Consider the following 55,954-nt stretch of genomic DNA (forward strand, 5'->3'; position numbering starts at 1 on the left):
TTAACAGCTCGACACCTTGTTTACAACCCCTGCAAAGAAAAATGCCGTTCAGACTTAACTGAACGGCATTACCGCCGCGGCGGGGTTTTCCTTTACGGGTCAGGCGGCGCGGCGCGAGGTGTCCGGCGACTGCGGCGGCGCGGTCGGGCCGGTGCCTGGCGTTGGCATGTCCGCACCCTCCCCAGCCGAACGCAGGCTGCGCTCAAGCGGAAAGATCACGCGGAACACGCTGCCCCGGCCCTCCTCGCTGGTCACGCGCAAGTCCGCATGGTGGCGTGACAGCACGTGCTTGACGATGGCCAGCCCCAGCCCGGTGCCGCCGGTGTCGCGCGAGCGGCTGCGGTCCACGCGGTAGAAGCGCTCGGTCAGCCGGGGAATATGCTCGGGCGCAATGCCCAGGCCGGTATCGGCCACGGAGAACACGGCATGGCCCTCTTCCCAGGCCAGGCGCATGGTGATACGCCCGCCATCCGGCGTGTAGCGCACCGCGTTCGACACCAGGTTGCCCAGCGCCGAGAGCAGTTCGGTTTCCGCGCCGCGCACCCCCACGGTCGGGTCGATATCGGCCGAGACCTGGTGCCGTCCCTGCGAGAGCGCCTCGGCGTCGTGGCTCAGGTGCGCCACCATGGCACGGATCGGCACGATGTCATTGCCGGGCGGCTGCGCATCGCTTTCCAGCTTGGCCAGCGCCAGCAGGTCTTCGACGATGCTCTGCATGCGCACCGACTGCGCCAGCATCATGTCGATGTAGCGGCGCCGGTCGTCCTCCGACACCGGCAGGTCACGCACGGTCTCCAGGAAGCCGGTCAGCACCGTCAGCGGCGTCTTCAGTTCGTGCGACACGTTGGCAACGAAGTCGCGCCGCATCGCCTCGGTGTTTTCGAGCTTGGTGATGTCCTGGGTGATCACCAGCTTGCGGTTGTCGCCATAGGGCAGGATCTGCACCGCGATCACGCTGTGCTTGTGTTCGCCCATGTCGCGCATCACCAGCGGATCGTCGAAACGCTGCCGGGTCAGGTAGTGGACGAACTCGGGGCGGCGGATCAGGTGGGTGATGCGCTGGCGCACGTCGCGCCGCGCGTTCAGGCCGAAATGCTGCTCTGCCACGTCGTTGCACCACTCGATCTGGTCGGCGTCGTCCAGCATCAGCACTCCGTTGGGCGAAGCCTGGATGGCCTGGATAAAGCGCGTGTGCTGCTGCTCGACCTGCAGCACCTGGGTGCGCCAGCGCTTGACGAGCCGGTGCAGCCGGTAATACACCTCGCCCCAAAGCCCGAGTGCACTGGGGATCTCGCCGTAGACCGGCGCATCGAGCACCTTCCACAGGCGGTTGATCTGGTACAGGTAGTAGAACAGCAGCCCGAGCAGCGATACGCACGCCAGCGCCAGCGCCGGCACCGGGCCCACGGCCAGGTAGACACCGGCGGACAGCACCAGCAGGCTGATCAGGATGGCCACGGAACGGGCCCAGATGACATTCATGCGCAGGCTTCAGGCTCGCAGCCATGGAAGGCTGCAGGGTTGCGACGGAGTGTGCCACGAATTCGCCGCGCCCTGCCAGCAGCGTGGGCCATCCTGGCCGGACGGTACGTCAGCCGCCCGGCCATGCCCGGCGCGTCAGGCGCCGGGCGTGCGCGCCAGGCGGTAGCCACTGCCGCGCACGGTTTCGATCATATTGCTGTAGCCGCCGGGGGTGAGCGCGGCGCGCAGGCGCTTGATATGGACATCGACGGTGCGCTCCTCGACAAAGACATGGTCGCCCCAGACCTGGTCGAGCAGTTGCGAGCGGCTGTGCACGCGCTCCGGATGTGTCATCAGGAAGTGCAGCAGGCGGAACTCGGTCGGACCCAGGTCCAGCTTGATCGCGCCGCTGTCGTCCTGGCCGGTGACGCGGTGCGTGGCCGGGTCCAGGCGCAGGCCGTTGATGGCCACCACGTCGTCGGTCAGCTGCGGTGCGCGGCGGCGCAGCACGGCCTTGATCCGCGCCAGCAGTTCCTTGGGCGAGAACGGCTTGGTGACGTAGTCGTCGGCGCCGGCCTCAAGCCCCATCACCTTGTCCTGCTCATCGCCGCGGGCAGTCAGCATGATGATGGGGATCTGGCGGGTGCGGTCGTTGGCCCGCAACTCCTTGGCGAAGTTCGCGCCCGACTTGCCCGGGAGCATCCAGTCGAGCAGCACCAGGTCGGGCAGCACATCGCTCATCAGCGACAGCGCCTGCTCGGCGTTGTAGGCCCGGATCGGATAGTGCCCCGCGTGCTGCAGGTTTACCGCGATCAGTTCGGCGATCGCCGGTTCGTCTTCGACAACGAGAATACTGCTTGGCATGTGTATTGTTCTCCGTGGGCGGCTGAGTTCAGCTCAGCGCTTCGCGCTCCATGTCCTCGCGCGAGACATGGCGGACGTCCGTCCCCTTGACAATGTAAATGATAAATTCCGCGATGTTCTTGGCGTGATCGCCAATGCGCTCCACCGCCTTGGCGATAAACAGGAAATCCAGCGCGACCGAGATCGTACGCGGGTCTTCCATCATGTACGTGATCAGCTTGCGCACGAAGCCGCGGAATTCCTCGTCGATGGCCTTGTCGTCCTTGACGATGCGCGCCGCCGCCACGGTGTCCAGGCGCGCAAAGGCGTCCAGCGCCTGGCGCAGCAGCGAAATCGCCATCTCGCCCGAGAGCTTGACCTCGGCGTAGTTGATGCTGTGCGCCGACGCGTCTTCCATGATGTGCTTGGTACGCTTGGCGATCTTCTCGGCTTCGTCGCCGGCGCGCTCCAGGTTGGTGATGGTCTTGGAGATGGCCATCACCAGGCGCAGGTCGCGCGCGGTCGGCTGGCGCCTGGCGATGATGTTGCCGCAGTCGGCATCGATCTCGACTTCCAGCGCGTTGAGCTGGATCTCCCGGGCGATGACCTGGTCCGCGGTCTCGCCGTCGAAGTCGGTCAGCGCGCGCATGGCGAGTTCGATCTGCGACTCGACCAGGCCGCCCATCTGCAGCAGCTTGGTGTTGATCGCGTTGAGGTCAGCGTCGAACTGGGTCGACAGGTGCTTGTCTGGCATGGGATTCTCCTGGCCGCTTATGGATATGCTACGCCCTGCGGTGACGATCAGCCGAACCGGCCGGTAATGTAGTCTTCCGTTTCCTTGCGGTGCGGCTTGATGAAGATCTTCTCGGTCTCGCCGAACTCGATCAGCTCGCCCAGGTACATGTAGGCGGTGTAGTCGGAGCAGCGCGCCGCCTGCTGCATGTTATGGGTGACGATCACGACCGTGTACTCGTCCTTCAGTTCCGCGATCAGCTCTTCGATGCGGCCAGTGGAGATCGGGTCCAGCGCCGAGCACGGCTCGTCCAGCAGCAGCACTTCGGGGCGGATGGCAATGCCGCGCGCGATGCACAGGCGCTGCTGCTGGCCGCCGGACAGGCCGTAGCCCGACTGGTGCAGCTTGTCCTTGGCTTCGTTCCACAGCGCCGCCTTGGTCAGCGCCCATTCCACGCGGTCGTCCATCTCCGAGCGCGACAGCTTCTCGAACAGGCGCACGCCGAAGGCGATGTTGTCGTAGATCGACATCGGGAACGGCGTCGGCTTCTGGAACACCATGCCGACCTTGGCGCGCAGCAGCGCGATGTCCTGGCGGGCGGTCAGCAGGTTTTCGCCGTCCATGTTGATCTCACCCTCGGCGCGCTGTTCGGGGTACAGCGCATACATCTTGTTGAAGGTGCGCAGCAGCGTCGACTTGCCGCAGCCCGATGGCCCGATGAAGGCCGTGACCTTGCGGTCCGGGATCGACATGTTGATGTCTTTCAGCGCATGGAACTGGCTGTAGTAGAAGTTCAGGTTGCGCACGTCGATCTTGGCGCGTACCGAATCGGGAATGTCGATGACGGTGGAGGTCATTGCGTTTCTCGCTTGCAGTCTTTGGGGCGGGACGGATTACCGGCCGCGCCGCTTATTTCTTGAACAGGATGCGCGCCAGGATATTCAATGCCAGCACGCCGAGCGTAATCAGGAACACACCCGCCCAGGCCAGCTGCTGCCATTCGGTGAACGGACTCATGGCAAAGCGGAAGATCGTCACCGGCAGGTTGGCCATCGGCTTGTTCAGGTCGCTGGTCCAGAACTGGTTGGACAGCGCGGTGAACAGCAGCGGCGCGGTCTCGCCGGCGATACGCGCGACGGCCAGCAACACCCCGGTCACAATCCCGGCGTAGGATGACTTCACGGTGATCGACAGCACCATCTTCCACTTGGGCGTGCCGAGTGCGAAGGCAGCCTCGCGCAGCGCGTTGGGCACCAGGTTCAGCATGTTCTCGGTGGTGCGCACCACGATCGGCACCTGCAGCAGCGCCAGCGCACAGATCCCGGCCCAGCCCGAGAAGTGGCCCATGCGGGTCACCACCAGCGCGTAGACAAAGAGGCCGATCACGATCGACGGCGCCGACAGCAGGATGTCGTTGATAAAGCGGATAAGGCTGGCCAGCGGCGAGCTCTTGCCGTACTCGGCCAGGTAGATGCCGGCCAGGATGCCCAGCGGCGTACCGAACAGCGTGGCCATGCCGACCATCACGAAGCTGCCGAAGATGGCGTTGGCCAGGCCGCCGCCGGCTGTATTGGGCGCTGGCGTCATCTGCGTGAACAGGTCCAGCGACAGGCCGCCCACGCCCAGCGTGACGGTGGTCCACAGGATCCACGCCAGCCAGAACAGGCCGAAGCCCATCGCCGCCAGCGAGGCGGTCAGTGCGTACAGGTTGGTGCGGCGGCGGCGCGCCTGCAGCCGGGTGCGGATGGCATCCGCGTCGGGGCGGACCGCCGGGATCGATACGGTAGACACGGCTTGACTCACGCTCATTTGGTTCCCTCATTCTTTGCCAGTCGCAGCAGCAGCAGCTTGGACAGCGCCAGCACCACGAAGGTAATGAAGAACAGGATGAGGCCCAGTTCCATCAGCGCGGCGGTGTGCAGGCCGGCGCCGGCTTCGGCGAACTCGTTGGCCAATGCCGAGGTGATGCTGTTGCCCGGCGAGAACAGCGAGGCGCTGTCCAGCAGGTTGGTATTGCCGATCACGAAGGTGACGGCCATGGTCTCGCCCAGTGCACGGCCCAGGCCCAGCATCACGCCGCCGATGACGCCGGCGCGGGTGTAGGGCAGCACCACGTTCCACATCACCTCCCAGGTGGTGCAGCCCACGCCGTAGGCGGATTCCTTGAGCAGTACCGGGGTGACTTCAAACACGTCGCGCATCACCGAGGCGATGTACGGGATGATCATGATCGCCAGAATCACGCCCGCACACAGCAGGCCGATGCCCAGCGGCGCTCCCTGGAACAGCTTGCCGACCACCGGCAGCTGGCCGACCGTGGCGGCCAGGGGCTTCTGGAAATACTCGCCGAAGATCGGTGCGAACACGAGCAGGCCCCACATGCCGTAGACGATCGACGGCACTGCGGCGAGCAGTTCGATGGCGGTGCCCAGCGGGCGGCGCAGCCAGGCGGGCGACAGTTCGGTCAGGAACAGCGCGATGCCGAAGCTGACCGGCACCGCGATGATCAGCGCGATCAGCGAGGTCACGATGGTGCCGTAGATGGGCACCAGCGCACCATAGACATCGGCGGGAGGATCCCACTCCGCGGTCCACAGGAAGCGCGCGCCGAAAGTCTGGATCGACGGCCAGGCGCTGATCGCGAGCGAGACGATGATGCCGCCCAGCAGCAGCAGCGTCACGATCGCGGCGCCTCGCGTCAGGCCGCCGAACAGGATGTCGCCCATGCGGCTCGGGGGCTGGACGTTGCGGATCTCGGAGGGGGTAGTCGCCATGTCGGGAATTCAGGGTGGATCGCCGCTCCCGCCTGGGCGGGAGCCCGGTGTCCGGGCCAGTTGCGGGCAGCCCGGCCACCGGCCCCGCACTCACGCGGGGCCAGCGATGCCGTCAGGATCAGTACAGCGCCTTGCCCGAGGCGTCCTTGACGCTGGTCTTCCAGGTCGAACGGATCTGGTTCACAACGTTTTCCGGCAGCGGCACGTAGTCGAGGTCGGCAGCCATGTTGGCGCCGCTCTTGTAGGCCCAGTCGAAGAACTTCAGCACTTCGGCGCCCTGCGCGGCCTTTTCCTGGTTCTTGTGGACCAGGATGAAGGTGGCGCCGGCGATCGGCCAGGCTTCCTTGCCCGACTGGTTGGTCAGGATCTGGTAGTAGCTCTTGCTCCAGTCCGCACCGGCGGCGGCGGCCTTGAAGGCGTCGTCACCCGGCTTGACCACGGCACCCGACGCGTTCTTCATGTTCAGGTGGGTCATCTTGTTCTGCTTGGCGTAGGCGTACTCGACATAGCCGATCGCGCCATTCAGGCGCTGCACGAAGGCGGCCACGCCCTCGTTGCCCTTGCCGCCGGTGCCGCCGCCCGGCCAGTTGACCGTGGTGCCTTCGCCCACCGCGCTCTTCCATTCCGGGCTGACCTTGGACAGGTAGTTGGTGAAGATGAAGGTCGTGCCCGAACCGTCGGCGCGGCGCACCGGCAGGATGTCCTGGCTCGGCAGCTTGGCTTGCGGGTTCAGCGCCTTGATCGCGGGGTCATCCCACTTCTTGATCTTGCCCAGGTAGATATTGGCCAGCACTTCGCCCGTGATGGTCAGTTCGCCCGGCTTCACGCCCTGCAGGTTGATCACCGGCACCACGCCGCCGATCACGGTCGGGAACTGGACCAGGCCCTGCTTGTTCAGGTCCTCGTCCTTCAGCGGCGCGTCCGAGGCACCGAAATCGACCGTCTTGGCCCCGATCTGCTTGATCCCGCCCGACGAGCCGATGGATTGATAGTTGACCTTGTTACCCGTTGCTTTTTGGTATGCGTCGGCCCACTTGGAATACACGGGCGCCGGGAAAGAAGCGCCTGCACCGGTAATTTCCGCCGCGAACGCAGTACCCGCCACCACCATCGAAACGATGCCTGCCACGGCAGTCTTGACCAGCTTCATATGTCCTCCAGAGAACATTGGTTGGGAATGACAAATTTTTGACAAGACGAACTCTATGCTCCCTGTATGACAATTCCGTGACATCTTCAAATCTTCTTGGAACCGGCCTCCAGCAAGGGATCGCCGCTGCCATCCGGCTGTCATGCCGGCCCAATATTACGGCGGTTAATTGCGATATCTGGCAAAAAAACGCCGGGACTAGCCCGGCGTTCCTGGTCAAGGTGCGGCGTATCAGGCGCCCAAGGCATCCGCCAGCCGCCTGGCCGCGCGCTCGGCCATTTCGGCCTGCTCGGCCTCGACCATCACGCGCACCACCGGTTCGGTGCCGGAGGCACGGATCAGCACCCGGCCGCGTCCTTCCAGCTCAGGCTCGACCGCCGCGCGCGCGGCCTGTAGGCCGGCATGCGACTGCCAGTCGAAGCCCTTCTGCACGCGCACATTGATCAGCGTCTGCGGGAACAGCCGTACGCCCTCGAGCAACTGCGCCAGGGTCTTGCCGCTGCGGCGCAGCGCGGCCAGCACCTGCAGCGCCGACACGATGCCGTCGCCGGTGCTGTGGCGGTCCAGGCACAACAGGTGGCCGGAACCCTCGCCGCCCAGCGTCCAGCTGCGCTTGTTTAACTCTTCGAGCACATAGCGGTCGCCCACCTTGGCGCGCACGAATTCCACGCCCTGGCGCTTGAGCGCCAGCTCGACCGCCATATTGGTCATCAGCGTGCCCACGGCACCGGGCACCGCCTGGCCGGCGGCCTGGCGGTCGCGCACGATCAGATACAGTAGTTCGTCGCCGTTGTAGAGACGGCCGTCGGCATCCACCACCTGCAAGCGGTCGGCGTCGCCGTCAAAGGCCAGGCCCAGGTCGGCGCCATGGGCCTTGACAGCCTCAATCAGCTTGCCCGGCGCGGTGGCGCCGTAGCCGTCGTTGATATTGCGGCCGTCCGGCTGGTTGCCGATCGAAATCACGTCGGCGCCCAGTTCATGGAACACGTGCGGCGCGATGTGGTAGGCCGCGCCATGGGCGCAGTCGACCACCAGCTTCAGGCCGTACAGGTCCTGCTCGTGCGGGAAGGTGCTCTTGCAGAACTCGATATAGCGCCCGGGGGCATCGTTGATGCGGCGCGCGCGGCCCAGGTCATCGGATGGCGCGCACACCATCGGCTCTTCGATGGCAGCCTCGATCTCCGCCTCGACCTCGTCGGGCAACTTGTCGCCGTCGGCCGAAAAGAACTTGATGCCGTTGTCGTAATAGGGATTGTGGCTGGCCGAGATCACCACGCCGGCGGACAGCCGCAGCGCCCGCGTCAGGTAGGCGATGCCCGGCGTCGGCAGCGGGCCGGTCAGCAGCACGTGCACGCCAGCCGAGGTAAAGCCGGCCTCCAGCGCCGCTTCCAGCATATAGCCGGAAATGCGCGTGTCCTTGCCGATCAGCACGGTCGGCTTGCCTTGCCCGGTCTTGGCGCCGTGGGCCAGCACCTTGCCGGCAGCATGGCCCAGCCGCATCACGAAGTCCGGCGTGATCGGCGCCTCGCCGACCCTGCCCCGCACGCCATCTGTCCCGAAATACTTGCGTGTCATTCGCTGATTCCCTTTCTGTACTCTGATCGTTGTTCTGTCCGCAGTGGCCGCGGCCGGTTCAGGCCGCGCCAACGGACTCGTTGCGCACCGCCCACCAGGTCTTCACGGCATCCACCGTCTGCTCCACATCATGCACGCGCACGATAAATGCTCCGCGCTCCAGCGCACACACCGCGGCGGCAATGCTGGCCGCAACACGCTGCTGCGGCGGCCGGCCACCGAGGACGGCGCCCAGCGTGGACTTGCGCGAAATGCCCGCCAGCACCGGCAGGCCCTCCAGCGCCAGCCGCGGCAATTGGCCGAGCAGGCGCAGATTATGATCGGGTGTCTTTCCGAAGCCAAACCCCGGATCGAGGGATATGCGCGCGTCGTCGATGCCGGCAGCGCGCAGCACGGCAATGCGCTCGGCAAGGAACCCGGCCACCTCGGCGACCACGTCGTCGTAGTGCGGGTCTTCCTGCATGGTCTGCGGATCGCGCTGCATATGCATCACGCACAGGCCCGCCTGCCCCGCCGCCACGGCCTCGACCGCGCCCGGCATGCGGAAACCCCAGATATCGTTGATGAGATCGGCTCCGGCCGCAAGTGCGGCGCGCATGACCTCGGGCTTGTAGGTATCGATCGACAGCGGCTTGCCGCAGTTGCGCAGCGCTTCCACCACGGGGATCACGCGTGCCAGTTCGTCCTCAAGCGGCAGCGCGGCCGAGCCCGGGCGGCTCGACTCGCCACCGATATCGATGATGTCCACCCCCTCCTGGATCATCTGCTCCGCGTGGCGCAGCGCCGCATCGCGGCTGGCGTGCTGGCCGCCGTCGGAGAACGAATCTGGCGTGACATTGAGAATGCCCATGACCAGCGGGCGCTGGTCCAACGCATAGCGGAAACGTCCGCACTGGAAGTACCGGGTCTGAGGAGTCTGCTGCAAGGTCGGAATACTTGAGGAAAGTCTGTGCGCGAACCCGTCGCGCAAAAGGAAAAGCCGGTGCACCAGGCACCGGCTTCGGATACAGCCACTACACAGCCACCACCACTACGTCGTCAGCCAGACGAAGTCGCGGGATCAGGCCGTGGCAGGCGCGTTGGTCGGCGCCACCGGCGAGCCGCCCGAAGGCGTGCTGCCGCCACCATTCTGGCCCGACGCACTGCGCGGCGGACGCGGCGGCTTGCCGGCCATGATGTCATTGACCTGGTCGGCATCGATGGTTTCCCACTCCATCAGCGCGTTGGTCATGGCTTCGACCTTGTCGCGGTTCTCTTCGAGCAGGCGCTTGGCCAGCGCGTATTGCTCGTCGATGATGCGGCGGATCTCGGCGTCGACCTTCTGCTGCGTGGCTTCCGACACGGTCTTGGACGACAGCTTGCCGAACATGCCATCCTGCTCGGTATCCACGTAGACCATGGCGCCGAGCGAATCGCTCATGCCGAAGCGGGTCACCATGTCGCGGGCGATCTTGGTGGCGCGCTCGAAGTCGTTGGACGCACCGGTGCTCATGGCGTTGAGGAAGACCTCTTCCGCCGCACGGCCGCCGAAGAGGATAGCAACCTCTTCCAGCATGCTGTCCTTGTACTTCGAATACTTGTCATGCTCCGGCAGCTGCCAGGTCACGCCCAGCGCCCAGCCACGCGGCATGATCGTGACCTTGTGCACCGGGTCGGCCTTGGGCAGCAGCTTGGCCACCACCGCATGGCCCGACTCGTGGTAAGCCGTGGCACGGCGCTCTTCCTCGCGCATGACCGTCGACTTGCGCTCCGGACCCATGTAGATCTTGTCCTTGGCGTCCTCGAAGTCCTGCATGTCGACCACGCGCTTGCTGCGGCGGGCGGCAAACAGCGCGGCCTCGTTGACCAGGTTGGCCAGGTCGGCGCCCGAGAAGCCCGGGGTACCACGCGCGATCACCGAGGCGTCGACGTCGTTGCCGATCGGCACCTTGCGCATATGGACCTTCAGGATCTGCTCGCGGCCGCGGATGTCCGGCAGGCCCACATAGACCTGGCGGTCGAAACGGCCCGGACGCAGCAGCGCCTTGTCCAGCACGTCGGCACGGTTGGTCGCGGCGATCACGATCACGCCCGAGTTGGCCTCGAAGCCATCCATCTCGACCAGCATCTGGTTCAGGGTCTGCTCGCGCTCGTCGTTGCCGCCGCCCATGCCGGCGCCACGATGGCGGCCGACCGCGTCGATTTCATCGATGAACACGATGCAGGGGGCCTGCTTCTTGGCGTTCTCGAACATGTCGCGCACACGGGCCGCGCCCACGCCGACGAACATTTCAACGAAGTCGGAACCCGAGATGCTGAAGAACGGCACCTTGGCCTCGCCGGCGATGGCACGTGCCAGCAGCGTCTTGCCGGTACCCGGAGGGCCAACCAGCAGCACGCCGCGCGGGATGCGCCCGCCCAGCTTCTGGAACTTTTGCGGGTCCTTCAGGAAGTCGACCAGTTCGACCACTTCTTCCTTGGACTCATCGCAGCCGGCCACGTCCTGGAACGTGACGGCGTTCTGGTTTTCATCGATCAGGCGCGCACGCGACTTGCCGAATGAGAAAGCGCCGCCTTTGCCGCCACCCTGCATCTGACGCATCATGTAGAACCAGAACACGATGATCAGCAGGGTCGGCCCGAGGTAATACAGGGCCTGGACCAGCACGTTGGGTTCGTCGTCCGCCTTGCCGGTCACCTGGACGCCGTACTTCATCAGGTCGCCGACCATCCAGATGTCGCCCGGCGAGATGATGGTGTACTTGGCGCCCTCCTTAGGCGAGACCACCAGGTTGCGGCCCTGCACGTCGACACGCGACACCTTGCCGTTCTTGGCGTCATCCATGAACTGCGAATAGGTGACGCTGTCCTGCGCACGGGGCTTGTCGAACTGCTTGAAGACGGTAAACAGCACCAGCGCGATCACTAGCCAGATTGCCGCCTTTTGAAACAGGTTGTTATTCAAGGCCGAACTCCTTTGCAATTGCCTTGCCAACGGATAGCTGCATTGTAATGCAGCGCCCGCCCTCGGGGGGAAACAGAGAAACTATGATGCCGATAGCACCGGGTGGGGCACTTTCCACGCTTCTTTTTTCGCCCTGGCTTGTATCGAGACCGGTCAATCCACTGCCTTGAGGTAGCGCCCAAGGATAAAGGTTTCGGAAGACTTGTCGCGAGACGCCTTGGGCTTGCGTTTCGCAACCACTTTGAAATGCCGCTTGAACTTCTCCACGATCTGGCTGTAGCCGCTCCCGTGGAAGCACTTTACCAGCAATGCCCCCTCCGGCTTAAGGTGGGCCTGCGCAAATTCCAGCGCCAGGTCGCACAGGTACTCGATCCGTGCTGCATCAGCGAAGGCTACACCGGACAAATTGGGGGCCATGTCGGACAAAACAAGGTCAATCTTGTTACCGCCGGAGGCGTCCAGCACCACGCTTTCCAGTTCGCGGAAGACCGATTCCTCGCGGAAGTCACCCTGGATGAAAGTGACGTCGGCGACAGGTTCCATCGGCAGCAGGTCGATCGCGACCACGGCGCCATCGATCCTGCCGTCCTTGGCCCTGGGCGAGTCCGCCAGCTTGTTGCGGGCGTACTGGCTCCAGCTGCCGGGCGCCGCGCCCAGGTCGACGATCACCTGTCCCGGGCGGATCAGCTTGTCCTGCTCGTCGATCTCCTTGAGCTTGTAGGCCGCGCGGGCGCGATAGCCCTCGCGCTGCGCCATTTTCACGTACGGATCGTTGATGTGGTCGTGCAGCCACGAATGATTGAACTTGTTTTTTGCCATGCCAGTTACCAGCCTGTTCCCTGCCCCCGCCCGCCGGTCAATGCCATCCGCGAAGGTTTTCCTACTGTTTTGATGATTTTGCTGCCCGACAGTGCCGGATTGACGGATAATACGCGCCAATCCGCATCCCGACCGCCAGCTCGCCTTATCAGCGGCCGGCTTGCCGCCCCCCGGGGCGGCCGTCGGCAGCCTGTCCTTGCCCGACCCGCCGTGTCACGACCGGCGCGGGCTGCAGCGCCCGATTTCCAGCGCCCAGCGCTCTATCACTATTTCAAGCGCCTAATAATCAGCGCCAACCTATGCCCGCTCTACAACTAGTCCCTGCCCAGCGCTCTGACCTGCGCTCCCGTGCCCATGCCCTGAACCCGGTCGTGATGGTCGGCGCCGAAGGCCTGACCCGTGCCGTACTGGCCGAGATCGACCGCAGCCTGGCCGCCCACGACCTGATCAAGATCCGCGTGTTCGGCGACGATCGCGATGCGCGCATCGCCATCTACGAGGAAATCTGCGACCAGCTCAGCGCCGCGCCGATCCAGCATATCGGCAAGCTGCTGGTGGTCTGGCGTCCGGGCGAAGCGCGCCTGAAGGAAAACCAGGCCGAAGACCTGGGCCGCCACACCCCCGCCCGCCGTGGTGGTGCGGCCCCGCGCACGGTGACGGTCAAGAAGCCCAGCGCTGCGCCGAACCGCCGTCCGACCCGCAAGGAAGTCACGGTGCTTGGCAACGAGCGCGTCACCGCCGGCGGCAATGTGAAGCGTTCGCGCGCACGCCCGACCAGCCAGAAGAAGAAGGCGCTGGGCTAAACACTGCCAGCTGAAGCATGACGGGGTCGCCGCCAGGCGCCCCCGATGCCGGCACGCCACGCCTGTGGCCGTGCCGGCGGCCGGTCTCACTCCCCGGCCGAACGCGGCGCCGAAGCGCGCCACACCAGCACCAGCGCCAGCAGGCTTTGCAGCAGGTAGAAGGCGCTCGACACGCCGTGCAGCATGCCGAACTGCGCCTTGTAAGGCGATTCCGAAACGCCGACACCCAGCGCCAGCGCCTTTTCCTTCAGGCCGGCCATGAACGGCTGGGTGCCGAAGTAGCCCGCCAGCACGCAGCACAGCATGCCCAGCACCAGCCAGCGCAGGCCGCGATAGCGGTGGGCGCCGCGCCGGATCATCACGTTGCACAGCACCAGCTGCAACACACCGATGGTGACCCCGACGATGGCTTCAGTATGGAACAGGTGCCCGGCGATCATGCCCGCCGTCTCGCGGCTGGGCAGCACCGAAAACAGCGTCGGCGCCACCATGTAGCCGACGGTCCAGAGGCTGCCCGCCCACACCACCGTCAGCAGCAGGAATATGCGGTGCGGCAGCGGCGGCAGATTGTTATAGGAATTGGAGAACACGTGCCGGTCTTTCCGGGGGCCGGGCCAGGTGCAAGCCTGCCGGCCGGGCCGGCGTCAGATATAGCGTACGGTAATGACTTCGTACTCGCGCTCGCCGCCAGGGGCCAGCACGGTTGCGACGTCGCCTTCGAACTTGCCGATCAGCGCACGCGCGATGGGCGAGCTGACCGAGATCTTGCCGACGTCAATGTCGGCCTCGTCATCGCCCACGATCTGGTAGCTGACGGGACTGCCGGACTCCAGGTCCTCCAGGTCAACGGTCGCGCCAAAGACGATGCGGCCGTCGGTGTCCAGCTGGGTCGGGTCGATGACCTGCGCGGCCGACAGCTTGGCCTCCACTTCCAGGATGCGGCCTTCGATAAAGGCCTGCTTCTCCTTGGCGGCGTCGTATTCGGCGTTTTCAGACAGGTCGCCCTGTGCGCGGGCTTCCGAGATTGCATTGATCACCGCCGGACGCTCGACAGCCTTCAGGCGCTGCAGTTCCTCCTTCAGGAGCTCTGCGCCACGCTTGGTAATCGGAATGGTGCTCATGTCTTCGTTCAACAAAAAAATGAGCCGCAGCGGAGCTGGAGCCATCCCTGGCCAATGCTGCCAGGGCACTTCCGCTCAACCGCGGCTTTCAGACAGGACCGAATGCGGGCACGCCGCATCGATCGACGAATTTGACGTAGTTTAGGCCAGGAAGCCCGCCGGCAGCAACTCCGGCGGGCTTCCTGGCCTTGACCGGGCGCAATGCGCCCGGCCAGTGGCGATGTGCCGCTTGCCTTACGTACGGGGCTTCAGGCCAGCGAGGCGTGCAGGCTCTGCAGGTCGTAGACCTCCAGGCTCTGCATGTGCTTCAGGCCCTCCACCGCGGCGCGGGCGCCGGCGATGGTGGTGTAGTAAGGAATGCGGTGGGCCAGCGCCGAGGTACGGATCGAGCGCGAATCGGCAATCGCGGTGCGGGTCTCGTCCACGGTGGTGAACACCAGCGCCAGTTCGCCGTTCTTGATCATGTCCACGATATGCGGACGGCCGTCCTTGACCTTGTTGACCGTCTTGACCGGGATACCGGCGGCCTCGATGGCCGACGCGGTGCCGCGGGTGGCGACGATCGGGTAGCCCATGTCGTGCAGCATGCGGGCCACGCCGACTGCGCGCGGCTTGTCGCTGTCCTTCACGGTGATCAGCACGGTGCCCTTCTCCGGCAGGCGCGAACCCGCGGCCAGCTGGCTCTTGAACAGCGCCTCGCCGAAGGCCTTGCCCACGCCCATCACTTCGCCGGTCGAACGCATTTCAGGTCCGAGGACCGGATCGACGCCCGGGAACTTGTTGAACGGGAACACCGCTTCCTTGACGCTGTAGTACGGCGGGATGACTTCCTCGCCGATGCCCTGCTCGTCCAGCGACTGGCCGGCCATGCAGCGCGCGGCGATCTTGGCCAGCTGCAAGCCGGTGGCCTTGGATACGTACGGCACGGTACGCGAGGCGCGCGGGTTCACTTCCAGCACGTAGACGGTATCGACGCCGTCGTTCTGCTGGATCGCGAACTGCACGTTCATCAGGCCGACCACGCTCAGGGCGCGGGCCATGGCGGCGGTCTGGCGCTTCAGTTCGGCCACGGTCTCGGCCGACAGCGAGTACGGCGGCAGCGAGCAGGCGGAGTCGCCCGAGTGCACGCCAGCCTGCTCGATGTGCTCCATCACGCCGCCGATGAAGACGCGCTTGCCGTCGGAGATCGCATCGACGTCGCACTCGATGGCGTCGTTCAGGAAGCGGTCCAGCAGCACCGGGGAATCGTTCGAGACCTTGACGGCCTCGCGCATGTAGCGCTCGAGGTCGCGCGGCTCATGCACGATTTCCATGGCGCGGCCGCCCAGCACGTACGACGGGCGCACCACCAGCGGGTAGCCGATCTCTTCGGCCAAGCGCAGCGCTTCGTCCTCGGCACGCGCGGTGCGGTTGGGCGGCTGGCGCAGGCCCAGCTCCTGCAGCAGCTTCTGGAAGCGCTCGCGGTCTTCGGCCGCGTCGATCATGTCGGGGCTGGTGCCGATGATGGGCACGCCGTTGGCTTCCAGGTCCAACGCCAGCTTCAACGGGGTCTGGCCGCCGTACTGCACGATCACGCCGACGGGCTTTTCCTTGTCGACGATTTCCAGCACGTCTTCCAGCGTCAGCGGCTCGAAGTACAGGCGGTCCGAGGTGTCATAGTCGGTCGACACGGTTTCCGGGTTGCAGTTGACCATGATGGTCTCGTACCCGTCTTCGCGCAGCGCCAGAGCGGCGTGCACGCAGCAGTAGTCGAACTCGATGCCCTGGCCGATCCGGTTTGGGCCGCCGCCCAGCACCATGATCTTCTTCTTGTCGGTCGGCTGCGCTTCGCACTCGCCATGCTCGGCCTCGTAGGTCGAGTACATGTAGGCGGTGTTGGTGGCGAACTCGGCCGCGCAGGTGTCCACGCGCTTGTAGACCGGGCGCACGTTCTGGGCGATGCGCGCCTCGCGCACGGCCTTGGCATCGGTCTTCAGCAGCTTGGCCAGGCGGCGATCGGAGAAGCCCTTCTGCTTCAGGAAGCGCAGCTCGGCGGTCGACAGGCTGTCCAGCGTGCGCGCCTTGACCAGGCCTTCGGTCTTGATGATGTCTTCGATCTGGGCCAGGAACCAGGGGTCGATGTCGGTCTCGGCATAGACCTCTTCCAGCGACATGCCCAGGCGGAACGCGTCGCCCACGTACCAGATGCGGTCGGGGCCGGCTTCGCCGATTTCCTCGACAACCTCATCACGGTCCGACGACTTTTCATCCAGGCCGTCCACGCCCACTTCCAGGCCGCGCAGTGCCTTCTGGAACGATTCCTGGAAGGTGCGGCCCATGGCCATCACCTCACCCACCGACTTCATCTGAGTGGTCAGGTGGCTGTCAGCCTGCGGGAATTTCTCAAACGCGAAGCGCGGCACCTTGGTGACCACGTAGTCGATCGACGGCTCGAACGAAGCCGGGGTCGCGCCGCCGGTGATCTCGTTCTTCAGCTCGTCCAGCGTGTAGCCCACGGCCAGCTTGGCCGCGACCTTGGCGATCGGGAAGCCGGTGGCCTTGGACGCCAGCGCCGACGAACGCGACACGCGCGGGTTCATCTCGATGACGATCATGCGACCGTCCTTCGGGTTGATCGAGAACTGCACGTTGGAACCGCCGGTGTCGACGCCGATTTCGCGCAGCACGGCCAGCGACGCGTTGCGCAGGATCTGGTATTCCTTGTCGGTCAGGGTCTGGGCCGGGGCCACGGTGATCGAGTCGCCGGTGTGGATGCCCATCGGGTCCAGGTTCTCGATCGAGCAGATGATGATGCAGTTGTCCTTCTTGTCGCGGACCACTTCCATCTCATACTCTTTCCAGCCCAGCAGCGACTCTTCGATCAGCAGCTCGCGCGTCGGCGACAGATCCAAGCCGCGCTTGCAGATCTCTTCGAACTCTTCGCGGTTGTAGGCAATGCCGCCGCCGCTGCCGCCCAGCGTGAACGACGGGCGGATCACGATCGGGTAGCCGCCGCTGCCGGTTTCCTGGGCAATGCGCGACTGCACGGCCATGGCTTCGTCCATCGAGTGGGCGATGCCCGACTTGGCCGAACCCAGACCGATCTTGGTCATGGCGTCCTTGAACTTCTGGCGGTCCTCGGCCTTGTCGATGGCTTCCGGCGAAGCGCCGATCAGTTCGACCTTGTACTTCTCCAGCACGCCGTGGCGATACAGGTCCAGCGCGCAGTTCAGCGCGGTCTGGCCGCCCATGGTCGGCAGGATCGCGTCCGGGCGCTCCTTCTCGATGATGCGCTCGACCACTTCCCAGGTGATCGGCTCGATGTAGGTCACATCGGCCGTGTTGGGATCGGTCATGATGGTCGCCGGGTTCGAATTGACCAGGATGACCTTGAAGCCTTCCTCGCGCAGCGCCTTGCAGGCCTGGGCGCCGGAGTAGTCGAACTCGCACGCCTGGCCGATGATGATGGGGCCCGCGCCGATGATCAGGATGCTCTTGATGTCTGTGCGTTTTGGCATTGCACGCTCTCTTTGTTGGCCGGCCCGCTTGCATGCGGGCCGCGCCGGTAATCAGGGAATCCGTCCGGATTCGAAAAGGTCAGCTTGTCCGCCGCCGCGCCTAGTTCATGGTGGCCGTCGCCAGCTTGGCGCCGAAACCGATGAACATCGCCCCCACCCCGCTCGACATGCCGGCCGACAGGCGCCGGCGGCGCCGGAATGCGTCGGCCAGCTTCGCGCCCACGAAGATGATCGTGGTCAGGTAGGCGAAGCTGCAGATCTGGCAGACCAGCCCCAGCACGCCGAACGACAGCACCGGGTAAGCGAAAGCCGGATCGACGAACTGGATGAAGAACGAGATGAAGAACAGGATCGCCTTCGGGTTCAGCAGGCTGATCAGGAGCGCCTTGCGGAACGGATCGGACTGGTCGGCCGTGCCCGCCGGCACGGTCGCGGCCGCGGCCGCATCGCCGCGCGCGGCCCAGTTGCGCACCGCGCCGCGCAGCATGTTGAAGCCGATCCACGCCAGGTAGGCCGCGCCGATGTACTTCACCACGTAGAACAACGCCGGGCTGGCCTTGAGCAGCGAGGCCACGCCCGCTGCCGACAGCACCATCAGCACGAAGTCACCCAGGAACACCCCGCATGCGCCCTTGTAGCCGACACGCACGCCGCGCTGCGCCGCCACCGACAGCACATACATCGAGTTCGGCCCGGGCAGCAGCACGATAAAAATCGTGCCCAGCACATAGGTCCAGAAATCGGTGATGCCGAAGGCGGTATGTATGAAGGCGTTCATGGGATGTCCCTGAGGTCTGCGCTGTTCTTCTTGCCCGCTTACTTGCGCGCGTCCGTCATCAGCTTGATGAAGCGGTCGAACAGGTAAGCCACGTCGTTCGGGCCGGGCGAGGCTTCCGGGTGACCCTGGAAGCAGAAGGCCGGCTTGTCGGTCAGCGTGAAACCCTGCAGCGAACCGTCGAACAGCGACTTGTGCGTCACGCGCACGTTCGACGGCAGCGTGTCCGCGTCCACCGCGAAACCGTGGTTCTGCGACGTGATCACCACGCGGCCGTCGTCCAGGTCCTTGACCGGGTGGTTGGCGCCATGGTGGCCGAACTTCATCTTCAGGGTCTTGGCGCCGACCGCCAGGGCCATGATCTGGTGGCCCAGGCAGATGCCGAAGGTCGGGATGCCGCGCTCGATGAACTCGCGCGTGGCGGCGATGGCGTAGTCGCACGGCTCGGGGTCGCCGGGGCCGTTGGACAGGAACACGCCGTCCGGATTCAGCGCCAGCGCGTCGGCGGCACTCGCCTGCGCGGGCAGCACCGTCACCTTGCAGCCGCGCTCGGCCAGCATGCGCAGGATGTTGTACTTGACGCCGTAGTCATAGGCGACCACGTGGAACTGCGGCTTGTCCTGCTTGCCGTAGCCTTCGCCCAGCTTCCACTCGGTCTGGGTCCACTCGTACGGCTCCTTGACCGAAACCACCTTGGCCAGGTCCATGCCGGCCAGGCCGGGGAACGAGCGGGCCAGGTCGATGGCCTTCTGGACATTGTCTTCGCCGGCCAGGATGCAGCCGTTCTGGGCACCCTTTTCGCGCAGGATACGCGTCAGCTTGCGCGTATCGATGCCGGCGATGGCCACCACCTTTTCCTGCTTCAGGTAGTGGGCAAGGGTGTGCTCCTTGCGGAAGTTCGAGGCCAGGATCGGCAGATCCTTGATGATCAGGCCGGCGGCATGGACTTTCGTGGCTTCGACATCCTCAGGATTGACCCCGTAGTTACCGATATGCGGATACGTCAGCGTGACGATCTGCCGCGAGTAACTCGGGTCGGTGAGGATTTCCTGGTAACCGGTGATGGCGGTGTTGAACACCACTTCACCGATGGTATGGCCGGAAGCGCCAATGGAATAGCCACGAAAGACCGTGCCGTCTGCTAGCGCGAGAATGGCGGACGGAAAAGACGGTAACACGGGTAGGCTCCTGCTGGACTCACCCCGTGACCGACCAATCGACGCCTCGTGCCTCCCAGGCTGGATCCGTGACGGCGGCAGCGGCATTGCGCCGATGCGGTCGGATCCGGTCGCGACCTGCTTCTTGCGTCACATTGAATGCGGACAGCAAAGGCGGCGCGGATGGGGGCGGCGGAAGGTGGAAAGCGGTAGGCGCTAGGGTGAAGGGTTCTGAAAGCGAAACTTTCGAATTATATCCCGCGCCACCCATTTTCTCAAGTTTTCAAGGACTTGCACGCGGCAGCGGGCGGCGCCACCACGCCGCCGGCCGCCGTCCCGGCCTGTGCCTGCTACGTTACGCCTGCGGCGGCACGACCGCCGTGACCTCGATTTCCACCTTGGCGCGCGGCTCCACCAGGTCCGCGACCTCGACCGCCGTCATCGCCGGGAAGTGGCGGCCGATGATGGCCCGGTAGTGCTGGCCGATCGCCCCGTAGGCGCCGACATATTCCGCCTTGTCCTTCACATACCAGGTCATGCGCACGATATGCTCGGGCAGCGCGTCGCCGGCCGCCAGCACGGCAACCACGTTGCGCAGCGCCTGCGCCACCTGCAGGCCGAAGTCGTCGGTCTCGAATTCACATTTGCCGGTCCAGCCGATCTGGCCGCTGACAAAGAGGAGGCGGCTGCCGACCTGCATTTCGGTCATGGTGCCGTTGGCGTAGCCACGCGGGGGCGCCCAGTCGGGCGGCTGCAGGATGTTCATGATGCGTTTTCCTGTTGATATCTGTATGAGTGGATGGAATTCCGGGATTCAAGCCGTCGCGACCAGGTAGGACGACATGGCCTCGCGCACGGCATCGGGCAACGGCTGCGGAGCAATCGAGCCGGTATCGACGCAGACCAGCCGCTGCGTCACTTCCATGCGGGTATCGTCATGCGGGCCGGCGAAGCGGATCGCGAGGGTAAAGCTGGACTGACCCAGCTTCAGCACGCGCAGCTCCCGTGTCAGCACCTCGCCCAGCCGGCTCGGCGCCAGGAAGCGGCACTCCAGCTCGGCGGTCGGCACGCCCGCGTGGCCCTCGCCATGCATGGCATCGAAGGGCCAGCCCAACGCCTCGCTAAACCAGTCTTCGATCAGATCGTTGAGCATCTCGAAATAGCGCGGGTAGAACACGATGCCCGCGGCGTCGCAGTGCTTGAAGCGCACCAGGACGGTGCTGCGGAACACGGGGCTCATGGCTTCCCCGCCTGGTTAGTGCCGCCATTGCCACCGCCATTGCCCTGCTCCGCCATCTGCCGCAGCCGGAAGCGCTGCAGCTTGCCGGTCTCGGTGCGCGGCAGCGCCGGCACGAACACAATGCGGCGCGGATACTTGTAGGGTGCGATCTGGCGCTTCACGTAGTCCTGCAGCGCGGTGCGGGTAGCGTCGTCCGCCGCCACGCCCTCGCGCAGCACCACATAGGCCATCACCACCTGGCCGCGCCCGTCGTCGGGCGCACCGACCACACCGCATTCGGCCACTGCCTCGTGCTGCATGAGTGCGCTTTCCACCTCCGGCCCGGCGATGTTGTAGCCGGCCGAGATGATCATGTCGTCCGAACGCGCCTGGTAGAAGTAGTAGCCGTCCTCGTCGACGAAGAAGGTATCGCCCGGCAGGTTCCAGCCCGCCTTCACATAGTTGGACTGGCGCGGATCGTCCAGGTAGCGGCAGCCGGTCGGCCCCTGCACCGCCAGCTTGCCGACCTGTCCCGGCGGCAGGGGCTGCATGTTCTCGTCGACGATCTGCGCGACATAGCCCGGCACCACCCGCCCGATCGCGCCCGGCCTGACCTCGGCGCCGGCGCTGGAGATAAAGATATGCATCATCTCCGTGCCGCCGATGCCGTCGGTCATCTCGATGCCGGTGGCCGCCTTCCAGCTCTGGCGCGTGGCGTCCGGCAGGGCTTCGCCGGCCGACACGCTCTTCTTCAGGCTGGACAGGTCATAGCGCGGCGCCAGCGTTGCCATCTGCCGGTAGAAGGTGGGCGCGGTAAAGACGATGGTGGCGCGGAAATCCTGGATCAACCCGAGCAGCGTCTCTGGCGTCAGCTTCTCGGCCAGCACGGCGCTGGCGCCGATGCGCAGCGGGAAACACAGCATGCCGCCCAGCCCGAAGGTGAACGCGATCGGCGGCGTGCCGCAGAACACGTCGTCGGGCTGCGGGCACAGCACGTGGCGCGGGAACAGGTCGCACATGGCCAGCACGTCGCGATGGAAGTGCATGGTGCCCTTGGGCTGGCCGGTGGTGCCGCTGGTAAAGGCGATCAGGCAGACATCGTCGCTGGCGGTGTCGCAGGCCGCGAAGGCATCCGGCTTGCCCGCCAGCGCCGCCTCCAGCGAACCCTCGCCTTCACCGTTGAAGTACAGCGTGCGCGCCAGGCTCGGGCAGTGGAATTCGCCGCCCTCCTGCTGGTTGGCTTCGAGCTCCTCGCGCAGCCGCGCATCGCACAGCGCGGCGCCGACCTGGGCCTTGTCGATGATCTGCTTCAGCTCCTTGGCGCGCAGCAGCGGCATGGTCGGCACCGCGACCAGGCCAGCCTTGAGCGTGGCCAGCCAGCTGGCGGCCATCATCAGGTTGTTGGGTCCGCGCAGCAGCACGCGGCTGCCGGGCACCAGTTGCATGTCCTCGACCAGCACATGGGCGATGCGGTTCACCAGCGCCGCCAGCTGCGCATACGTGACCGTCTCTATCTGTCCGTCGCGGCGATGGCGGATGGCGATGCGCTCGCCGCGGCCTTCGCGCACGTGGCGGTCTAGCAGCTCCACCGCGGCATTCATCCGCTCCGGGTAGTCGGTATCGGCATTGAAGCGGAACACCGGCCACATTTCGGGCGGCGGCAGGCGGTCGCGCGCGAAGGTATCGAGGTGGGCTGTGGTCGCCATGGCTTGTCTCCTGTCTGCTCTGTATCGGTACGGCAGTTCGTGGGTAGCTCGCGGGCGCGTCAGGCTTTGCGCCCGGCCAGCGTCTCGCGTGCAATGATCAGCTTCTGCACTTCGGTGGCGCCTTCATAGATACGCAGCGAGCGGATCTCGCGGTACAGGCTTTCCACCCGCGTGCCGACCTTGACGCCCAGGCCGCCGAACATCTGCACCGCACGGTCGATCACCTGCTGCGCGTTCTCGGTCGCCACCATCTTGGCCATGGCCGCCTCGCGCGTGGTGCGCTGGCCCTTGACATCGCGCAGCCAGGCCGCGCGGTAGGTCAGCAGCGCCGCGGCATCGATCGCGGTGGCCATGTCGCCGATGGCGGCCTGGGTCAGCTGCAGGTCGGCCAGCACGCCGCCGAACATCGGACGCGCGCAGGCGCGCGCCAGTGCATCGTCCAGCGCGGCGCGGCCAAAGCCCAGCGCCGCCGCCGCAACCGAGGCACGGAAGATGTCGAGCGTCATCATCGCCACCTTGAAGCCCTGCCCCGCTTCGCCCAGCCGGTTGCCCACGGGCACGCGGCAGTTGTCGAAACGCAGCGTGGCGAGCGGGTGCGGCGCCATCACGTCGATGCGCTCGGCGATGGTCAGGCCTGGCGTATCCGCATCCACCACGAAGGCGGAGATGCCGCGCGCGCCCGGCGCCTCGCCGGTGCGCACGAACACGCAGTAGAAGTCGGCAATGCCGCCGTTGGAAATCCAGGTCTTGGCGCCGTCGATCACATAGTGGCTGCCGTCGTCCGACAGCCGTGCGCTGCACTGCATGGCGGCCACATCGGAACCGGCCTCCGGCTCGGACAGTGCAAACGCGGCAATCGCCTCGCCGCGGGCCACGCGCGGCAGGTAATGCGCGCGCAGCGCAGCGCTGCCGGCCAGCGAGATCGCGCCCGAGCCCAGCCCCTGCATGGCAAAGGCAAAATCGGCCAGGCCGTCATGGCGCGCCAGGGTTTCGCGCAGCAGGCACAGCGAGCGTGAATCCAGCGCCGGCAGCGCGCCGCCGTGCGCGGCCGGCACGCAATAGCGCAGCCAGCCGGCCTCGCCCAGCTGGCGCACCAGCGCGCGGCAGGCGGCGTCGGTATCGCTGTGGTCGACATGGAGGTGTTGCGCGCACCAGGCGTCCAGTTCGCGCTCCAGTGTGCGGTGCGCGTCGTCGAACAGCGGCAGGTCGAGATAGGTCTTGTCGGACATGGCGCTTCAGTCCCCTTCGAACACCGGCTTGGTCTTGGCGACGAAGGCCTCGTAGGCGCGGCGGAAGTCGCGCGTCTGCATGCAGATGGCCTGGGCTTCGGCCTCGGCCTCGATGGCCTCGTCGAGCCCCATGTTCCATTCCTGGTGCAGCAGCTTCTTGGTCACGCCGTGGGCAAAGGTCGGGCCAGCGGCCAGTTGCGCGGCCAGCGCATGGGCCTGGGCCAGCACCGCTTCGGACGGATGCAGCGCATTGAAGAAGCCCCACTGCAGGCCCTCTTCCGCGCTCATCGAGCGGCCGGTGTAGAGCAGTTCGCTGGCACGCCCCTGCCCGATCACGCGCGGCAGCAGCGTGCACGCGCCCATGTCGGCGCCGGCCAGGCCGACGCGCGTGAACAGGAACGCGGTCTTGGCCTGCGCCGTGCCCAGGCGCATGTCGGAAGCCAGCGCCATCATCGCGCCGGCGCCGGCGCAGATGCCGTCGACCGCGCTGACTACCGGCTGCGGGCAGGCGCGCATGGCCTTGACCAGGTCGCCGGTCATGCGCGTGAAGTCGAGCAGCTCAGGCATGGTCATGCGCGTGAGAGGCCCGATGATCTCGTGCACGTCGCCGCCCGAGCAGTAGTTGCCGCCGGCGCCCGTCACCACCACCGCCTTGATGTCGCTGGCATAGCACAGGCCGCGGAACAGGTCGCGCAGCTCGGCATAGGAATCGAAAGTCAGCGGGTTCTTGCGCTCCGGCCGGTTCAGCGTCACGGTGCCGACCTTGCCGTCGCCGGACACCGACCACAGGAAGTGCTTCGGCTGGTAGCCGGCAAAGCTGCGCTTGTGGTGGCGCATGTCGAGTGCGATCTCTGTCATGGGTTTCTCTCGTTGTCTGTTGCAGTCGGTGAGGTTCAGCCCGCCATCACTTCGCCGCCGGCGACGGGGATCGCCTGGCCGGTGATCGCGGCCGCGGATGGCTGGCACAGCCAGGCCACCGCGTCGGCCACTTCCTCGGGCTGCACCAGCCGCCGTTGCGGATTGCGTGCGGCCAGCTCGGCGCGCGCCTGTTCCTCGGTACGGCCGGTCTTGCCGACGATATTGGCCACCGCGTCGCGCACGATGTCGGTTTCGGTATAGCCCGGGCAGACCGCATTGACGGTCACGCCCTTGGCCGCGGTTTCCAGCGCCAGCGCGCGCGTCAGGCCGATCACCCCATGCTTGGCCGCGCAATAGGCGCTGACATAGCCGTAGCCGATCAGGCCGGCCGTGCTCGCCACATTGACGATGCGGCCCCAGCCCGCATCGAGCATCGCCGGCAGCGCCGCCTGCGTGCACAGGAAGGTGCCGGTCAGGTTCACATCCAGCATGCGCTGCCACAGCCCGGCATCGGTCTTCAGGAACGGTGCGCTGTGCGCCTGGCCGGCATTGTTGACCAGCATCGACACCGGGCCGGCCTGCTCGGCGGCGGCGGCAAAGGCGCGCGCCACGCTGCCGGCATCGGCGATATCGGCCGTGACAAGGGAGACCACGGCGCCTGCGGGAGCAAGCTTACGCAGCGCTTGCACGGTCGCCTGCAACGCGCCGGCATCGCGGCCCAGCAGCGTCACGCTGGCGCCGTCGGCCAGCAGCCGGCGCGCGATGGCCGCGCCGATGCCGCGCCCGCCGCCGGTGACCAGTGCGTGGCGCCCTGACAGTGAACCCGTGCTGCGCGTCATCCCTGCTTCTCCTGCGCCGCGGCGCGTTCCAGGTTGGTTTCCAGTTGCCGCTTGCCGGCCTGGTACTGCTTGGGCCAGGCGATATCGCGATAGCCGATGCGCGCCGCTTCCTGCAGCGTCCAGGCCGGGTTGGCCAGGTGCGGCCGCGCGATCGCGCACAGGTCGGCACGGCCCGCGGCGATGATCGAGTCGACGTGGTCGGCCTCGAAGATCGCGCCCACGGCAATGGTGGCGATGCCGGCCTCGTTGCGGATGCGGTCGGCAAACGGGGTCTGGTACATGCGGCCGTAGACCGGCGCCTGGTCCGGGCTGACCTGGCCCGACGAGCAGTCGATCATGTCGGCGCCGGCGGCCTTGAAGGCGCGTGCGATCTCGATCGCGTCGTCGGGGGTGATGCCGCCTTCGACCCAGTCGTGCGCCGAGATGCGCACCGACATCGGCTTGTGTTCCGGCCACACCGCACGCACCGCGGCAAACACCTCGAGCGGGTAGCGCAGCCGCGCGGCCAGCGAACCGCCGTATTCATCTTCCCGCGTATTGGTCAGCGGCGAGATAAAGCTCGACAGCAGGTAGCCGTGCGCGCAGTGCAGCTCCAGCCAGTCGAAGCCGGCCTCGGCGGCGCGGCGCGCGCTGGCGACGAAGTCATCGCGCACACGCTCCATGTCTGCGCGCGTCATCTCGCGCGGGGTCTGCGACTCGCCCGGCAGGTAAGGCAGCGGCGAGGCCGAGATCACCGGCCAGTTGCCTTCCGGCAGCGGATGGTCCATTGCCTCCCAGCCGAGCTGCGTCGAGCCCTTGCGGCCCGAGTGGCCGATCTGCATGGCGATGCGGGCATCGCTGTTAGCATGCACGAAGTCGACGATGCGGCGCCAGGCGTCGCGCTGTGCGTCGTTCCACAAACCCGGGCATCCCGGCGTGATGCGCGCATCGGGCGACACGCAGGTCATCTCCGCCACCACCATGCCGGCGCCGCCCAGCGCGCGCGAACCCAGGTGGACCAGGTGGAAGTCGCCGGGCACGCCGTCGGTGCACGAATACATCGCCATCGGCGACACCACCACGCGGTTCTTCAGCGTGACGCCGCGCATGCGGAACGGCGTGAACATCGGCGGCAGCGGCAGGTGCTCGCGCAGTTGCAGGCTCTCCGGTTGCACGCCGGCCTGCCGCGCCAGCCAGTGCTCGAACTGCGCCACGTAGTCCGCATCGCGCACGCGCAGGTTCTCATGCGAGATGCGCTGCGAGCGCGTCAGCAGGGAATAGGCGAACTGCTCCGGCGGCAGGCTGCCCGCGTAGCGCTCGACGTTCTCGAACCATTCGGTCGAGTTGCGCGCCGCGTTCTGGATCTTCAGCACTTCCACGCCGCGCGTGGCTTCGTAGCGCGACAGTGCATCGGGCAGGCCGTCATGACCCCTGCCACGGATCTCTTCGGCGAGGTCAATGGCATCTTCCAACGCCAGCTTGGTGCCCGAACCGATCGAGAAATGCGCGGTGTGCGCGGCATCGCCCATCAGCACCACCGGCACGCGGCGGCCGTCGGGCAAGGTGTTCCAATGCACCCATTGGCGGCAGATCACGCGGGGGAAGCGGATCCAGATCGCCGAGCCGCGCAGGTGCGCCGCATTGGTGATCAGCTTGTTGCCGTCGAGGTAGCGCGCGAACAGGCGCTCGCAGTAGGCCACGCCCTCTTCCTGGCTCATCTGCTCGATGCCCGCCGCACGCCAGACTGACTCCGGGGCCTCGACAATAAAGGTCGAGGTGGTGTCGTCAAAGCGGTAGGCGTGCGCCTGGAACCAGCCGTGCTCGGTCTTCTCGAAGGCAAAGGTGAAGGCGTCGAACAGCTTGTGCGTGCCCATCCAGACAAAGCGGCACTGGCGCGTGTCGATGTCAGGCTGGAACGTGTCGGCGTAGCGGGTGCGGATGCGGCTGTTCAGGCCGTCCGAGGCGATCACCAGGTCGGCCTGGTATTGCATCGCCAGCGCCTGGTCGTCGGACACGTCGGTCTCGAACACCAGCTTCACGCCCAGCGCCTCGCAGCGCGCCTGCAGGATATTGAGCAGGCGCTTGCGGCCGATGCCGATAAAGCCATGGCCGCCGGAGCGGATGGTGCGCCCGCCGATATGGATGTCGATATCGTCCCAGTGGTTGAAGGCCGCGTTGATCTCGGCGGCGCTGACCGGGTCGGCTTCCTTCAGGTTGTCCATGGTGGCGTCAGAGAACACCACGCCCCAGCCGAAGGTGTCGTAGGGCCGGTTGCGCTCGACCACGATGACCTCGTTGGCCGGATCCTGCAGCTTCATCAGCAGGCCGAAGTACAGGCCCGCCGGGCCACCACCAATACAAAGCACTCGCATCTGTCGCCTCCTGCCGGCTGCGCCGGGCACCTTTGCCAGGATCACACCGCCATCTAGATGATGTCTAAATATTTTATGCTTCAAATATTAGACTGCATCACGGCCGATGGCAAGGGTGGGATGCGGAGTGCCCCGCAAGGCACCCACAGCGCCACGCCCTCAACCCGCCATCTAGCCTTTCAGCGCTGCCTGCAACTGTTCCAGCGCACCCGGGTCCTCGATCGTGGTCAGGTCGCCCGGGTCGCGCCCTTCGGCCACTGCCTGCATGGCGCGCCGCAGCAACTTGCCGGAGCGGGTCTTGGGCAGCGCATTGACAAAGAATACGCGCGCCGGCCGCGCCACGGCACCCAGTTGCTGCTCCACCGTCTTCATCAACTCGCCTTCCAATGCCAGCCGCGCTTCGGCCGTGGCCGTGCGCGCCGGATCGCGGGCGATGCAGAATGCCATCGCCACCTGCCCCTTGAGCGCGTCCTGCACGCCCACCACCGCCACCTCGGCCACGGCGGAGTTGGACGACAGGCTTTCCTCGATCTCGCGGGTGCCCAGCCGGTGGCCGGCCACGTTGATCACGTCATCGGTGCGGCCCAGGATAAAGACGTAGCCGTCGGCGTCGCGCACGCCCCAGTCGAAGGTGGAATAGCACAGCCGGTTCGGCACCGCCTGCCAGTAAGTGCGCACGAAGCGGTCGTCATCGCCCCACACGGTGCTCATGCATCCGGGCGGCAACGGGCCATCGATGGCGACCACACCCTTCTGGTTAGGCGGGCATTCCGCGCCGGTGTTCTCGTCGACGATTTTCAGGTCATAGCCATAGGCCGGCACGCCGGGCGAGCCCAGCTTAGGCGGCAGCGCCTCGATGCCGCGCTGGATCGCGAGGATCGGCCAGCCGGATTCGGTCTGCCAGTAGTTGTCGACCACCGGCTTGCCCAGGCCGTCCTGGATCCAGCGCGCGGTGGGCTCGTCCAGCGGCTCGCCGGCCAGGAACAGCAGGCGCAGGCTGGACAGGTCGTAGCGGGTCAGCCAGGCCGGGTCCTGCTTCTTCAGCACGCGGATCGCGGTCGGCGCGCTGAACATCAGGTTGACCTTGTATTGCTCCACCAGCCGCCACAGGATGCCGCCGTCCGGGCGGATCGGCGTGCCTTCATACATCAGCGTGGCCATGCCGGCCAACAGCGGGCCATAGACGATATAGCTGTGCCCCACCACCCAGCCGATGTCCGATGCGGTGAACATGGTGTCGCCGGGCTTGCCGCAGAAGATGTACTCCATCGACGTGGCCAGCGCCACCGCGTAGCCGCCGGTATCGCGCTGCACGCCCTTGGGCTTGCCAGTGGTGCCGGAGGTGTAGAGCACGTACGACGGCTCGCTCGATTCCAGCCACACGCACGGCACCTGCACGCCGGCCACGCGCTCGCGCCAGGCGGCATAGTCCTCGTCGCGGCCCTCGGTACGGGGCATTTGCGCCAGTTGCCGGTCCACCAGCAGCACCTTCCCGGGCTGGTGCGACGAGAGTCGGATGGCCTCGTCCAGCAGCGGCTTGTAGGGCACCACCTTGCCGGCGCGCGAGCCGGCGTCGGCGCTGACCACCACGCGCGGCCGGGCATCCTCGATGCGCGCGGCCAGGCTGACCGAGGCAAAGCCGCCGAACACCACCGAATGGATCGCGCCGATGCGCGCGCACGCCAGCATGGCAAAGGCGGCTTCCGGGATCATCGGCATGTAGATCAGCACGCGGTCGCCCTTCTGCACGCCCAGGCCCTGCAGGGTCGCAGCCATGCGGCTGACCTCGTCGTGCAGCTCGGCGTAGGTATAGGTGCGGGCCTGGTCGGTCTCGGTCGAGACCCAGTGCAGCGCCGGCTGGCTGGCGCGGGCCGCCAGGTGGCGGTCGACCGCGTTGTGGCACAGGTTGGTGCGCCCGCCGACGAACCAGCGCGTAAAGGGCGCGCGGCTGTTGTCGAGCACCTGGACGAACGGGGTTTCCCAGTCGATGCGCGCCGCCTGTTCAGCCCAGAACCCCTCGGGGTCGGCCAGCGAACGGGCATGCACGGCATGGCTTGCCGTCATGTCTGTCTCCTCCGCGTCTGCGGTCATTGTGATGATGACCGTAGTTTGCCACCGGCGCGGGTGCGCGTGGACACAGATTCGGAGAGGGGTGGGCGCCGGGGCCTGGCACATGAAAAAAAAGGGGCGTGCCGACGGCATCGCCCCTTCTTGCGCCGTGCGCCGGACCAGCCGGCGCCCGCATTTGTCAGCGAGCCTTGGCCCCCTTGGTGCCGGCCTTGGCCGACGCCTTGACGGTCGGCCCCGGCTTGGACTCGCGCGCCGCGCGCGCCGGCGCCGCCTTGGCTGCCGTGTGCCGCGACGAGGCCTCGACGGTGATGCGCTTGCGCGGCTCCGCCTTGCCCTTGGCCGAGGTCCGCACGATGCCGCCCTTGCTGCTTCGCTCGGCGCGCTCGGAATGCTCCGCGCGCTCGGCACGGTCAGCCTGTTCGGCCCGCGCCGCCCGCACCGCGCCGGCGCCGCGCACCGGCACCATCAGCACCAGGCTCTGCCCGGCGACCAGCTTGGTGCCGGAGAGCTTGTTCCACGACTGCACCTGTCCCGCCGAGACGCCATAGCGCCGCGCCACCGAGGCCACGGTGTCCCGCCGGCTGGCACGCACCACCACGCGGCGCGCATCCGGCAAATCAGGCTCCATCGCCAGCATGGCGCTGTCGGCCAGGGTCGCGCTGATATCCTGGTCGTGGCGGCCCGAGCGCGGAATCATCACGGTCGAGCCTGCCTTCAGGCGCATGCCCTTCGGGATGCTGTTGATCTCGCGCAGCGTATCGGCGTCGACATTCAGCCGTGCCGCCAGCGCTTCGATGCGCTCGCGGCTGTCCACCGTCACCGCCGACCAGCTCGACAACCCGCCGCGGTAGGTGTTCAGGTTGTACTGGAAGCGCTCGGCGTTATCGAACGGCAGCAGGATCTGCGGGTTGGACGCGCCCAGGATCACCGGCCGATTGAACGACGGGTTGAGCGCCTTGAACTCCTCCACCGACATGTCCGCCAGCTTTGCCGCCAGGTTCACGTCAATATCGCGCGAGGTGGTCACCGTGACAAAGTACGGATGGTCCGGGATCTCGGGCAGCTTGACGTTATACGCGGCCGGGTTGGCGATGATGTTCTTGACCGCCTGCAGCTTCGGCACGTAGTAGCGCGTCTCATTCGGCATGGGCAGGCTGGCGTAGTCGGTCGGCAGCCCGCGCGCCTGGTTGCGCGCAATCGCGCGCGACACCGCGCCCTCGCCCCAGTTGTACGCCGCCAGCGCCAGGTGCCAGTCGCCGAACATGTCATAAAGCCGCGCCAGGTAGTCCAGCGCGGCATCAGTCGAGGCCAGCACGTCACGGCGCTCGTCGCGGAACATGTTCTGCTTCAGGTTGTACGACCTGCCGGTGCTCGGGATGAACTGCCACATGCCCGCTGCCTTGGCAGTGGACTGGGCCTGCGGATTGAACGCGCTCTCGACGAACGGCAGCAGCGCCAGCTCGGTCGGCATCTTGCGCCGTTCCAGCTCTTCTACGATGTGGTACAGGTAGCGGCTTGAGCGCCCGACCATCCGCTCCATGTATTCCGGCCGCTGCGCATACCACTGGGTGCGGTCATCGACCAGCGTACCCTCCAGGTCCTGCATGGCAAAGCCGCGCCGGATGCGGTCCCAGATGTCGTTGGACGGGCCGCGCAGCCAGTCCAGGCCACCTTGGTCGACATTGATCGTGGAAGCGGAAGAAAGCGCCGATTTGTCGCTGAGCGAATTGAGCGGGTCCTGGCGCTTGGCGGTCTGGGCGGTCGCGGCGCCATAGGCGCCATCAGGCGGCGTGGGGGTGCTGGCGCACGCTGCAAGCAGCGCGGCGCACGCGACCACCGCCAGTAATCGACCAATTTTCATTAAGTTCTCGAATCGCGACGCCAAAAGGATGCGTGATGCTAAAAAAAACCGCGTATCGCGTCAATCAGATTTTCCATATAGCCAATCTCCGACGGGCAGCCGGAAAGCCTTGCGGCGCAAGGCCCGGCAGGCCGGGCAGCGCTCAGCGGAAATTGTCCTTCCAGCCGCGCAGCGCACCGAACGCCTGCGCATCGCCCGTGGCGGCCCCGCCCTGCGCCGCCACTGCCGCCCGTACCGCCGGCTCGCGCGAGCGCAGGAAGGGATTGACCTCGCGCTCATGGGCGATGGTGGTCGGCAGCGTCGGCTGGTCCGCCGCGCGCAGCGCGTCAACCCGCTGCTCCCACGCCGCCAGCGCGGCATTGGCCGGCTCCACCGCCCGCGCAAAGCGCACATTGCTGCGCGTATATTCGTGCGCGCAATAGACGCGGGTATCACCCGGCAGCGCCGCCAGCTTGTCGAGCGAGTCCAGCATCTGCGCCGGCGTGCCTTCGAACAGACGCCCGCAGCCACTGGCGAACAGGGTATCGCCGCAGAAGACCGCCGGGCCGGCTTCGCCCAGGTCACCCACATAGGCGATATGGCCGGCGGTGTGCCCGGGCACGTCCAGCACGCGCAGCGTCAGCGCCGGCGTCTGCAGCGTCACGACATCGCCTTCGCGCAGAGCCTGGGTGCGCCCGCCGATGCGTTCGCCAGCCGGCCCCAGCACCGGCATCGGCGCGCCCGACGGCGTGCGCGGGTGCGCCGCCAGCAGCTCGGCCACCCCGCCCTGGTGATCGCCGTGGTGATGGGTGATTACAATAGCGCCCAGAGCCAGACCGTTTCGCGCCAGGAAGCGCTCCACCGGCGCGGCCTCGCCGGGATCGACCACGGCGGCGTGACGCCCGTCGTGGATGGCCCAGATATAGTTATCCTGGAACGCCGGGATCGGCTCAACCTTCAACATGCGCATGCTCCTATGTCCAATCGTCCCAATCATTCGATTGTAAGCTGGGAAGACTGGCTGGCCTCGCCGCCCGGTGAGTACATGCTGCGCTGGGAGGCGCAGCAGTACGACCGGACCGTGACCGACATCTTCGGCTACCACGCGGTTCAGATGGGCCTGCCCTATATTGACACCCTGCGCGAGAACCGGATGCCGTTCTCGGCGCTGGCGCTGGACCCTTCCAGCGGACCGCACGGGCCGCGTGCCGCACATCCCGACGCGCGCCAGCTGCTGTGCCGCTTCGACGAGCTGCCGTTCGACACCCAGAGCATCGACCTGGTCACCCTGCCCCACATCCTGGAATTCGCCGAAGACCCGCACGAAGTGCTGCGCGAGGTCTCGCGGGTGCTGATGCCCGAGGGGCGCGTGGTGGTCACCTGCTTCAACCCGATGAGCCTGTGGGGCGCGCGCCAGGGCATGAACCGGCTCGGCGCCACGCCCTTCCTGCCGACGGACGCGCAGCAGATCGGCTTTGTGCGCATCAAGGACTGGCTCAAGCTGCTCGGCTTCGATATCATCCGCGGCCGCTTTGGCTGCTACTGCCCGCCCTACCGCACCGACCGCTGGCTGCAGCGCGCCGCCTTCATGGAAAAGGCCGGCGACCGCTGGTGGCCGATCTTCGGCGCGGTCTATATGATCTCGGCGATCAAGCGCGTGCGCAATATCCGCCTGGTCGGCCCGGCCTGGAAGAGCAAGCCGGCACTGGCCCCGGTGTCATCGCCCGTGGCCACACCCACCGGCACGCACGGCAAGACCCCCGGCAAAGAGCGCTGACGCGGTCCAGCGCCCTTCTCCTGCCCCCTTCAATGCGCCACCCGCCCGGCGGGTGGCCACCATGGAATCACATGCAAGAAGTCACGATCTACTCCGACGGCGCCTGCAAGGGCAATCCCGGCCGCGGCGGCTGGGGCGCGGTGCTCATCGCCGGCACCAGCGAGAAAGAACTGTTCGGCGGCGAGCCCAACACCACCAACAACCGCATGGAAATGACCGCCGTGATCGAAGCGCTGCGCGCGCTCAAGCGGCCCTGCGTCGTGCGTGTCTATACCGACTCGCAGTATGTCCAGAAGGGCATCAGCGAATGGCTGCCCGGCTGGAAGGCCCGCGGCTGGAAGACCGCCGACAAGAAGCCGGTCAAGAACGCCGACCTGTGGCAGGAGCTGGACACCCTGGCGCAGCCGCACCAGATCTCCTGGCACTGGGTGCGCGGCCACAACGGCCACCCCGGCAACGAACGTGCCGACGCGCTGGCCAACCGCGGCGTCGAATCGATCGGCCGCTGATCCCTTTCGCTAACAAGAAACCGCGGAGCGCCCGCGCCGCTCCGCTAGAATGCCCGCCATGCGACAAATCGTTCTCGACACCGAAACCACCGGCCTGAGTGCCGCCACCGGCGACCGCCTGATCGAAATCGGCTGCGTCGAGCTGATGAACCGCCGCCTGACGGGGCGCCACCTGCACTTCTACGTCAACCCGGAACGCGATATCGACGAGGGCGCGATCGCCGTGCACGGCATCACGGTCGAGTTCCTGGCCGACAAGCCCCGCTTTGCAGAAGTCGTCAACGACATCCGCGAGTTCGTCCAGGATGCCGAGCTGATCATCCACAACGCGCCGTTCGACCTGGGTTTCCTCGACATGGAATTCCAGCTGCTGGGCCTGCCGCCGTTCCGCCAGCATGCCGGCAATGTGATCGATACCCTGCGCGAAGCCCGCCAGATGTTCCCCGGCAAGCGCAACTCGCTCGACGCCCTGTGCGACCGCCTGGGCATCAGCAACGCCCACCGCACGCTGCACGGCGCCCTGCTGGATGCCGAGCTGCTGGCCGAGGTCTACCTGGCCATGACGCGCGGCCAGGATTCGCTGGTGATCGACATGCACGACAGCACGGCGGGCGCAGGCGGCGCCATCGCCAGCGCCGACCTGTCGCGCCTGGCCCTGCCGGTGCTGCGCGCCACCGATGAAGAACAACAGGCCCACCTCGCCCTGCTCAAGGGGTTGGACAAGGCCAGCGGCGGCAAGACTGTGTGGCAGGAGGCCCCGGCGGAAGCACCCGGAAGCCTGGCTGCCTGACAAAAAAGTTCAAAAAGGGCTTTACAAGATACAGAGACCTCTGCATAATCTCATTTCTCTGCTGCACGACGGCAACGACGACGCAGACAGGGGTGGTTAGCTCAGCGGTAGAGCACTGCCTTCACACGGCAGGGGTCACAGGTTCAATCCCTGTACCACCCACCAGACAAATGGCGAGCAACTGCCTAAGTTGCCAGGAAACCCAGACAGCGCAAGCTCTCTGGGTTTTTTGTTGTCCGGCGTTTGCCCAGGTTTTCTACCCTCCCCGGAAAACCGTGGTTCACGACGCCAATCAAGGCAGGCTGGCCTGGCATATTTGCGCCTGGCGCGCATACTTGTCCACAGGACGACGGGCCTGGCAGGCACAGTCGCCCTCGCCCTCGCCCTCACCGGGCCATCCCTATCGCCCATCCGATCATCGACGCAGCTTTCGGGAGTCCGCCATGCCCGATTCACCCAGGACGACGATCCATGCCGGCGCGACCGTGCCACCGGAGGATGCGCAGACACGGGAGCCGGTGCTGGACGTGGTCGACCGCGTCTCCGAGATGTGCTTCGGCCTGTTCATGGCGCTCACTTTTGTCGGCGCGGTGTCGAGCGGCACGGGCGGCCCGGATGCCAGCCGCACCATGATGCATGCCGCGCTGGGCTGCAACCTGGCCTGGGGCATGGTGGACGCGGTCATGTTCCTGATCCGTACGCTGGCAAGCCGCGGCCAGCGGATCTCCCTGGCGCTTGCCGTCAGGAATGCTAGCGACCGGGCCACTGCGATCGGCCTGATTCGCGATGCGCTGCCTCGCGCAACGAAGTCGCTGGTCACCGACAAGGAACTGGAAGCCATGCGGGCACGGCTTGCCGCCGCCCCGGCGCTGCCGCCCCGCCCCCGCCTGAACATGGCCGACCTGCTGGGTGCCGTGCGCATCTTCTTTATCGTTGTGCTGACCACGTTTCCGGTCGCACTGCCGTTCGTACTGCTGGACAACGTCAGACTGGCGCTGCTGATCTCGCGCGGGCTAACCCTGGCCATGCTGTTCGTCGCCGGGTGGGCGCTGGGCCACTATGCCGGCTTTGGCGGCTGGGTCACTGGCGCAGCCATGACGGCGCTGGGCGTCGTCATGACCATCGCCATCATCGCGCTGGGCGGCTGAGATGCGAGGCGCGATCCTGCTGCTTGCCACCGCCCTTGGCGCGGGCGCGGTACAGGCACAGGAGCCGCCCCAGCCCGCGCCGGATGCCGCCGGGCAGGCGGCCGGCTCACCCTGGACCTTCTCGGCAACAGGCTACTGGAACATGCCGCGCCAGAGCGGCGACTACCTCTCCGGCATCTTCATCGCGGAAAGGAAGCAGCTTCACCTCGAGGCAAGAAGCAACTACGAGGCAGTCCATTCGCAGTCAGCCTTCATCGGCTGGACCTTCTCGGGCGGCGAAACCATCCAGTTCAAGGCGACACCCATCGTTGGCTTCGTGGGGGGCTCCACCCACGGCCTGATCGGCGGGATCGAGGCCAGCGTGGCAGTGAGCAAGTTCGACTACTACATCGAAGCCGAATACCTGGACGCGCGCGGCGAGGAACCGGGCTATCTCTACGCCTGGAGTGAACTTGGCTTCCGCCCGGTCGAATGGCTGAGGCTGGGCCTGGTCGCGCAACGCACCCGGATCTACGGGAGAGACCGCGAACTCCAGCGAGGCGGCTTTTTCCAGGTCACGGTGCGCAGGTTCACGGCGGGCTTCTACTGGTTCAACCCGGGCTCGACGGACCAGGTCGCGATCCTTTCGCTGGGCGTGAGCTTCTAGGCCACAGCCACGTCGCGACGCAACCTTTCCGTTGCCAGCGACAAGGCTTATCTCATTTCCGGCCACTCACCTGCCGGCTACCTTGACTGCTCCGACCTGCACCGGAGCACGCCTTGCCATCCGCCTGCCTCCCCACCGCGACCGAAACAGAACCCGCCCTGCCCTGGACCGGCCGCAACCCGGTCAGTGCCGGCTGGTTCGAGATGCGCCCGGCGCGCGTGCCGCGCGATGCGCGGCCGGTCTATGACGAAGACCTGGATTGCATCATCGGCTACCACCGCAGCTTTGCCTCGGTGGCGTCCACCTATGACCTGGCGGGCGCGGTCGTGGCGCTCGATGCATGCGTGGATGCAGATGGCGCGGGGCGCGCACCGCTGCTGGTTGCCGGCACGCTGTGGCAGCCGCGTGTGCGCGGCATGACGCGCAGCGGCGCCGAGGGCGAAGGACTGGCAGCGCCCGCGACAACGCTGGCGCGGCTGCGCGGGCGCTTCATCGCACTGGCCCGGCAGCCGCTGCACTTCACGCTGGCCGCGCTGGCGGACACGAGCCGCGGTTCGTGCCGCTGCATATCCTGCGGCTGGCGATGCGCTGCGGCTCGCTGCGGCAGCGGACACGGCACGCTTTGTCGCGCCGATCACCCGGCGGGGCGTGCGGACCGCGCTGGAATTGACGCCGCGGCGACCATACCGTGCTGCGCGTGCGCACCTGGCCCATCGCTGCTTAGCCGTGCCAGGCCCCTGCGTCTGCAACGACCGTGGCAAAGCGGTCATTCAACGCGGCCAGCGTGCTGCGGTGAAGATCGGCCGCAGGTACCGCGGGGCCGCCGAGCGGGTCAGGCAGGTCGCGCGTGGCGCAGGCAGCGGCCACCACGGTGCTGCGATAACCGTGGTCGAGCGCCGAGCGCACCGTGGCGCTGACACACATATGCGTCTGGAAGCCGGCCACGATCAGCTCCTTGCGGCCGAGCCTGGCCAGCTCGTCGGCCAGGGTGGTGCCGGCGAAGCTGTTGGGCAAGCCCTTGGTGACGGTAATCTCACCGGCCTGCGGCCCCACCCCTTCGATGAAGGCGGCATACGGCCCGGTCGGATCGAACGCCTTGCTGCCCGGCCGCCCGTGATGCGCGACATGGATCACCGGCGTGCCGTGGCTGCGCGCCAGCGCCAGCAACTGCGCGCAGGCAGCCACGGCCGCGGGCATGCCGACCAGCGGCAGGCGGCCGTCGACGTATTCGCGTTGATGGTCGATCAGAATCAGGACGGCGGCATCCCAGGCGGAAGGGGTGCGGCTGGCGCCGGCCAGGTCAAGCAGCGTAGTCGGTGTAGTCATTGGCGTTTTGGGCTGGAAGGAATCAGGAACCGCGAGACGGGCCTGCCACATCGCGGGCCATCCCGCATGCTAATGCCAAGCCGGAATCCGTGCATGAGTGCGCGTGGCGATCTCGCCACCGGCCACGCCCTTCCCTGTAGCGCGGCAGGCACGTTACGCGTACAGCCGGGCACGCGGTTGCAAACAGTTGCGAATTTCATCTTGACATCTGCTAATCTTGATTTCACGTCCCGGACAGGAATCTCGGGTCGGCAACACGATGCGGCCGGGACGGGAATACGGGTCAGTGCGCACAAGAAATAAGTCAATCATGCAGCACTCTTTGAAGTACCGGATGGCGTTCGCCACGGCGGGTGTGGTGACGCTGATCATCGTGCTGCGCGCGCTCTACGCGCAGTACTACGCCTACGACGGCCTGAAGACCCTGCAGCAGACGCAGCAGGACACGCTGGTCAAGATGGTGGCCGAGCAACTCGATGAAAAACTGCAGGGCCGGGCCGCCGTCCTGCGGCGCGTGGCGCGCCAGCTCTCCCCCATGCTTTCGGCAAAGCCGGCCGAGCTGCGCCGGGCCGTGGAAGGCCTGGTGGAAATGCCCGAGGCCTTCAACGCCGTCTTCCTGGCCGCGCCCGACGGGCACCTGGTGTTCAGCACCGCCGTGCCGGATGGCGTGCGCCTGCGCGTGGACGATCGCGATTACTTCCGCGATATCCAGCAGGGCCAGGCGTTCGCGGTGTCGGACCTGATCCAGGGCAAGCAGACCAATGCCCCCGGCGTGGTGCTGGCAGTGCCGCTGCACGGGCCGGGTGGCGAGTTGCGCGGCGTGCTTGGGGGCGTCCTGAACCTCGCGGACAGCAACTTCCTGCGCGAGCTTGCGCACAGCCGCGTGGGCACCACCGGCAGCTTCTGCCTGGTTTCCGCCGGCACCAATCCCCGCTATGCAATGCATCCGGACGTTGCCCGCGTGCTGAGTCCCGCACGCGCGCTCGGCGAAGCCTGCGGCGCCGACCACGCCCCCGCCTTCCTGGAAGTCCTGACGCCGACGCAGCCGATCGTGGCGCGCTACCTGCTGGCATCCAACGGCTGGGAGGTGGTGGCGGTCCTGCCGGCAGCCGAAGCCTACGCGCCGCTGGTCGCGGTGCGCCAACGGACCCTGGTCATCGGCGCCTTCACCATGCTGCTTGCCGCCGCGATGATGTGGCTGGTCATGCGCCGGCTGCTTGAACCGCTGCAGCGGCTGCACCGCGCCGTGCGCCAGATCGGCACCAACCCGGCAGCGGTGGCGGACCTGCCCGCCGGCCGTGCCGACGAGATCGGCGAACTGGCCGTGACCTTCGCCGAGGTGGTGGCGCAGTTGTCGGAGCGCGAAGCCGCGCTGAAAGCGGCCAAGGACCGCGCCGCCGAAAGCGAGAAGCGCATCGAGGCGATCGCCAATCATGTGCCGGACTTTGTCTCGTTCATCGACATGCAGCAGCGCTATGTCTTCGTCAACCAGGCCTATGCGCAGCGGTATGGCGTGCCGGCGCAGCAGATCGTGGGGCTGTCGCTGCGCGAACTGTGGGGCACCCAGGAATACCTGGCCTGCCAGCCGTACCTGGAACAAGCCCGGGCCGGGCAGTCAGTTACCTTTACGCGGGAAAGCGCCGACGGCACCGAATGCATGGAGATCACCTACCAGCCGGCCTGGAACGATGCCCAGGACACCGTCATTGGCCTGCACATGTTCGGGCGCAACGTCACCCATGAGCGCGAAAAACTGCGCAGCCTGGAAGCGCAGACCATCTCCGACTACCTCACCGGCCTGCTCAACCGCAAGGGTTTCGACCGGCGCCTGGCCGAATGCATGGCCCGCGCCAGCGCCGACGGGCGCTCGCTGGCGCTGCTGCTGGTGGACCTGGACGACTTCAAGGGCGTCAACGACAGTTTTGGCCATCCGGTGGGCGACAAGTTGCTGGTCGCCTTTGCGCAGCGGCTGCGCGCCTGCGTGCGCAAGGGCGACGCGGTCGCGCGCATCGGCGGCGATGAGTTTGCTGTGATCCTGGACGGCGTTGCCGACCGCCAGGCCATGGCGTCCATCGCCAACACCGTCGTGCAGGACGCGCGCTTGCCCTTCGTGATCGACGGTCACACGCTGGCGGCCTCGGCCAGCGTCGGCTCGGCCATCCATGACGCGCGCCACACCATGACCGCGAGCGAGTTGTTCATGCACGCCGACATGGCGCTGTACGAGGCCAAGCGGCATGGCAAGGCGCGTTATGCGGTGCAGGCGGCGGCAGAGGCCCAATCGGAAACATCGGACTTGACCACGTAAGGCATTCAACCGTCGCCGGCAGCATCAACGCTTCGGCGCCTCAGCGCACCTTCCCCTCCTTCCACGCCTGCAGCAGCTTGTCGTAAGGAATGGTCTCGCCCTTCGGCTTTTCGTCGGCCAGCTTCTTCCACGGCGCATGGTCGTTCGACAGCCACTTGCCCGGATCTCCCTTCGGGTTGAGCTTGGGCGCGCAGTTGCTCATGCCCGCGCGTTGCAGCCGCGCCATGACCTGGTCCATCTCTTCGGCCAGCGTGTCCATGGCGGCTTGCGGCGTCTTCTCGCCGGTCACCGCGGTGGCCACGTTCTTCCACCACAGCTGGGCCAGCTTCGGATAGTCGGGCACGTTGGTGCCGGTCGGCGTCCAGGCCACGCGCGCGGGGCTGCGGTAGAACTCGACCAGCCCACCGTACTTGGCCGCGTTCTTGGTCAGGTAGTCGTGGTGGATGTCGCTGTCGCGGATAAAGGTCAGCCCGGTCAGCGACTTCTTCAGCGAGACCGTCTTGGACGTGACGAACTGCGCGTACAACCAGGCGGCCGCCAGCTTGTTGGGGTCGGTGTTCTTGAAGAAGGTCCACGAGCCCACGTCCTGGTAGCCGTTCTGCATGCCCTGCTTCCAGTACGGGCCGTACGGCGACGGCGCCATGCGCCACTTGGGCGAGCCGTCGGCGTTGACCACCGGCAGCCCCTTCTTAGTCATGTCCGCGGTGAAAGCGGTGTACCAGAAGATCTGCTGCGCCACCTGGCCTTGCGCGGGGACCGGGCCGGCCTCGGAGAAGGTCATGCCCATCGCCTGCGGCGGCGCGTACTTCTTCATCCAGTCGATGTACTTGGTCAGCGCATAGACCGCCGCCGGGCTGTTGGTGGCACCGCCGCGCGACACCGAGGCGCCGACCGGCGTGCACTTGTCCTCGGCGACGCGGATGCCCCACTCGTCCACCGGCATGCCGTTGGGCAGGCCCTTGTCGGCGGTGCCGGCCATCGACAGCCAGGCGTCGGTGAAGCGCCAGCCCAGCGACGGGTCCTTCTTGCCGTAGTCCATGTGCCCATAGACCTTCTTGCCGTCGAGCTCCTTCACGTCGTTGGTGAAGAAGTTGGCGATGTCCTCATAGGCCGACCAGTTGGTCGGCACGCCCAGGTCATAGCCGTACTTGGCCTTGAACTTGTCCTGCAGGTCCTTGCGCGCAAACCAGTCGGCGCGGAACCAGTACAGGTTGGCAAACTGCTGGTCGGGCAGCTGGTACAGCTTGCCGTCCGGCGCGGTGGTGAACTTGGTGCCGATAAAGTCCTTCACGTCCAGGCCGGGGTTGGTCCATTCCTTGCCGGCGCCGTTCATGTAGTCGGTCAGCGGCAGGATCGAGCCGTAGCGGTAATGCGTGCCGATCAGGTCCGAGTCAGAGATCCAGCCATCGTAGATCGACTTGCCGGACTGCATCGAGGTCTGCAGCTTCTCGACCACGTCGCCTTCCTGGATTAGGTCGTGCTTGACCTTGATGCCGGTGATCTCCTCGAACGCCTTAGCCAGCGTCTTGGATTCGTACTCGTGCGTGGTGATGGTTTCAGACACGACGCTGATCTGCGTGACACCCTTGGCCCTGAGCTTGGCGGCGGCATCGATGAACCACTTCATTTCGGCCTGCTGCTTGTCCTTGGCCAGCGACGAGGGCTGGAACTCATTGTCGATCCACTTCTTCGCTTCCGCCTCGCCTGCCCAGGTGGACCCGCAAGCCAGCGCAGCCGCGCAGGCAAGGGCTGACATCCCCAACTTCACGTGCACTTTCATTGGTGTCTCCTCAAGAATTCCCCTCCCCGGCTATGGTCCTGGTGGCGGCCCCGGGGCAGGGATAAGCCGCAAACCCTCCATCCAACCGTGATGCCTCCGATCCCCGGCTAGCCCTTGCGCATGATCAGCGCCAGCACCAGCATCGATACACCGAAGCTGATCCAGACCGACGGCTCTTCGGACAGCGACAGCCACGCGGTGACCTTCTCGCCCAGTCCTACCCACGCCAGGTTGACCCAGGCGGCGCACATCAGCCCGATAAACAGCCGGTCGCCGCGCGTGGTCGCGATCGGCAGGAAGCCCTTGCGCAGCACCGAAGGCGCGCGTATTTCCCAGATAGTCATGCTGATCAGCATGACCACGATGCAGCCGAAGAACACCGCTACCGGCGTCGTCCAGACCATCCAGCTCAGCATTGCGCCGTCTCCTTGTGTTGTGATCAGGGTTGCGCCGTGCGCTTACACGCGGCCCATCGCGAAGCCCTTCGCGATGTAGTGCCGCACGAACCAGATCACGATGCCGCCGGGCACGATGGTCAGCACGCCGGCCGCGGCCAGCACGCCCCAGTCCATGCCCGATGCCGACACCGTGCGCGTCATGGTGGCGACGATGGGCTTGGCGTTGACCGAGGTCAGCGTGCGCGCCAGCAGCAGCTCCACCCAGCTGAACATGAAGCAGAAGAACGCCGCCACGCCCACGCCGGCCTTGATCAGCGGCAGGAAGATGGTCAGGAAGAAGCGCGGGAACGAGTAGCCATCGACATACGCGGTCTCGTCGATCTCGCGCGGCACGCCCGACATGAAGCCTTCCAGGATCCACACCGCCAGCGGCACGTTGAAGACCAGATGCGCCAGCGCCACGCCAAGGTGGGTATCCATCAGCCCGATGGTGCTGTAGAGCTGGAAGAACGGCAGCAGGAACACCGCGGGCGGTGTCATGCGGTTGGTCAGCAGCCAGAAGAACACATGCTTGTCGCCGATGAACTGGTAGCGCGAAAAGGCATAGGCCGCCGGCAGCGCCACGCTGATCGAGATCACCGTGTTCATCGCCACGTAGATCATCGAGTTGACGTAGCCCGAATACCACGACGGGTCGGTGAAGATGGTCTTGTAATGCTGCAGCGTGAATTCCGCGGGCCACAGCGACAGCGTGGAGACGATCTCCTCGTTGGTCTTGAACGACATGTTCACCATCCAGTAGATCGGCACGATGGCAAACAGCAGGTAGACCAGCAGGAAGCCCGCGCGCCACCAGGTGGCGCGGTTGGCGGGGGTGCGCAATTCAGCCATGGGGCATGTCCTCGCTGCCGGCGGTGCCCGCGCGCTGCATCCAGTTATAGAGGATGAAGCACATGAGCAGGATGATCAGGAAATAGACGATGGAAAACGCCGCCGCCGGGCCCAGGTCGAACTGGCCCACGGCCTTCTGCGTCAGGTACTGCGACAGGAAGGTGGTGGCATTGCCCGGGCCGCCGCCGGTCAGCACGAAGGGCTCGGTATAGATCATGAAGCTGTCCATGAAGCGCAGCAGCACCGCGATCATCAGCACGCCTCGCAGCTTGGGCAGCTGGATATAGCGGAACACCGCCAGGCGCGAGGCGCCGTCGATCTGCGCGGCCTGGTAGTAGGCGTCGGGAATGGCGCGCAGGCCGGCGTAGCAGAGCAGCGCCACCAGCGGCGTCCAGTGCCAGACGTCCATCACCAGCACCGTGACCCAGGCATCGAAGGCGCTGCCGGTGTAGTTGTAGTCGAAGCCCATCGCCGCCAGCGCGGCTCCCAGCAGGCCGATATCGGTGCGCCCGAAGATCTGCCAGATGGTGCCGACCACGTTCCACGGGATCAGCAGCGACAACGCGATGATCACCAGCACCGCCGATGCCTTCCAGCCCCTGGCCGGCATCGACAAAGCCAGCAGGATGCCCAGCGGGATCTCCACCAGCAGCACCGCCAGCGAGAAACCGAGCTGGCGCAGCAGCGCGTCGTGCAGCTCGCCGTCGCGCAGCACAGTGCGGAACCACTCAGTGCCGACAAACACGCGCCGCTCGGGCGAGATGATGTCCTGCACCGAGTAGTTGACGATGGTCATCAGCGGCAGGATGGCGGAGAACGCCACGCACGCCACCACCGGCAACACCAGCAGCCAGGCCTTCTGGTTGACGGGCTTCATTGGACCAGTTCCTCGTTGACGTAGTAGCAGGTATGGCGGTTGAACACCGACAGCCAGGCGGTGTCGCCCGGGCGCAGATCGGCTGCCTCGATACCCAGCCGCGCGCGCAGCGTGCCGGCCAGTGCGCCCGCCTCCTGCACGCCGCCAGTCAGAAGCCAGTAAGTGCCGATATCCTGCGCGCGCTCGACCCGCACCGGCACCGCCTGCGCGTCGCTCTCCGGCGCCAGGCGCAGATACTCGGGCCGCACGCCGATGCGGAAGCTGCCGGCCTCGCGCAACGCCGCTTCGACTGACGGCGACAACCCCGGCATGTAGCGGCGCCCGGCCAGCTCGACCGCGCCGTCGCGCCACTGCCCGGTCAGGAAATTCATGCCCGGCGAGCCGATGAAATGCCCGACGAAGGTATGCGCGGGCCGCTCGAACAGCGCATCGGCCGGCCCCACCTGCACCGCCTTGCCGCGCGACATCACCACCACCTGGTCGGCAAAGGTCAGCGCCTCGGTCTGGTCGTGCGTCACGTAGATCAGTGTCAGGCGGAACTCGTGATGGATTTCCTTGAGCTTGCGCCGCAGCTGCCATTTGAGCTGCGGGTCAATCACCGTCAGCGGCTCGTCGAAGAGAATGGCCGACACGTCCTGGCGCACCAGCCCGCGCCCCAGCGAGATCTTCTGCTTGGCGTCCGCGGCCAGGCCGCTGGCGCGGCGATCGAGCGTGGCCGACAGGTCCAGCATCTCGGCCACGCGCCCTACCCGCTCGCGCACCTGGGCTTCCGGCACGCCGCGGTTGCGCAGCGGGAAGGCCAGGTTCTCGCCGACGGTCATGGTGTCGTAGATCACAGGGAACTGGAACACCTGGGCGATATTGCGCGCCTGCGGCGTGGCAGCGGTCACGTCGCGGCCGTCGAAGGCGATGGTGCCTTGCGATGGCCGCAGCAGCCCGGAAATGCAGTTCAGCAGCGTGGTCTTGCCGCAGCCGGACGGGCCCAGCAGCGCATAGGCGCCGCCGTCTTCGAACGTGAATTGCAGCGGCAGCAGCGCGTAGTCCTCGTCGGTACGCGGATTCGGCACATAGGAGTGCGCCAGGTCCAAGTCGATGCGCGCCATCTCAGCCCCCTGCCCCGGCAGCCGCGGCCGCGCCGCCGGGCACGTCCGCGGCCAGCCCGCCCGGCCGGCGCGGCGCGTGGATGCGGCGCCCGTCGGCGTCGAACAGGTAGATCTGCTCGGGCAGCAGATGCAGCGACAGCGGCTCGCCCAGCGCCAGGTCGAGCACGCCGGCGAACTGCGCCACCAGGTTGCCCACCGGGGTATCGGCGTGGACAAAGGTGTCCGAGCCTGACAGCTCGGCCAGCGCCACGCGCCCGGGCACCGCCACCGCACCCGGCTCACCGGCCAGGCGCAATGCCGACGCGCGCACCCCCACCGTGACCGGGCCGTCGTGCCCGCCCGCGCCGGGCACCGGCACGGAGATATCGCCGGCCAGCGTGACCCAGCCGCCCTGCAGCCTGCCCTCGACCAGGTTCATCGGCGGATCGTTGAACGCACGCGCCACGCGCAGCGAATCGGGATAGTGGAAGACCTGGGGTGTCGGGCCGTACTGCAGCAGTTCGCCGGCGTCCAGCACCGCGGTATGCCCGCCCAGCAGCAGCGCTTCGCCGGGCTCTGTGGTGGCATAGATCACGGTGGCGTCGCCATGCGCGAACAGCTGCGCCAGTTCCTCGCGCAGTTCTTCGCGCAGCTTGTAGTCAAGGTTGACCAGCGGCTCGTCCAGCAGCATCAGCGGCGCCTCCTTGGCCAGCGCCCGCGCCAGTGCCACGCGCTGCTGCTGCCCGCCGGAGAGCTCGGACGGATAGCGGTCCAGCAGGTGGTCGATATGCAGCCGCCCGGCCAACTCGCGCACGCGCGCGGCAATCTCTGCGGCCGGCGCCTTGCGCCGCAGCCGCAGCGGCGAGGCGATGTTGTCGAACACCTTGAGCGACGGGTAGTTGATGAACTGCTGGTAGACCATCGATACATTGCGCTCGCGCACCGGCATGCCGGTCACGTCGTGGCCGTCGACCAGCACGCGGCCGGCGCTGGGCCGGTCCAGCCCGGCCATCACCCGCATCAGCGACGTCTTGCCCGCTTGCGTGGCGCCCAGCAGGATGGTCACCGCGCCCGGAACCGGCACGAGTGTCATCGGATAGAGATACGCCTGCGAACCTGCCTGCTGTGCGACGCCTTCCAAACGTAGCTGCATCCGGTCTCCATGTTCGATATGCTTCCCGCATCACAGCTTTGGCGCGATGCAGGCGCACAAGTCTTGGCTTTACGTTCGTTTTAGCAACAAAACGAACTTAAAACAATAGTGCACTGCATCATTTGTTTTCGTTTCTGTTTGAACTAGAATCCCGGCATGACCCTGAATCCCCGCCAGACAGCCCTGCTCGAAGAAGTCCGCACCCAGGGCTTTGCCTCCATCGACGAACTTGCGCGCAAGTTCGGCGTCACGCTCCAGACGGTACGCCGCGACGTCAACCTGCTGGCCGAGAACGGCATGCTGGCGCGCTTCCATGGCGGGGTGCGGGTGGAGGGCTCCACCACCGAGAACATCGCCTACCGGCAGCGGCAGGTGCTCAATGCCGAGGGCAAGGCGCGCATCGCGCGCGCGGTGGCCGCCGTGGTGCCCGAGGGCTGCTCGCTGATCCTGAACATCGGCACCACGGTGGAAGAGATAGCGCGCGAGTTGATGCACCACCGCGGGCTGCGCGTGATCACCAACAACCTGAACGTGGCCAATATCCTTGCCGACAACCCCGATTGCGAGGTCATCGTCGCCGGCGGCGTGCTGCGCTCACGCGACCGCGGCATCGTGGGCGAGGCCACGGTGGAGTTCATCCGCCAGTTCAAGGTCGATATCGGGCTGATCGGCATCTCGGGCATCGAGACCGACGGCACACTGCGCGACTACGACTTCCGCGAGGTCAAGGTGGCGCGGACCATCATCGAACATTCACGCGAGGTGTGGCTGGCAGCGGACGCCAGCAAGTTCAACCGCCAGGCGATGGTGGAACTGGCGCACGTGTCGCAGGTCGACCGGCTCTTTACCGATGAGCCGCTGGCAGCGCCGTTCGACCAGATCGTTGCCGACAGTGGGGTGAAGTGTGTGGTGGCGGAGCGGGACTGACCCGCTGGCCCGGCATCCCCGCGCCGGCGGGGATGCGGCCGCCGTGAAGCGGCAGGATTCCCGCGGGCGCGGGAACCGGGGGACGGCGAGCTTACTTGAACACCACGGTCTTGTGGCCGTTCAGCAGGATACGGTGTTCGGCATGCCACTTGACCGCGCGCGCCAGTGCCACGCATTCCACGTCGCGGCCGACGGCGGTCAATTGCTCCGGGTCCATGCTGTGGTCCACGCGCTCGATCTCCTGCTCGATGATCGGGCCTTCGTCCAGGGCGGCGGTGACGTAGTGCGCGGTCGCCCCGATCAGCTTCACGCCGCGCTCATGCGCCTGGTAGTACGGCTTGGCGCCCTTGAAGCTGGGCAGGAACGAGTGGTGGATATTGATCGCGCGGCCGGCCAGCTTGCGGCACAGGTCGTCGGACAGCACCTGCATGTAGCGCGCCAGCACCACCAGGTCGATCTTCTGCTCCTGCACCACGTCGAAGACGCGCGCTTCCTGCGCGGCCTTCTGCTCGGCCGAGGCGTTCATCAGCGGCAAGTGGAAGAACGGCACGTCGTACGACGCCGCCAGCTGGTAGAAGTCGCGGTGGTTCGAGACGATGGCCGCGATCTCGACCGGCAAGCCGCCCACCTTGGCGCGGAACAGCAGGTCATTCAGGCAGTGGCCGATCTTGGACACCATGATCATCACGCGCGGCTTGACGGCGGCGTCGTTCAGTTCCCACTGCATGCCGAACTGGTCGCCCACCGGCGCGAACGCGGCCTTCAGCGTGTCCAGGTCCGGGCCGCCGGCGGCCGGCGTGAAATGCACGCGCATGAAGAAGCGGCCGGTGTACTCGTCACCGTACTGGTCGGAATCGACGATATTGCAGCCGTGCTGGAACAGCAGGCCCGAGACGGCATGGACGATGCCCGGCTGGTCGGGGCACGAGAGGGTCAGGATGAATCCGGTGTTGCTCATGGTGTGTTGTTCTGTCGGAATGGCGCGGCGCAAGGCCGGGAAAATCAGGTCAGCGAGGTCGGCAAGACCGGCACAGGCGGAACCCGCGGCGACGGCTCAGGCGCGCTGGTCAGGACCGAGCCAGCCGCGCCGCCCAAGGGCATCCAGCGTCACCAGTGTCGCATCGACCGTCATGGCGCCGGCCGACATGATAGCAAGCAATGCGACCACATCGACGCACCGGTGCTCGCTGACCTCGCCATCCTGGTTGCGCGGCGTGAAGCCGGGCGGCAGCAGCAGGTCGTAGACGCAGACCTGCTCCCACTGTACGCCTTCGGGCAGGTCGCGCAGCACCTCGATCACGCCGTGGGCCTGCGCGCCCTGCGCCAGCGCGGGCGGGATGCCGGATTCTTCCTCGCATTCGCGCACCAGCGTCGCCAGCGGATCGCTGCCGTGCGGCATGCCGCCGGCAACCAGGTTGTCCCACATGCCGGGGTCGACCGACTTGGCCGGGCTGCGCCGCGAGATCCACAGAACGGGACCGCCATCCACATCGCCATCGACAATGCCGTTCATGTGCGAGGCAAAGGTCAGCAGCCCGAGAAAGCGCGCCGCCGCGCGTTCCACCACGCCGAGTGCGGGCGCGTCCAGCGCGGGCGTGACCGCGAACAGTTCATCGCGCCAGCCGCGCACGTGGCCGGCATCGGCCAGCTGGCGGGCCAGCGCCTGCAGCGCGGCGCTGCGCGCGTCAAAGTCATTGCGCCCGGGCAGCAGTTCAACCGCCGTGGTGCCATCGGCCAGGCGCTCGTCCGGGCCGAGGATGGCGCCCATGCCACGCAGGATTGCCGCATGGGCGCGCGGCAGCCAGCCAACCTGCTGGCCGGCCACCATCAGGCGCAGCTTGGCGGCGGCATCGAAGCCGCTGCGCGCCGCCAGCGAGGCGGCAATCTGCGCGGCGAGGTTGCCCGCGGGGTCCGCGGGCGGCAACGAAGACGTTTCAGCCATCAGGAATCCATGCGCCGGCCGGGCCGGCGCGCTTTGTCATTGTCAGGATTGAACGCATGAACCAGCCAGCCGCGCAGGCCCAGCGCCCTGCATCGTCCCAGCTTCCCACCGAGCCGCAATATGTGCTGGCGCTCGACCAGGGCACCAGCAGCTCGCGGGCCATCCTGTTCGACCATGCCGGCAATGTGGTGCGACTCGCGCAGCGCGAGTTCCGCCAATATTACCCACATCCCGGCCATGTCGAGCACGACCCTTACGAGATCTGGCAATCGCAGCTGGCGGTGGCGCACGCGGTGCTGGCCGATGCCGGCATCTCTGCCTCGCAGGTGCGCGCCATCGGCATCACCAACCAGCGCGAGACCACTGTGCTGTGGGACCGCAAGACCGGCGAGCCGGTCGGGCGCGCGCTGGTCTGGCAGGACCGCCGCACCGCGCCCATGTGCGAGGCACTGCAGGCCGCCGGCCACGGCGAACTGTTCCGCGACAAGACCGGCCTGATCATCGATGCCTACTTCTCCGGCACCAAGCTGCGCTGGATGCTCGACAACATCGAAGGCGCGCGCGAACGCGCCCAGCGCGGCGAACTGGCCTTCGGCACCGTCGACAGCTGGCTGATCTGGCAGCTGACCGACGGCGCGCGCCATGTCACTGATGTGTCAAATGCCTCGCGCACGATGCTGTTCAATATCCACAGCTTCGAGTGGGACGACGCGCTGCTGGCGCTGCTCGACATCCCGCACGCGCTGCTGCCCGAGGTGGTGGCGTCCAGCGGCGAGGTGGCGCGCACCTCGGCGCGGCTCTTCGGCATGCAGATCCCCATTGCCGGCATCGCCGGCGACCAGCAGGCCGCCACCTTCGGCCAGGCCTGCCTGTCGCCGGGCATGGCCAAGAACACCTACGGCACCGGCTGCTTCCTGCTGATGAATACCGGCTCGCAGCCGGTCACGTCGCACAACCGGCTGCTGACCACGATCGGCTGGCAGATCCGCGGCCAGACGCAATATTGCCTGGAAGGCGGCGTGTTCATGGGCGGCGCCACCATCCAGTGGCTGCGCGACGGCCTGAAGATCATCAACAGCGCGCCCGAGGTCGAGCCGCTCGCGCGCCAGTGCGACGACACCGGCGGCGTGGTGCTGGTGCCCGCCTTTGCCGGCCTGGGCGCGCCGCACTGGGACCCCTTTGCACGCGGCACGCTGGTCGGCATGACGCGCGGCACGGGCCGGCCGCAGATCGCGCGCGCCGCGCTGGAATCGATCGCGCTGCAGAGCGTCGATGTGCTGGAAGCCATGCAGAAGGACGCCGGCATCTCGCTGGCCGAGCTGCGCGTGGACGGCGGCGCCTCGCGCAGCGACCTGCTGATGCAGATGCAGGCCGACCTGCTCGGCACCCCCGTGGTCCGCCCGCGCGTGACCGAAACCACCGCGCTGGGCGCCGCCTACCTGGCGGGCCTGGCCACCGGCTACTGGAGCGATCCGGCAGAGATCGCGCAGCAATGGCAGGTGGAGCGGCGCTTTGAGCCGAACCTGTCGGCTGACGCGCGCGGCCACCGGCTGGCGCGCTGGCATCGCGCCGTCGATCGCGCGCGCGACTGGGCGCGCGAGGACCAAGCCAACGGCAGCCACGCCTGAGCGCCGGCCCACCCCGAACACACTCCCCAAAAAATGCGTCATGCAGAGAGTCTCCACCCCGATCCAGCCCCCCGACCGCGCCGCCCTGCTCGCCACCCTGGAGCGCGAGCCGCGCTGGGATGTGATCGTCATCGGCGGCGGCGCCACCGGCCTGGGCACCGCAGTCGATGCCGCCTCGCGCGGCTACCGCACGCTGCTGGTCGAAGCCGCGGATTTTGCCAAGGGCACCTCCAGCAAGGCCACCAAGCTGGTCCATGGCGGCGTGCGCTACCTGGCCCAGGGCAATATCAGCCTAGTGCGCGAGGCCCTGCACGAGCGTGGCCTGCTGGCGCGCAACGCGCCGCACCTGGTGTGGCCGCTGGGCTTCGTGGTGCCGGCCTACCAGCTGTTCGACCAGCCCTTCTACGGCATCGGCCTCAAGGTCTACGACATGCTGGCCGGCGACCTCAACCTGGCCGGCAGCCGCTGGCTGAATCACCGCGAGGTGCTGGCTGCGGCGCCCAACCTGGCCGAGCACGTCGGCGGGCGTCCGCTGCGCGGCGGCAACCTGTATTTCGACGGCCAGTTCGACGATGCGCGGCTGGCGGTGGCGCTGATGCGTACCCTGTTCGACGTGGGCGGCACCGCGGTCAACTACATGCGCGTGACCGGGCTGAGCCAGCAAGGCGGCGTGATCAGCGGCGTGACCGTGCAGGATGCGCTGGGCGATGCCACCTTCCACCTGCGCGCCGACTGCGTGATCAACGCCACCGGCGTGTGGGTCGATGCGATCCGGCAAATGGAGGACGGCCACGCGCGCGCCATGGTCGCGCCCAGCCAGGGCGTGCACCTGACGCTGCCGCGCAGCTTCCTGCCGGGCGAGCGCGCCATCCTGATCCCCAAGACCGACGACGGCCGGGTGCTGTTCGTGGTGCCATGGAACGGCCACACCATTGTCGGCACCACCGACACGCCGCGCCGCGACCTGCCGCTGGAGCCCGACGCCGGAGCCGACGACGTCGATTTCATCCTGGAAACCGCGTCGCGCTACCTTGCCAGGGACCCGACCCGTGCCGACGTCACCAGCGTCTGGGCCGGCCTGCGGCCGCTGGTGAGGGCCACCGGCGAGGCCTCGACCGCGTCGCTGTCGCGCGAGCATACGATCCTGGTTTCCAAGGCCGGGCTGATCACCGTCACCGGCGGCAAGTGGACCACTTACCGCAAGATGGCCGAAGACGTGATCGAGACCGCGATCCAGCGCCAGATGGTGCGCGCGGCCCCGTGCGTGACCGCCGAGCTGCCCCTGCACGGCGCGGCGGGGCTGCCGGCCGGGCTGCCGCCGCCGGATTCAGGCTCGCCGGACCGCTACTACGGCAATGAGCTGGACCTGCTGCGCGCGCTGCCCGGATATGACCGGATGCTGGCACCGGCGTCGGGCCTGACCGAGGCGCACGTGCGCTTTGCGGCCCGGCACGAACTGGCGCGCCGGGTCGAGGACGTGTTGGCCCGCCGCAACCGCGCGCTGTTCCTGGACGCGCGCGCCGCCGTGGATGCCGCGCCGGCCGTGGCCGCGATCCTGGCCGAGGAACTCGGCGAGAGCGAGGCTTGGCAGGCGCGCGAAATCGAGAGCTTCCGCACGCTCGCCGCCGGCTACATGCTCGGCTGACCCGGACGCCGGCGCAACCGCCGCCGGCGCCGTCCATCTCAACTGGCTGACACACCACCTATTGACCAAGGCAAACCCATGACCACTCGCCCGATCCTGTCCTGCGCCCGCGCCGTGGCCCTGCTCGCAACCGTCGGCGCCTGCGCCGCGGCGCACGCCGCCCGCGCGCCCGGCATCGAGGGCGTGCGCTTCCCGGACGTGCGCACCGTGCGCTACCAGTGCGACGGCGGCAAGACGCTTTCCGTGCGCTATTTCAACAGCCCGGACAACCAGGCGGCGGTGTTCCGCATCGAAGGCAAGCCGGTGCTGGCGGTCAGCACCGTGTCGGCCTCCGGCGCGCGTTATGTCGGCGGCCGCTACGAATGGTGGACCAAGGGCGAGGAAGGCACGCTGCGCGACCTGATGCAGGCCGAAAACGCCGCGCCAGCGCTGGCCAACTGCCACGCAAAGCCCTAAGCGCCACGTCACCGTTTGAGGTGGCGGCGTTCCGGGCGATAATGCGGGGATTGAATCAGGGAGAACACCATGGACGAGATTGAAGATCTGTCCGATCTGCCGATGCCCCGCTTTATCTGGGGCTTCGCTGTTATCGCAGGCAAAGGCGGCGAGGTCATGCACGACGAGTTCGAGTATCTGACCCACACCCGCAGCCCGCGCTTCACCTGCCGCGTAGTCGAGCTAGAAGACATGCCGGCGGAAAGCGAGGAAGACGCCATCGATGGCCGCATCGTCCATGATGACGATCCGAGCCGGATGTTCTATATCACCGATGCCGGCATGGCGCTGGTCAATTTCCAGCTGTTCGACAAGATGCCGGACAAGCAGAAATTCAAGCGCATCTGCGACGAAGCCATCGCCAACTGGATGCTGCGCCGCGAATTCCTTGACGAAGAAGAAGAGGACTGACCCGCTCGTGACCTGATGGGGTCAGACAGGTGGCCGCGGGCGCGGCCACCATGTTTCAGCTCTCGGCCCGCTCCGGCGGCAACGCGCCCGCCAGCAGTTCATTGAGCAGCCCGGTCATGCCACCGGGGTGATCCACGGCAAGCGCCTGCAGGCGCTTGACCAGCGTGCCGTCCAGCTTGCACGCAAAGGGCACCAGACCTTGCTCCTGGTCCAGCCGGCGCTGTTCGCGCCGGTCCGGGCGCGCAGCGCCGCCGGGAATACCCCGCCCCGCCGTAGCCTGCTTCAGGCTGTTGGCGATCTTCAGGCCCTTGTTTTTTTCCAGGTCCGTTTTCTTCACGGCATTATCCGAAAGTCTGTAGAGGCCGGTATTGTACGCACCCGCGGCACCCACCGGCCGCAAGGCGACCGGCGCCGCTATTCGTTGCCGACTTCGATCAGTTCGGCGGCCACCCGCTGGATTTCCGCATAGACCGGAATGGCCTCCATCGGCCCGGTGCAGCCCACGGCCGTGGCCTGGCTGGCATCGGCGCCAGGCGGCAGGAACACAAAGGCCATGCCGGGCTGCCAGCCGGGATGCTTGCGCAGGCTGTCATTGAGGATGTCGAGATACTGCGCGCGCGTGAAAACGTGCTTTGCCATTGCTACCTCCGGTATCCGCTGCCGATGCGCCGCGCGGGCGCGGTTGTCATGGCGGCGATCGTAGCATGGCAAGGCCGCCCGGCGTCACCGTGCGGCGCCGGGCGGCTGGCGCATCAGCACTCGCCCTTCTTGGCGTGGCCGGGCGGGCAGTGATAGCCCTTGTCCTTGTGGCCCTTGTCCTTGTACCCGCCCTGGTCCCAGCGCCCCGGCACCAGCACCCAGCCGTCGCGCGACTGGATCCAGCGCGGCGACTCATAGATATAGCCGGGGCGTTCACGTTCCCAGCGCCCCTTCTTCCAGGCGTGCTTGTGGTAGTGGTCATCCCAGTCCCAGTAGCCCGGCACCCAGACATAGCCTGAGCGCGGCGTGGGCACGACCTCGTAGATCGGGGCCGGCGGTGGTACGCCGATGGCAACGTTGACCGACACCTGGGCCATCGACCCCGCACTGAACGTCAGGCCGGAACCCAGCAGGGCCGCCAGCAGGAGGGCCCTGGCCGGCCGGAGCGCGCGATGTGTCATGGGAGTCCTTTCTAGTGGAGGAACATGCCCACAGTCTAGCGCGCACCGATCCCGGCGCATTGTAAGAAACGGTATCCGTTGATCACAAAGATGCCGGCGCGCAACACTGGCCCCAGCCTAGTGGTCTTCGGCCATCGCCTTGAGCTGGGCCTCGCCCGCTACCCGCGCGGCATCCGAGGTGGTGAAGGTGTCGTCCGAGACGATGGCGCGCCGGATCTGCTGCGCGCCGAAGTCCACCAGCGCGATGACCCACACATAGCGCCCCGCCTGGGGCGCCGTTTGCACAAAGGCCTTCAGGTTGTTCCGCGATTCACTTGCCATGATCCATCTCCTGGTGAGACGTGCCGCAGCACAGGTGTCTGGGGAACTCTAGCACATGGCTGGCCCGCTCACCGGGCTGCGGCCTCCGTGGCGAAGTCACGCAATTCGCGCGCCCGCGCGGCCGTCATCCGGGCCATGCAGGTCGCCCCGGCCACGCGCGCGGCGGTGCCGCCGGCCGGATTGGCCATATAGGCGCAATTGGCCTGGCGGAACTCCAGCCAGACACGCTGCGCCACCCGCAACTGGCCGGTGCGCGGCGCTTCCAGCCGCCGCAGCAAGGCTTGATAGGCGCTGTTCAGCGCCACGTCCTGGACCCGTGTTTCGGCCGCGGCGCAGCCGAGCATGTCGGCAGTCGACATGGCCTTGGCCATGCAGCGTTCATATTCAGCGCTCAGGCCATTGCTTTGCTCAGCGCGGGCCGGTGCGCCCGCCACGGCAAGACCAAGGACGGCAAGACATGCGATGACGCGCATAACGGCTCTCCCTTTGCCTGGTGGTGACGCGACGATGCTGGGCCATGCCGGGGCATCGGGCCGCTCAGGCCAGCCAGCGCCCCAGCGTGGCCACGGCGATATTGACCAGCCCGAGCACCAGGTTGGTCCCGACCGCCTGCCGGATGCGGTTCAGCGCGGCACCGGCGGCCGGCCAGTCCTGGGCCTCCACGGCCCGGCCCAGCACGCGATACGGCCCAAACCACACGTAGCAGAAAATCACCGTCATGACGAGGCCGATGCCCATCATCAGGTGCCAGTTGCGTGGGGAAGCGGACATGCCCACTACGGCCATCATCGCCGCGCCGCTCAGCAGGATCGCGATCACCGCCGCCCACACCCACGGGAAGAAGCGGGCAAACACGCCGCGCCAGAGCCGCAGCCGCGGCGGCGGCTCCAGCACGGTGCCGGCCACGGGCCGCAGGCACAGGTAGGCAAAGAACATGCCGCCCACCCAGACGGCAACGCCGGCAACGTGCAGGAAG

Annotated in this window: 53 protein-coding genes and 1 tRNA gene (1 of these 54 cut by a window edge); 13 read left to right on the plus strand and 41 right to left on the minus strand. The window is 66.8% G+C overall.

Features of this window, described 5'->3' with window-relative positions:
• Positions 1–99: 99 nt before the first annotated feature.
• The 11 genes from phoR to AC1Q7H_RS31960 form a co-directional block, all read right to left on the minus strand.
• Positions 100–1,482 carry a phosphate regulon sensor histidine kinase PhoR gene (gene phoR / locus AC1Q7H_RS31910; protein WP_013957279.1) on the minus strand — a complete coding sequence of 461 codons (1,383 nt, stop codon included), beginning with the start codon at positions 1,480–1,482 and terminating at the stop codon, positions 100–102.
• A gap of 135 nt (positions 1,483–1,617) precedes the next feature.
• The gene (phoB, locus tag AC1Q7H_RS31915) at positions 1,618–2,325 is read right to left on the minus strand and encodes a phosphate regulon transcriptional regulator PhoB (protein ID WP_013957280.1); all 708 of its coding nucleotides are present in this window, start codon (positions 2,323–2,325) and stop codon (positions 1,618–1,620) included.
• A gap of 28 nt (positions 2,326–2,353) precedes the next feature.
• Positions 2,354–3,058 (minus strand): phosphate signaling complex protein PhoU, encoded by a 705-nt coding sequence (phoU, locus tag AC1Q7H_RS31920; protein WP_013957281.1) that lies wholly within the window; start codon positions 3,056–3,058, stop codon positions 2,354–2,356.
• A gap of 47 nt (positions 3,059–3,105) precedes the next feature.
• Entirely contained in the window at positions 3,106–3,894 is a 789-nt protein-coding gene (gene pstB / locus AC1Q7H_RS31925) for a phosphate ABC transporter ATP-binding protein PstB (protein ID WP_013957282.1), read from the minus strand.
• A gap of 52 nt (positions 3,895–3,946) precedes the next feature.
• Entirely contained in the window at positions 3,947–4,846 is a 900-nt protein-coding gene (gene pstA, locus AC1Q7H_RS31930; protein ID WP_013957283.1) for a phosphate ABC transporter permease PstA, read from the minus strand.
• Positions 4,843–5,811 (minus strand): phosphate ABC transporter permease PstC, encoded by a 969-nt coding sequence (gene pstC, locus AC1Q7H_RS31935; RefSeq protein WP_011615657.1) that lies wholly within the window; start codon positions 5,809–5,811, stop codon positions 4,843–4,845. The genes pstA and pstC overlap by 4 nt, the downstream gene beginning before the upstream one ends.
• 118 nt (positions 5,812–5,929) lie before the next feature.
• The gene (gene pstS / locus AC1Q7H_RS31940; RefSeq protein WP_211979906.1) at positions 5,930–6,961 is read right to left on the minus strand and encodes a phosphate ABC transporter substrate-binding protein PstS; all 1,032 of its coding nucleotides are present in this window, start codon (positions 6,959–6,961) and stop codon (positions 5,930–5,932) included.
• A gap of 231 nt (positions 6,962–7,192) precedes the next feature.
• Entirely contained in the window at positions 7,193–8,536 is a 1,344-nt protein-coding gene (gene glmM / locus AC1Q7H_RS31945; RefSeq protein ID WP_153954723.1) for a phosphoglucosamine mutase, read from the minus strand.
• Positions 8,537–8,594: 58 nt separating this feature from the next.
• Entirely contained in the window at positions 8,595–9,461 is an 867-nt protein-coding gene (gene folP / locus AC1Q7H_RS31950) for a dihydropteroate synthase (RefSeq protein WP_211979907.1), read from the minus strand.
• 135 nt (positions 9,462–9,596) lie between these two features.
• A complete protein-coding gene (ftsH, locus tag AC1Q7H_RS31955) occupies positions 9,597–11,480 on the minus strand; it encodes an ATP-dependent zinc metalloprotease FtsH (protein WP_013957288.1) in 1,884 nt (627 codons plus the stop codon).
• A 153-nt stretch (positions 11,481–11,633) separates the two neighbouring features.
• On the minus strand, positions 11,634–12,299 hold the full coding sequence (locus AC1Q7H_RS31960) for an RlmE family RNA methyltransferase (protein ID WP_010814316.1): 666 nt from the start codon (positions 12,297–12,299) through the stop codon (positions 11,634–11,636).
• A gap of 299 nt (positions 12,300–12,598) precedes the next feature.
• On the opposite strand from AC1Q7H_RS31960, the gene AC1Q7H_RS31965 reads away from it, so the two are divergent.
• Complete coding sequence (locus AC1Q7H_RS31965) at positions 12,599–13,102, plus strand: YhbY family RNA-binding protein (RefSeq protein WP_010814317.1); 504 nt, start codon at positions 12,599–12,601, stop codon at positions 13,100–13,102.
• A gap of 86 nt (positions 13,103–13,188) precedes the next feature.
• Here the strand turns inward: AC1Q7H_RS31965 and AC1Q7H_RS31970 are convergent, their stop codons facing one another.
• From AC1Q7H_RS31970 to gloB, 15 genes are all read right to left on the minus strand, one after another.
• On the minus strand, positions 13,189–13,692 hold the full coding sequence (locus AC1Q7H_RS31970) for a DUF4149 domain-containing protein (protein ID WP_211979910.1): 504 nt from the start codon (positions 13,690–13,692) through the stop codon (positions 13,189–13,191).
• A gap of 54 nt (positions 13,693–13,746) precedes the next feature.
• Entirely contained in the window at positions 13,747–14,223 is a 477-nt protein-coding gene (gene greA, locus AC1Q7H_RS31975; RefSeq protein ID WP_013957290.1) for a transcription elongation factor GreA, read from the minus strand.
• Between the two features lie 248 nt (positions 14,224–14,471).
• On the minus strand, positions 14,472–17,720 hold the full coding sequence (gene carB, locus AC1Q7H_RS31980; protein WP_492382131.1) for a carbamoyl-phosphate synthase large subunit: 3,249 nt from the start codon (positions 17,718–17,720) through the stop codon (positions 14,472–14,474).
• A 100-nt stretch (positions 17,721–17,820) separates the two neighbouring features.
• Positions 17,821–18,498, minus strand: a complete 678-nt coding sequence (gene leuE, locus AC1Q7H_RS31985) for a leucine efflux protein LeuE (RefSeq protein ID WP_492382132.1) — start codon at positions 18,496–18,498, stop codon at positions 17,821–17,823.
• 38 nt (positions 18,499–18,536) lie between these two features.
• Positions 18,537–19,673 carry a glutamine-hydrolyzing carbamoyl-phosphate synthase small subunit gene (gene carA, locus AC1Q7H_RS31990; protein ID WP_013957293.1) on the minus strand — a complete coding sequence of 379 codons (1,137 nt, stop codon included), beginning with the start codon at positions 19,671–19,673 and terminating at the stop codon, positions 18,537–18,539.
• A gap of 334 nt (positions 19,674–20,007) precedes the next feature.
• A complete protein-coding gene (locus AC1Q7H_RS31995; RefSeq protein WP_013957294.1) occupies positions 20,008–20,418 on the minus strand; it encodes a RidA family protein in 411 nt (136 codons plus the stop codon).
• 48 nt (positions 20,419–20,466) lie between these two features.
• The gene (locus AC1Q7H_RS32000; protein ID WP_013957295.1) at positions 20,467–20,892 is read right to left on the minus strand and encodes an acyl-CoA thioesterase; all 426 of its coding nucleotides are present in this window, start codon (positions 20,890–20,892) and stop codon (positions 20,467–20,469) included.
• A complete protein-coding gene (locus tag AC1Q7H_RS32005; RefSeq protein ID WP_211979911.1) occupies positions 20,889–22,577 on the minus strand; it encodes an AMP-binding protein in 1,689 nt (562 codons plus the stop codon). The genes AC1Q7H_RS32000 and AC1Q7H_RS32005 overlap by 4 nt, the downstream gene beginning before the upstream one ends.
• A 59-nt stretch (positions 22,578–22,636) precedes the next feature.
• Positions 22,637–23,806, minus strand: coding sequence for an acyl-CoA dehydrogenase family protein (locus tag AC1Q7H_RS32010; RefSeq protein ID WP_013957297.1), 1,170 nt, complete (start codon positions 23,804–23,806; stop codon positions 22,637–22,639).
• Positions 23,807–23,812: 6 nt separating this feature from the next.
• Positions 23,813–24,664, minus strand: coding sequence for an enoyl-CoA hydratase family protein (locus AC1Q7H_RS32015; protein WP_013957298.1), 852 nt, complete (start codon positions 24,662–24,664; stop codon positions 23,813–23,815).
• Between the two features lie 35 nt (positions 24,665–24,699).
• On the minus strand, positions 24,700–25,503 hold the full coding sequence (locus tag AC1Q7H_RS32020; protein ID WP_013957299.1) for an SDR family NAD(P)-dependent oxidoreductase: 804 nt from the start codon (positions 25,501–25,503) through the stop codon (positions 24,700–24,702).
• Entirely contained in the window at positions 25,500–27,854 is a 2,355-nt protein-coding gene (locus AC1Q7H_RS32025) for a bifunctional salicylyl-CoA 5-hydroxylase/oxidoreductase (protein WP_153954719.1), read from the minus strand. Before AC1Q7H_RS32025 ends, AC1Q7H_RS32020 begins: the two co-directional genes overlap by 4 nt.
• A 171-nt stretch (positions 27,855–28,025) precedes the next feature.
• A complete protein-coding gene (locus AC1Q7H_RS32030; RefSeq protein ID WP_041228002.1) occupies positions 28,026–29,918 on the minus strand; it encodes a propionate--CoA ligase in 1,893 nt (630 codons plus the stop codon).
• Between the two features lie 184 nt (positions 29,919–30,102).
• The gene (locus AC1Q7H_RS32035) at positions 30,103–31,785 is read right to left on the minus strand and encodes a transglycosylase SLT domain-containing protein (protein ID WP_013957302.1); all 1,683 of its coding nucleotides are present in this window, start codon (positions 31,783–31,785) and stop codon (positions 30,103–30,105) included.
• Positions 31,786–31,927: 142 nt separating this feature from the next.
• Entirely contained in the window at positions 31,928–32,728 is an 801-nt protein-coding gene (gloB, locus tag AC1Q7H_RS32040; RefSeq protein WP_492382133.1) for a hydroxyacylglutathione hydrolase, read from the minus strand.
• Positions 32,729–32,740: 12 nt separating this feature from the next.
• Here gloB and AC1Q7H_RS32045 point away from each other — a divergent pair, with 12 nt between their 5' ends.
• The 6 genes from AC1Q7H_RS32045 (at position 32,741) to AC1Q7H_RS32070 (ending at position 36,634) form a co-directional block, all read left to right on the plus strand.
• Complete coding sequence (locus AC1Q7H_RS32045) at positions 32,741–33,541, plus strand: methyltransferase domain-containing protein (protein ID WP_211979913.1); 801 nt, start codon at positions 32,741–32,743, stop codon at positions 33,539–33,541.
• A 71-nt stretch (positions 33,542–33,612) separates the two neighbouring features.
• Positions 33,613–34,050: a ribonuclease HI gene (rnhA, locus tag AC1Q7H_RS32050; RefSeq protein WP_013957305.1), complete on the plus strand. Its 438-nt coding sequence runs from the start codon at positions 33,613–33,615 to the stop codon at positions 34,048–34,050.
• A 49-nt stretch (positions 34,051–34,099) separates the two neighbouring features.
• Positions 34,100–34,840, plus strand: coding sequence for a DNA polymerase III subunit epsilon (gene dnaQ, locus AC1Q7H_RS32055; protein WP_211979914.1), 741 nt, complete (start codon positions 34,100–34,102; stop codon positions 34,838–34,840).
• Between the two features lie 90 nt (positions 34,841–34,930).
• Positions 34,931–35,005 (plus strand) — tRNA-Val (locus AC1Q7H_RS32060).
• 278 nt (positions 35,006–35,283) lie between these two features.
• Positions 35,284–35,988 (plus strand): VIT1/CCC1 transporter family protein, encoded by a 705-nt coding sequence (locus AC1Q7H_RS32065; RefSeq protein ID WP_211979915.1) that lies wholly within the window; start codon positions 35,284–35,286, stop codon positions 35,986–35,988.
• A 1-nt stretch (position 35,989) separates the two neighbouring features.
• A complete protein-coding gene (locus AC1Q7H_RS32070; protein WP_211979916.1) occupies positions 35,990–36,634 on the plus strand; it encodes a hypothetical protein in 645 nt (214 codons plus the stop codon).
• A gap of 720 nt (positions 36,635–37,354) precedes the next feature.
• Here AC1Q7H_RS32070 and AC1Q7H_RS32075 read toward each other — a convergent pair.
• Positions 37,355–37,960 carry a cysteine hydrolase family protein gene (locus tag AC1Q7H_RS32075; RefSeq protein ID WP_492382134.1) on the minus strand — a complete coding sequence of 202 codons (606 nt, stop codon included), beginning with the start codon at positions 37,958–37,960 and terminating at the stop codon, positions 37,355–37,357.
• A gap of 310 nt (positions 37,961–38,270) precedes the next feature.
• On the opposite strand from AC1Q7H_RS32075, the gene AC1Q7H_RS32080 reads away from it, so the two are divergent.
• The gene (locus AC1Q7H_RS32080; RefSeq protein WP_492382135.1) at positions 38,271–40,268 is read left to right on the plus strand and encodes a sensor domain-containing diguanylate cyclase; all 1,998 of its coding nucleotides are present in this window, start codon (positions 38,271–38,273) and stop codon (positions 40,266–40,268) included.
• 40 nt (positions 40,269–40,308) lie between these two features.
• Here AC1Q7H_RS32080 and AC1Q7H_RS32085 read toward each other — a convergent pair whose 3' ends face one another.
• The 6 genes from AC1Q7H_RS32085 to AC1Q7H_RS32110 form a co-directional block, all read right to left on the minus strand.
• Positions 40,309–42,036 (minus strand): ABC transporter substrate-binding protein, encoded by a 1,728-nt coding sequence (locus AC1Q7H_RS32085; RefSeq protein ID WP_211982287.1) that lies wholly within the window; start codon positions 42,034–42,036, stop codon positions 40,309–40,311.
• A gap of 119 nt (positions 42,037–42,155) precedes the next feature.
• Positions 42,156–42,464, minus strand: coding sequence for a DUF2160 domain-containing protein (locus AC1Q7H_RS32090; protein ID WP_013957313.1), 309 nt, complete (start codon positions 42,462–42,464; stop codon positions 42,156–42,158).
• Positions 42,465–42,506: 42 nt separating this feature from the next.
• On the minus strand, positions 42,507–43,337 hold the full coding sequence (locus AC1Q7H_RS32095; protein WP_013957314.1) for a carbohydrate ABC transporter permease: 831 nt from the start codon (positions 43,335–43,337) through the stop codon (positions 42,507–42,509).
• Positions 43,330–44,214 (minus strand): carbohydrate ABC transporter permease, encoded by an 885-nt coding sequence (locus AC1Q7H_RS32100; RefSeq protein WP_035818277.1) that lies wholly within the window; start codon positions 44,212–44,214, stop codon positions 43,330–43,332. The genes AC1Q7H_RS32095 and AC1Q7H_RS32100 overlap by 8 nt, the downstream gene beginning before the upstream one ends.
• On the minus strand, positions 44,211–45,317 hold the full coding sequence (locus AC1Q7H_RS32105) for an ABC transporter ATP-binding protein (RefSeq protein ID WP_013957316.1): 1,107 nt from the start codon (positions 45,315–45,317) through the stop codon (positions 44,211–44,213). The genes AC1Q7H_RS32100 and AC1Q7H_RS32105 overlap by 4 nt, the downstream gene beginning before the upstream one ends.
• A 1-nt stretch (position 45,318) precedes the next feature.
• Entirely contained in the window at positions 45,319–46,449 is a 1,131-nt protein-coding gene (locus AC1Q7H_RS32110; RefSeq protein WP_013957317.1) for an ABC transporter ATP-binding protein, read from the minus strand.
• A gap of 156 nt (positions 46,450–46,605) precedes the next feature.
• Between AC1Q7H_RS32110 and AC1Q7H_RS32115 the strand changes: the two genes are divergently transcribed.
• Positions 46,606–47,376 (plus strand): DeoR/GlpR family DNA-binding transcription regulator, encoded by a 771-nt coding sequence (locus AC1Q7H_RS32115; RefSeq protein WP_153954679.1) that lies wholly within the window; start codon positions 46,606–46,608, stop codon positions 47,374–47,376.
• 91 nt (positions 47,377–47,467) lie between these two features.
• Here the strand turns inward: AC1Q7H_RS32115 and purU are convergent, their stop codons facing one another.
• Together purU and AC1Q7H_RS32125 are read right to left on the minus strand one after the other, a co-directional pair.
• Positions 47,468–48,334: a formyltetrahydrofolate deformylase gene (gene purU / locus AC1Q7H_RS32120; RefSeq protein WP_013957319.1), complete on the minus strand. Its 867-nt coding sequence runs from the start codon at positions 48,332–48,334 to the stop codon at positions 47,468–47,470.
• A 96-nt stretch (positions 48,335–48,430) separates the two neighbouring features.
• A complete protein-coding gene (locus AC1Q7H_RS32125) occupies positions 48,431–49,318 on the minus strand; it encodes an NUDIX hydrolase (RefSeq protein WP_492382136.1) in 888 nt (295 codons plus the stop codon).
• Between the two features lie 56 nt (positions 49,319–49,374).
• On the opposite strand from AC1Q7H_RS32125, the gene glpK reads away from it, so the two are divergent.
• The 4 genes from glpK (at position 49,375) to AC1Q7H_RS32145 (ending at position 53,497) form a co-directional block, all read left to right on the plus strand.
• Entirely contained in the window at positions 49,375–50,946 is a 1,572-nt protein-coding gene (gene glpK / locus AC1Q7H_RS32130) for a glycerol kinase GlpK (RefSeq protein ID WP_013957321.1), read from the plus strand.
• Between the two features lie 40 nt (positions 50,947–50,986).
• Positions 50,987–52,591, plus strand: coding sequence for a glycerol-3-phosphate dehydrogenase/oxidase (locus AC1Q7H_RS32135; RefSeq protein ID WP_114132479.1), 1,605 nt, complete (start codon positions 50,987–50,989; stop codon positions 52,589–52,591).
• A 78-nt stretch (positions 52,592–52,669) separates the two neighbouring features.
• Positions 52,670–53,047 (plus strand): MliC family protein, encoded by a 378-nt coding sequence (locus AC1Q7H_RS32140; protein ID WP_013957323.1) that lies wholly within the window; start codon positions 52,670–52,672, stop codon positions 53,045–53,047.
• Between the two features lie 69 nt (positions 53,048–53,116).
• Entirely contained in the window at positions 53,117–53,497 is a 381-nt protein-coding gene (locus tag AC1Q7H_RS32145; RefSeq protein ID WP_013957324.1) for a hypothetical protein, read from the plus strand.
• 55 nt (positions 53,498–53,552) lie between these two features.
• Here AC1Q7H_RS32145 and AC1Q7H_RS32150 read toward each other — a convergent pair whose 3' ends face one another.
• From AC1Q7H_RS32150 to AC1Q7H_RS32175, 6 genes are all read right to left on the minus strand, one after another.
• Positions 53,553–53,834 carry a hypothetical protein gene (locus AC1Q7H_RS32150; RefSeq protein WP_492382137.1) on the minus strand — a complete coding sequence of 94 codons (282 nt, stop codon included), beginning with the start codon at positions 53,832–53,834 and terminating at the stop codon, positions 53,553–53,555.
• A gap of 77 nt (positions 53,835–53,911) precedes the next feature.
• Positions 53,912–54,136: a hypothetical protein gene (locus AC1Q7H_RS32155; RefSeq protein WP_010814355.1), complete on the minus strand. Its 225-nt coding sequence runs from the start codon at positions 54,134–54,136 to the stop codon at positions 53,912–53,914.
• A 113-nt stretch (positions 54,137–54,249) separates the two neighbouring features.
• On the minus strand, positions 54,250–54,657 hold the full coding sequence (locus AC1Q7H_RS32160; protein ID WP_013957326.1) for a YXWGXW repeat-containing protein: 408 nt from the start codon (positions 54,655–54,657) through the stop codon (positions 54,250–54,252).
• 117 nt (positions 54,658–54,774) lie between these two features.
• Positions 54,775–54,978, minus strand: a complete 204-nt coding sequence (locus AC1Q7H_RS32165) for a hypothetical protein (RefSeq protein ID WP_010814357.1) — start codon at positions 54,976–54,978, stop codon at positions 54,775–54,777.
• Between the two features lie 68 nt (positions 54,979–55,046).
• Positions 55,047–55,349 (minus strand): lysozyme inhibitor LprI family protein, encoded by a 303-nt coding sequence (locus tag AC1Q7H_RS32170; protein WP_148271580.1) that lies wholly within the window; start codon positions 55,347–55,349, stop codon positions 55,047–55,049.
• 166 nt (positions 55,350–55,515) lie between these two features.
• Positions 55,516–55,954, minus strand: partial view of a CopD family protein gene (locus AC1Q7H_RS32175; RefSeq protein WP_492382138.1) — the 3' portion only. 68 nt of this gene lie beyond the right edge of the window; 439 of the gene's 507 nt are visible here — the last part of the coding sequence; its start codon lies off the right edge, out of view; it ends in the stop codon at positions 55,516–55,518.

The organism is Cupriavidus sp. GW823-FHT06D04 (assembly GCF_058795055.1).

What these genes read in the sequence shown, in the direction of transcription:
- phoR (WP_013957279.1), bottom strand. Translation starts at nt 1,482, where the DNA reads ATGAATGTCATCTGGGCCCGTTCCGTGGCCATCCTGATCAGCCTGCTG.
- phoB (WP_013957280.1), bottom strand. Translation starts at nt 2,325, where the DNA reads ATGCCAAGCAGTATTCTCGTTGTCGAAGACGAACCGGCGATCGCCGAA.
- phoU (WP_013957281.1), bottom strand. Translation starts at nt 3,058, where the DNA reads ATGCCAGACAAGCACCTGTCGACCCAGTTCGACGCTGACCTCAACGCG.
- pstB (WP_013957282.1), bottom strand. Translation starts at nt 3,894, where the DNA reads ATGACCTCCACCGTCATCGACATTCCCGATTCGGTACGCGCCAAGATC.
- pstA (WP_013957283.1), bottom strand. Translation starts at nt 4,846, where the DNA reads ATGAGCGTGAGTCAAGCCGTGTCTACCGTATCGATCCCGGCGGTCCGC.
- pstC (WP_011615657.1), bottom strand. Translation starts at nt 5,811, where the DNA reads ATGGCGACTACCCCCTCCGAGATCCGCAACGTCCAGCCCCCGAGCCGC.
- pstS (WP_211979906.1), bottom strand. Translation starts at nt 6,961, where the DNA reads ATGAAGCTGGTCAAGACTGCCGTGGCAGGCATCGTTTCGATGGTGGTG.
- glmM (WP_153954723.1), bottom strand. Translation starts at nt 8,536, where the DNA reads ATGACACGCAAGTATTTCGGGACAGATGGCGTGCGGGGCAGGGTCGGC.
- AC1Q7H_RS31960 (WP_010814316.1), bottom strand. Translation starts at nt 12,299, where the DNA reads ATGGCAAAAAACAAGTTCAATCATTCGTGGCTGCACGACCACATCAAC.
- AC1Q7H_RS31965 (WP_010814317.1), top strand. Translation starts at nt 12,599, where the DNA reads ATGCCCGCTCTACAACTAGTCCCTGCCCAGCGCTCTGACCTGCGCTCC.
- greA (WP_013957290.1), bottom strand. Translation starts at nt 14,223, where the DNA reads ATGAGCACCATTCCGATTACCAAGCGTGGCGCAGAGCTCCTGAAGGAG.
- carB (WP_492382131.1), bottom strand. Translation starts at nt 17,720, where the DNA reads ATGCCAAAACGCACAGACATCAAGAGCATCCTGATCATCGGCGCGGGC.
- leuE (WP_492382132.1), bottom strand. Translation starts at nt 18,498, where the DNA reads ATGAACGCCTTCATACATACCGCCTTCGGCATCACCGATTTCTGGACC.
- AC1Q7H_RS31995 (WP_013957294.1), bottom strand. Translation starts at nt 20,418, where the DNA reads ATGAACATCCTGCAGCCGCCCGACTGGGCGCCCCCGCGTGGCTACGCC.
- AC1Q7H_RS32000 (WP_013957295.1), bottom strand. Translation starts at nt 20,892, where the DNA reads ATGAGCCCCGTGTTCCGCAGCACCGTCCTGGTGCGCTTCAAGCACTGC.
- AC1Q7H_RS32005 (WP_211979911.1), bottom strand. Translation starts at nt 22,577, where the DNA reads ATGGCGACCACAGCCCACCTCGATACCTTCGCGCGCGACCGCCTGCCG.
- AC1Q7H_RS32010 (WP_013957297.1), bottom strand. Translation starts at nt 23,806, where the DNA reads ATGTCCGACAAGACCTATCTCGACCTGCCGCTGTTCGACGACGCGCAC.
- AC1Q7H_RS32015 (WP_013957298.1), bottom strand. Translation starts at nt 24,664, where the DNA reads ATGACAGAGATCGCACTCGACATGCGCCACCACAAGCGCAGCTTTGCC.
- AC1Q7H_RS32020 (WP_013957299.1), bottom strand. Translation starts at nt 25,503, where the DNA reads ATGACGCGCAGCACGGGTTCACTGTCAGGGCGCCACGCACTGGTCACC.
- AC1Q7H_RS32025 (WP_153954719.1), bottom strand. Translation starts at nt 27,854, where the DNA reads ATGCGAGTGCTTTGTATTGGTGGTGGCCCGGCGGGCCTGTACTTCGGC.
- AC1Q7H_RS32030 (WP_041228002.1), bottom strand. Translation starts at nt 29,918, where the DNA reads ATGACGGCAAGCCATGCCGTGCATGCCCGTTCGCTGGCCGACCCCGAG.
- AC1Q7H_RS32035 (WP_013957302.1), bottom strand. Translation starts at nt 31,785, where the DNA reads ATGAAAATTGGTCGATTACTGGCGGTGGTCGCGTGCGCCGCGCTGCTT.
- gloB (WP_492382133.1), bottom strand. Translation starts at nt 32,728, where the DNA reads ATGTTGAAGGTTGAGCCGATCCCGGCGTTCCAGGATAACTATATCTGG.
- AC1Q7H_RS32045 (WP_211979913.1), top strand. Translation starts at nt 32,741, where the DNA reads ATGTCCAATCGTCCCAATCATTCGATTGTAAGCTGGGAAGACTGGCTG.
- rnhA (WP_013957305.1), top strand. Translation starts at nt 33,613, where the DNA reads ATGCAAGAAGTCACGATCTACTCCGACGGCGCCTGCAAGGGCAATCCC.
- dnaQ (WP_211979914.1), top strand. Translation starts at nt 34,100, where the DNA reads ATGCCCGCCATGCGACAAATCGTTCTCGACACCGAAACCACCGGCCTG.
- AC1Q7H_RS32065 (WP_211979915.1), top strand. Translation starts at nt 35,284, where the DNA reads ATGCCCGATTCACCCAGGACGACGATCCATGCCGGCGCGACCGTGCCA.
- AC1Q7H_RS32070 (WP_211979916.1), top strand. Translation starts at nt 35,990, where the DNA reads ATGCGAGGCGCGATCCTGCTGCTTGCCACCGCCCTTGGCGCGGGCGCG.
- AC1Q7H_RS32075 (WP_492382134.1), bottom strand. Translation starts at nt 37,960, where the DNA reads ATGACTACACCGACTACGCTGCTTGACCTGGCCGGCGCCAGCCGCACC.
- AC1Q7H_RS32080 (WP_492382135.1), top strand. Translation starts at nt 38,271, where the DNA reads ATGCAGCACTCTTTGAAGTACCGGATGGCGTTCGCCACGGCGGGTGTG.
- AC1Q7H_RS32090 (WP_013957313.1), bottom strand. Translation starts at nt 42,464, where the DNA reads ATGCTGAGCTGGATGGTCTGGACGACGCCGGTAGCGGTGTTCTTCGGC.
- AC1Q7H_RS32095 (WP_013957314.1), bottom strand. Translation starts at nt 43,337, where the DNA reads ATGGCTGAATTGCGCACCCCCGCCAACCGCGCCACCTGGTGGCGCGCG.
- AC1Q7H_RS32100 (WP_035818277.1), bottom strand. Translation starts at nt 44,214, where the DNA reads ATGAAGCCCGTCAACCAGAAGGCCTGGCTGCTGGTGTTGCCGGTGGTG.
- AC1Q7H_RS32105 (WP_013957316.1), bottom strand. Translation starts at nt 45,317, where the DNA reads ATGGCGCGCATCGACTTGGACCTGGCGCACTCCTATGTGCCGAATCCG.
- AC1Q7H_RS32110 (WP_013957317.1), bottom strand. Translation starts at nt 46,449, where the DNA reads ATGCAGCTACGTTTGGAAGGCGTCGCACAGCAGGCAGGTTCGCAGGCG.
- AC1Q7H_RS32115 (WP_153954679.1), top strand. Translation starts at nt 46,606, where the DNA reads ATGACCCTGAATCCCCGCCAGACAGCCCTGCTCGAAGAAGTCCGCACC.
- purU (WP_013957319.1), bottom strand. Translation starts at nt 48,334, where the DNA reads ATGAGCAACACCGGATTCATCCTGACCCTCTCGTGCCCCGACCAGCCG.
- AC1Q7H_RS32125 (WP_492382136.1), bottom strand. Translation starts at nt 49,318, where the DNA reads ATGGCTGAAACGTCTTCGTTGCCGCCCGCGGACCCCGCGGGCAACCTC.
- glpK (WP_013957321.1), top strand. Translation starts at nt 49,375, where the DNA reads ATGAACCAGCCAGCCGCGCAGGCCCAGCGCCCTGCATCGTCCCAGCTT.
- AC1Q7H_RS32135 (WP_114132479.1), top strand. Translation starts at nt 50,987, where the DNA reads ATGCAGAGAGTCTCCACCCCGATCCAGCCCCCCGACCGCGCCGCCCTG.
- AC1Q7H_RS32140 (WP_013957323.1), top strand. Translation starts at nt 52,670, where the DNA reads ATGACCACTCGCCCGATCCTGTCCTGCGCCCGCGCCGTGGCCCTGCTC.
- AC1Q7H_RS32145 (WP_013957324.1), top strand. Translation starts at nt 53,117, where the DNA reads ATGGACGAGATTGAAGATCTGTCCGATCTGCCGATGCCCCGCTTTATC.
- AC1Q7H_RS32155 (WP_010814355.1), bottom strand. Translation starts at nt 54,136, where the DNA reads ATGGCAAAGCACGTTTTCACGCGCGCGCAGTATCTCGACATCCTCAAT.
- AC1Q7H_RS32160 (WP_013957326.1), bottom strand. Translation starts at nt 54,657, where the DNA reads ATGACACATCGCGCGCTCCGGCCGGCCAGGGCCCTCCTGCTGGCGGCC.
- AC1Q7H_RS32165 (WP_010814357.1), bottom strand. Translation starts at nt 54,978, where the DNA reads ATGGCAAGTGAATCGCGGAACAACCTGAAGGCCTTTGTGCAAACGGCG.
- AC1Q7H_RS32170 (WP_148271580.1), bottom strand. Translation starts at nt 55,349, where the DNA reads ATGGCCAAGGCCATGTCGACTGCCGACATGCTCGGCTGCGCCGCGGCC.